At 57.4% G+C, this 56,145-nt stretch carries 57 protein-coding genes, 1 tRNA gene and 1 riboswitch (2 of these 59 only partly in view); of the genes, 37 read left to right on the forward strand and 21 right to left on the reverse strand.

What is annotated here, in order from left to right; all coding sequences use genetic code 11:
• The 11 genes from ribH to AC1RMF_RS01595 all read right to left on the reverse strand — a co-directional run.
• A protein-coding gene (gene ribH, locus AC1RMF_RS01545) for a 6,7-dimethyl-8-ribityllumazine synthase (RefSeq protein ID WP_493139012.1) crosses the window boundary here: on the reverse strand, positions 1-152 show its 5' end (the start). It extends 322 nt beyond the left edge of the window; only the first 152 of its 474 coding nucleotides appear in the window; the start codon lies at positions 150-152; its stop codon lies off the left edge, out of view.
• Positions 153-176: 24 nt separating this feature from the next.
• Positions 177-1,292 (reverse strand): bifunctional 3,4-dihydroxy-2-butanone-4-phosphate synthase/GTP cyclohydrolase II, encoded by a 1,116-nt coding sequence (gene ribBA / locus AC1RMF_RS01550; RefSeq protein WP_493139014.1) that lies wholly within the window; start codon positions 1,290-1,292, stop codon positions 177-179.
• Positions 1,293-1,313: 21 nt separating this feature from the next.
• Complete coding sequence (locus AC1RMF_RS01555; RefSeq protein WP_493139016.1) at positions 1,314-1,958, reverse strand: riboflavin synthase; 645 nt, start codon at positions 1,956-1,958, stop codon at positions 1,314-1,316.
• 57 nt (positions 1,959-2,015) lie between these two features.
• Complete coding sequence (gene ribD / locus AC1RMF_RS01560; protein WP_493139018.1) at positions 2,016-3,161, reverse strand: bifunctional diaminohydroxyphosphoribosylaminopyrimidine deaminase/5-amino-6-(5-phosphoribosylamino)uracil reductase RibD; 1,146 nt, start codon at positions 3,159-3,161, stop codon at positions 2,016-2,018.
• A gap of 23 nt (positions 3,162-3,184) precedes the next feature.
• A complete protein-coding gene (locus tag AC1RMF_RS01565) occupies positions 3,185-3,751 on the reverse strand; it encodes an energy transducer TonB (protein WP_493139020.1) in 567 nt (188 codons plus the stop codon).
• A 132-nt stretch (positions 3,752-3,883) separates the two neighbouring features.
• Positions 3,884-7,873, reverse strand: coding sequence for a pilus assembly protein (locus tag AC1RMF_RS01570; protein WP_493139022.1), 3,990 nt, complete (start codon positions 7,871-7,873; stop codon positions 3,884-3,886).
• A 9-nt stretch (positions 7,874-7,882) separates the two neighbouring features.
• Positions 7,883-8,467 (reverse strand): pilus assembly PilX family protein, encoded by a 585-nt coding sequence (locus AC1RMF_RS01575; RefSeq protein WP_493139024.1) that lies wholly within the window; start codon positions 8,465-8,467, stop codon positions 7,883-7,885.
• A gap of 32 nt (positions 8,468-8,499) precedes the next feature.
• Complete coding sequence (locus AC1RMF_RS01580; protein WP_493139026.1) at positions 8,500-9,636, reverse strand: PilW family protein; 1,137 nt, start codon at positions 9,634-9,636, stop codon at positions 8,500-8,502.
• Between the two features lie 7 nt (positions 9,637-9,643).
• The gene (locus AC1RMF_RS01585; RefSeq protein WP_493139028.1) at positions 9,644-10,051 is read right to left on the reverse strand and encodes a type IV pilus modification PilV family protein; all 408 of its coding nucleotides are present in this window, start codon (positions 10,049-10,051) and stop codon (positions 9,644-9,646) included.
• Entirely contained in the window at positions 10,045-10,593 is a 549-nt protein-coding gene (locus tag AC1RMF_RS01590; RefSeq protein WP_493139030.1) for a GspH/FimT family pseudopilin, read from the reverse strand. Before AC1RMF_RS01590 ends, AC1RMF_RS01585 begins: the two co-directional genes overlap by 7 nt.
• Before the next feature lie 2 nt (positions 10,594-10,595).
• The gene (locus AC1RMF_RS01595) at positions 10,596-11,006 is read right to left on the reverse strand and encodes a type IV pilin protein (protein WP_493139032.1); all 411 of its coding nucleotides are present in this window, start codon (positions 11,004-11,006) and stop codon (positions 10,596-10,598) included.
• Between the two features lie 340 nt (positions 11,007-11,346).
• Between AC1RMF_RS01595 and AC1RMF_RS01600 the strand changes: the two genes are divergently transcribed.
• The gene (locus tag AC1RMF_RS01600) at positions 11,347-11,871 is read left to right on the forward strand and encodes a GspH/FimT family pseudopilin (protein WP_493139034.1); all 525 of its coding nucleotides are present in this window, start codon (positions 11,347-11,349) and stop codon (positions 11,869-11,871) included.
• Between the two features lie 3 nt (positions 11,872-11,874).
• Here the strand turns inward: AC1RMF_RS01600 and nrdR are convergent, their stop codons facing one another.
• From nrdR to AC1RMF_RS01615, 3 genes are all read right to left on the reverse strand, one after another.
• Entirely contained in the window at positions 11,875-12,324 is a 450-nt protein-coding gene (gene nrdR, locus AC1RMF_RS01605) for a transcriptional regulator NrdR (RefSeq protein WP_493139036.1), read from the reverse strand.
• 16 nt (positions 12,325-12,340) lie between these two features.
• Entirely contained in the window at positions 12,341-13,585 is a 1,245-nt protein-coding gene (gene glyA, locus AC1RMF_RS01610) for a serine hydroxymethyltransferase (RefSeq protein WP_342617894.1), read from the reverse strand.
• 42 nt (positions 13,586-13,627) lie between these two features.
• Positions 13,628-13,756, reverse strand: a riboswitch (ZMP/ZTP riboswitch).
• 17 nt (positions 13,757-13,773) lie between these two features.
• Positions 13,774-14,583: a transglycosylase SLT domain-containing protein gene (locus tag AC1RMF_RS01615; RefSeq protein WP_342617893.1), complete on the reverse strand. Its 810-nt coding sequence runs from the start codon at positions 14,581-14,583 to the stop codon at positions 13,774-13,776.
• Positions 14,584-15,221: 638 nt separating this feature from the next.
• On the opposite strand from AC1RMF_RS01615, the gene AC1RMF_RS01620 reads away from it, so the two are divergent.
• Both AC1RMF_RS01620 and AC1RMF_RS01625 read left to right on the forward strand, forming a co-directional pair.
• Entirely contained in the window at positions 15,222-17,948 is a 2,727-nt protein-coding gene (locus AC1RMF_RS01620; RefSeq protein ID WP_493139039.1) for a DUF349 domain-containing protein, read from the forward strand.
• A 52-nt stretch (positions 17,949-18,000) separates the two neighbouring features.
• Positions 18,001-19,653, forward strand: coding sequence for an HD domain-containing phosphohydrolase (locus AC1RMF_RS01625; RefSeq protein ID WP_493139915.1), 1,653 nt, complete (start codon positions 18,001-18,003; stop codon positions 19,651-19,653).
• Here the strand turns inward: AC1RMF_RS01625 and AC1RMF_RS01630 are convergent.
• The 4 genes from AC1RMF_RS01630 to AC1RMF_RS01645 all read right to left on the reverse strand — a co-directional run bounded on the left by AC1RMF_RS01630 (position 19,631) and on the right by AC1RMF_RS01645 (position 22,137).
• The gene (locus AC1RMF_RS01630) at positions 19,631-20,410 is read right to left on the reverse strand and encodes a UDP-2,3-diacylglucosamine diphosphatase (protein WP_493139041.1); all 780 of its coding nucleotides are present in this window, start codon (positions 20,408-20,410) and stop codon (positions 19,631-19,633) included. The two genes, AC1RMF_RS01625 and AC1RMF_RS01630, sit on opposite strands and share 23 nt — an antisense overlap.
• A 15-nt stretch (positions 20,411-20,425) precedes the next feature.
• Positions 20,426-20,932, reverse strand: a complete 507-nt coding sequence (locus AC1RMF_RS01635) for a peptidylprolyl isomerase (RefSeq protein WP_342617889.1) — start codon at positions 20,930-20,932, stop codon at positions 20,426-20,428.
• A 3-nt stretch (positions 20,933-20,935) separates the two neighbouring features.
• Positions 20,936-21,523 (reverse strand): peptidylprolyl isomerase, encoded by a 588-nt coding sequence (locus AC1RMF_RS01640; RefSeq protein WP_493139043.1) that lies wholly within the window; start codon positions 21,521-21,523, stop codon positions 20,936-20,938.
• Between the two features lie 71 nt (positions 21,524-21,594).
• On the reverse strand, positions 21,595-22,137 hold the full coding sequence (locus AC1RMF_RS01645) for a tetratricopeptide repeat protein (protein WP_493139045.1): 543 nt from the start codon (positions 22,135-22,137) through the stop codon (positions 21,595-21,597).
• A gap of 226 nt (positions 22,138-22,363) precedes the next feature.
• Between AC1RMF_RS01645 and cysS the strand changes: the two genes are divergently transcribed.
• The 25 genes from cysS to AC1RMF_RS01770 all read left to right on the forward strand — a co-directional run bounded on the left by cysS (position 22,364) and on the right by AC1RMF_RS01770 (position 44,549).
• The gene (cysS, locus tag AC1RMF_RS01650; RefSeq protein WP_342617886.1) at positions 22,364-23,758 is read left to right on the forward strand and encodes a cysteine--tRNA ligase; all 1,395 of its coding nucleotides are present in this window, start codon (positions 22,364-22,366) and stop codon (positions 23,756-23,758) included.
• A complete protein-coding gene (locus AC1RMF_RS01655; protein ID WP_342617885.1) occupies positions 23,758-24,408 on the forward strand; it encodes a DNA-3-methyladenine glycosylase family protein in 651 nt (216 codons plus the stop codon). Before cysS ends, AC1RMF_RS01655 begins: the two co-directional genes overlap by 1 nt.
• Positions 24,409-24,457: 49 nt before the next feature.
• Positions 24,458-25,435, forward strand: a complete 978-nt coding sequence (locus AC1RMF_RS01660) for an acetyl-CoA carboxylase carboxyltransferase subunit alpha (RefSeq protein ID WP_342617884.1) — start codon at positions 24,458-24,460, stop codon at positions 25,433-25,435.
• A gap of 12 nt (positions 25,436-25,447) precedes the next feature.
• Entirely contained in the window at positions 25,448-26,422 is a 975-nt protein-coding gene (gene tilS, locus AC1RMF_RS01665; protein WP_493139048.1) for a tRNA lysidine(34) synthetase TilS, read from the forward strand.
• 4 nt (positions 26,423-26,426) lie between these two features.
• The gene (locus AC1RMF_RS01670) at positions 26,427-27,707 is read left to right on the forward strand and encodes an aspartate kinase (RefSeq protein ID WP_493139050.1); all 1,281 of its coding nucleotides are present in this window, start codon (positions 26,427-26,429) and stop codon (positions 27,705-27,707) included.
• A 25-nt stretch (positions 27,708-27,732) separates the two neighbouring features.
• A tRNA-Ser gene (locus AC1RMF_RS01675) sits at positions 27,733-27,825 on the forward strand.
• Positions 27,826-27,957: 132 nt separating this feature from the next.
• The gene (locus AC1RMF_RS01680; protein WP_493139052.1) at positions 27,958-28,209 is read left to right on the forward strand and encodes a hypothetical protein; all 252 of its coding nucleotides are present in this window, start codon (positions 27,958-27,960) and stop codon (positions 28,207-28,209) included.
• A gap of 111 nt (positions 28,210-28,320) precedes the next feature.
• Positions 28,321-28,872, forward strand: coding sequence for a pilus assembly FimT family protein (locus AC1RMF_RS01685; protein WP_493139054.1), 552 nt, complete (start codon positions 28,321-28,323; stop codon positions 28,870-28,872).
• Entirely contained in the window at positions 28,865-29,332 is a 468-nt protein-coding gene (locus tag AC1RMF_RS01690; RefSeq protein ID WP_493139056.1) for a prepilin-type N-terminal cleavage/methylation domain-containing protein, read from the forward strand. The genes AC1RMF_RS01685 and AC1RMF_RS01690 overlap by 8 nt, the downstream gene beginning before the upstream one ends.
• 2 nt (positions 29,333-29,334) lie before the next feature.
• The gene (locus AC1RMF_RS01695) at positions 29,335-30,192 is read left to right on the forward strand and encodes a prepilin-type N-terminal cleavage/methylation domain-containing protein (RefSeq protein WP_493139058.1); all 858 of its coding nucleotides are present in this window, start codon (positions 29,335-29,337) and stop codon (positions 30,190-30,192) included.
• Positions 30,189-30,599, forward strand: a complete 411-nt coding sequence (locus AC1RMF_RS01700; protein ID WP_493139060.1) for a hypothetical protein — start codon at positions 30,189-30,191, stop codon at positions 30,597-30,599. Before AC1RMF_RS01695 ends, AC1RMF_RS01700 begins: the two co-directional genes overlap by 4 nt.
• A 46-nt stretch (positions 30,600-30,645) precedes the next feature.
• Positions 30,646-32,418, forward strand: coding sequence for a GspE/PulE family protein (locus AC1RMF_RS01705; protein WP_493139062.1), 1,773 nt, complete (start codon positions 30,646-30,648; stop codon positions 32,416-32,418).
• 5 nt (positions 32,419-32,423) lie between these two features.
• Positions 32,424-33,662, forward strand: a complete 1,239-nt coding sequence (locus AC1RMF_RS01710; RefSeq protein ID WP_493139064.1) for a type II secretion system F family protein — start codon at positions 32,424-32,426, stop codon at positions 33,660-33,662.
• Positions 33,663-33,664: 2 nt separating this feature from the next.
• Complete coding sequence (locus tag AC1RMF_RS01715; RefSeq protein WP_493139066.1) at positions 33,665-34,141, forward strand: hypothetical protein; 477 nt, start codon at positions 33,665-33,667, stop codon at positions 34,139-34,141.
• A 144-nt stretch (positions 34,142-34,285) separates the two neighbouring features.
• Positions 34,286-34,678, forward strand: a complete 393-nt coding sequence (locus AC1RMF_RS01720) for a type II secretion system protein (protein ID WP_493139068.1) — start codon at positions 34,286-34,288, stop codon at positions 34,676-34,678.
• A 45-nt stretch (positions 34,679-34,723) separates the two neighbouring features.
• Positions 34,724-35,008: a hypothetical protein gene (locus tag AC1RMF_RS01725; protein ID WP_342617870.1), complete on the forward strand. Its 285-nt coding sequence runs from the start codon at positions 34,724-34,726 to the stop codon at positions 35,006-35,008.
• Complete coding sequence (locus AC1RMF_RS01730) at positions 35,005-35,721, forward strand: class I SAM-dependent methyltransferase (RefSeq protein ID WP_493139070.1); 717 nt, start codon at positions 35,005-35,007, stop codon at positions 35,719-35,721. The genes AC1RMF_RS01725 and AC1RMF_RS01730 overlap by 4 nt, the downstream gene beginning before the upstream one ends.
• A 14-nt stretch (positions 35,722-35,735) precedes the next feature.
• Entirely contained in the window at positions 35,736-37,916 is a 2,181-nt protein-coding gene (locus tag AC1RMF_RS01735; protein ID WP_493139072.1) for an O-linked N-acetylglucosamine transferase, SPINDLY family protein, read from the forward strand.
• A 251-nt stretch (positions 37,917-38,167) separates the two neighbouring features.
• Positions 38,168-39,148 carry a pilus assembly protein PilM gene (pilM, locus tag AC1RMF_RS01740; protein WP_493139074.1) on the forward strand — a complete coding sequence of 327 codons (981 nt, stop codon included), beginning with the start codon at positions 38,168-38,170 and terminating at the stop codon, positions 39,146-39,148.
• Positions 39,149-39,157: 9 nt separating this feature from the next.
• On the forward strand, positions 39,158-39,844 hold the full coding sequence (locus AC1RMF_RS01745) for a PilN domain-containing protein (RefSeq protein ID WP_342617866.1): 687 nt from the start codon (positions 39,158-39,160) through the stop codon (positions 39,842-39,844).
• Positions 39,841-40,491, forward strand: a complete 651-nt coding sequence (locus tag AC1RMF_RS01750; protein ID WP_342617865.1) for a type II secretion system protein M — start codon at positions 39,841-39,843, stop codon at positions 40,489-40,491. Before AC1RMF_RS01745 ends, AC1RMF_RS01750 begins: the two co-directional genes overlap by 4 nt.
• On the forward strand, positions 40,488-40,847 hold the full coding sequence (locus tag AC1RMF_RS01755) for a hypothetical protein (RefSeq protein ID WP_342617864.1): 360 nt from the start codon (positions 40,488-40,490) through the stop codon (positions 40,845-40,847). Before AC1RMF_RS01750 ends, AC1RMF_RS01755 begins: the two co-directional genes overlap by 4 nt.
• A complete protein-coding gene (locus tag AC1RMF_RS01760; protein WP_342617863.1) occupies positions 40,844-42,562 on the forward strand; it encodes a secretin GspD/PilQ domain-containing protein in 1,719 nt (572 codons plus the stop codon). Before AC1RMF_RS01755 ends, AC1RMF_RS01760 begins: the two co-directional genes overlap by 4 nt.
• Positions 42,562-43,467, forward strand: coding sequence for an ExeA family protein (locus tag AC1RMF_RS01765; RefSeq protein ID WP_342617862.1), 906 nt, complete (start codon positions 42,562-42,564; stop codon positions 43,465-43,467). The genes AC1RMF_RS01760 and AC1RMF_RS01765 overlap by 1 nt, the downstream gene beginning before the upstream one ends.
• Positions 43,464-44,549, forward strand: coding sequence for a hypothetical protein (locus AC1RMF_RS01770; RefSeq protein ID WP_493139078.1), 1,086 nt, complete (start codon positions 43,464-43,466; stop codon positions 44,547-44,549). Before AC1RMF_RS01765 ends, AC1RMF_RS01770 begins: the two co-directional genes overlap by 4 nt.
• A 22-nt stretch (positions 44,550-44,571) precedes the next feature.
• Here AC1RMF_RS01770 and AC1RMF_RS01775 read toward each other — a convergent pair whose 3' ends face one another.
• Entirely contained in the window at positions 44,572-45,033 is a 462-nt protein-coding gene (locus AC1RMF_RS01775; protein ID WP_342617860.1) for a DUF192 domain-containing protein, read from the reverse strand.
• Positions 45,034-45,276: 243 nt separating this feature from the next.
• Between AC1RMF_RS01775 and icd the strand changes: the two genes are divergently transcribed.
• The 3 genes from icd (at position 45,277) to clpA (ending at position 49,455) form a co-directional block, all read left to right on the forward strand.
• On the forward strand, positions 45,277-46,536 hold the full coding sequence (gene icd / locus AC1RMF_RS01780) for an NADP-dependent isocitrate dehydrogenase (RefSeq protein WP_493139080.1): 1,260 nt from the start codon (positions 45,277-45,279) through the stop codon (positions 46,534-46,536).
• 157 nt (positions 46,537-46,693) lie between these two features.
• Positions 46,694-47,056, forward strand: coding sequence for an ATP-dependent Clp protease adapter ClpS (clpS, locus tag AC1RMF_RS01785; protein ID WP_342617858.1), 363 nt, complete (start codon positions 46,694-46,696; stop codon positions 47,054-47,056).
• Positions 47,057-47,133: 77 nt separating this feature from the next.
• The gene (gene clpA, locus AC1RMF_RS01790) at positions 47,134-49,455 is read left to right on the forward strand and encodes an ATP-dependent Clp protease ATP-binding subunit ClpA (protein ID WP_493139083.1); all 2,322 of its coding nucleotides are present in this window, start codon (positions 47,134-47,136) and stop codon (positions 49,453-49,455) included.
• Between the two features lie 37 nt (positions 49,456-49,492).
• Here the strand turns inward: clpA and AC1RMF_RS01795 are convergent, their stop codons facing one another.
• On the reverse strand, positions 49,493-49,981 hold the full coding sequence (locus AC1RMF_RS01795; RefSeq protein WP_493139086.1) for a DUF1499 domain-containing protein: 489 nt from the start codon (positions 49,979-49,981) through the stop codon (positions 49,493-49,495).
• 90 nt (positions 49,982-50,071) lie between these two features.
• On the opposite strand from AC1RMF_RS01795, the gene AC1RMF_RS01800 reads away from it, so the two are divergent.
• Entirely contained in the window at positions 50,072-50,980 is a 909-nt protein-coding gene (locus tag AC1RMF_RS01800; RefSeq protein ID WP_493139088.1) for a patatin-like phospholipase family protein, read from the forward strand.
• A 198-nt stretch (positions 50,981-51,178) separates the two neighbouring features.
• On the opposite strand, the gene AC1RMF_RS01805 is transcribed toward AC1RMF_RS01800, so the two are convergent.
• Positions 51,179-51,724: a phasin family protein gene (locus tag AC1RMF_RS01805; protein WP_342617854.1), complete on the reverse strand. Its 546-nt coding sequence runs from the start codon at positions 51,722-51,724 to the stop codon at positions 51,179-51,181.
• Between the two features lie 244 nt (positions 51,725-51,968).
• Between AC1RMF_RS01805 and AC1RMF_RS01810 the strand changes: the two genes are divergently transcribed.
• The 5 genes in view from AC1RMF_RS01810 to AC1RMF_RS01830 are tightly spaced (at most 9 nt apart) and all read left to right on the forward strand, a layout consistent with a single transcriptional unit that may run on beyond the window.
• Entirely contained in the window at positions 51,969-52,412 is a 444-nt protein-coding gene (locus tag AC1RMF_RS01810) for an acyl-CoA thioesterase (protein ID WP_342617853.1), read from the forward strand.
• On the forward strand, positions 52,409-53,104 hold the full coding sequence (locus AC1RMF_RS01815) for a nitroreductase (protein WP_493139091.1): 696 nt from the start codon (positions 52,409-52,411) through the stop codon (positions 53,102-53,104). The genes AC1RMF_RS01810 and AC1RMF_RS01815 overlap by 4 nt, the downstream gene beginning before the upstream one ends.
• Before the next feature lie 9 nt (positions 53,105-53,113).
• A complete protein-coding gene (locus AC1RMF_RS01820; RefSeq protein ID WP_493139093.1) occupies positions 53,114-54,964 on the forward strand; it encodes an ABC transporter permease in 1,851 nt (616 codons plus the stop codon).
• On the forward strand, positions 54,957-55,784 hold the full coding sequence (locus AC1RMF_RS01825) for an ABC transporter ATP-binding protein (RefSeq protein WP_493139095.1): 828 nt from the start codon (positions 54,957-54,959) through the stop codon (positions 55,782-55,784). The genes AC1RMF_RS01820 and AC1RMF_RS01825 overlap by 8 nt, the downstream gene beginning before the upstream one ends.
• On the forward strand, positions 55,777-56,145 hold the 5' portion of the coding sequence (locus tag AC1RMF_RS01830; protein WP_493139097.1) for an ABC transporter ATP-binding protein. The gene runs 306 nt beyond the window's last position; the window shows 369 of its 675 coding nt (coding positions 1-369); the start codon lies at positions 55,777-55,779; its stop codon lies beyond the right edge, outside the window. Before AC1RMF_RS01825 ends, AC1RMF_RS01830 begins: the two co-directional genes overlap by 8 nt.

Here is a 56,145-nt window from a genome sequence, read left to right on the forward strand (position 1 = left end):
ACGCCCAGTGCCAGCAACTCTGCCTTGCAGGCCTGTGCCAGGGCATCGGTGATGTTGGCGTTGAAGCGCGCCTGCACGATGCCGATGTTCAGTTTCTTGCCGTTCATGCGGCTGTCGCTTGCGGCTACGTTGCCTTTGTCTGCGCCAAACATAAAGAGTTCCCTTGAAGAATTGATTTATTTGCTGATGTAGCCGGTGATTTCCAGGCCATAACCTGCCATGCTGGGCATGCGGCGCGGGCTGCCCATGAGGCGCATCTTGTGCACACCGCACTGGCGTAGCACCTGTGCGCCTATGCCGTAACTGCGCAAATCCATGCGGCCACGTTCGGGGCCATGGGCTGCACGTGCAGAGCCCTCAAACTGGGCCAGCAGCTGCTCGGCGCTTTCGCCACAGTTGAGCAGGACCACCACGCCCTTGCCCTGTTGGGCGATGTGGGCGAGGGTGGACTCCAGGCTCCAGGTGTGCATGGTGCGGCCCACTTCCAGTGCGTCCAGTACCGAGAGAGGCTCGTGCACGCGCACATCCACCGTGTCATTGGCAGACCACTCGCCCTTGACCAGGGCCAGGTGGATGCCGCTGCCCGTGCTGTCCCTGAACGCATGGGCTGCAAAGTCGCCAGACGCTGTGTGGATGGTGCGGGTTCCAACCTGTTCGATCAAGGACTCCACGCGGCTGCGGTGGGCAATCAGGTCGGCAATGGTGCCGATCTTCAGGCCGTGCTCTGCGGCAAACAGCTGCAGGTCCGGCAGACGAGCCATGGTGCCGTCGTCGTTCATGACTTCGCAAATGACCGCAGCGGGGCTGCAGCCCGCCATGGCGGCCAGGTCGCACCCGGCTTCCGTATGACCGGCGCGCATGAGAACGCCGCCGTCCACCGCTTGCAGGGGGAAGATGTGACCGGGCTGCACCAGGTCATCAGGCACAGCATTCTTGGCCACCGCAGCTTGCACGGTGCGGGCGCGGTCCGCCGCGGAGATGCCCGTGGTGACACCTTCGGCCGCTTCGATGGATGCGGTAAACGCCGTGCCCTTCTTATCGCCATTGTGGGCCGTCATGGGCGGTAATTGCAGGCGCTCGCAGCGCTCGCGGGTGAGGGTCAGGCAGATCAGACCACGGCCAAAGCGGGCCATGAAGTTGATGCCGTCAGCCGACACATGGTCAGCCGCAAGAATCAGATCGCCCTCGTTTTCGCGGTCTTCCTCGTCCACCAGGATGACGATCTTGCCGGCGCGCATGTCGGCCACGATGTCTTCAATGGGGGAAATGGGTACGGGGGCGTAAGTGCTCATGGGGAGAAGGAAAATGGATGATTAAACGGGTGCCGAGGGCACAGCTTGAGCTGGTGCCGTCAGCATGCGCTCCACGTAGCGTGCGATCAGGTCAATTTCCAGGTTGACCTGGCTGCCTTCCCGAAGGGCTGACAGAGCCGTGTTTTCAACGGTATGGGGAATCAGGTTGATGCTGACCTCGCAACCCTGTGCCAGATCGGCAACCTGGTTGACTGTGAGGCTGACACCGTTGATGACGATGGAGCCCTTGTACGCCAGGAATTTGCCCAATGCAACTGGGGTCAGTACACGCAATTCCCAGCTTTCGCCAACTTGGGCAAAACGGGTTACGGTGCCTATGCCATCCACATGGCCTGATACCAGGTGGCCACCCAGGCGATCATTGGCGCGCAAGGCCTTTTCCAGATTGATCGGGCCTTCGCGGTCCAGTCCGGCGGTCTTGGCCAGGGATTCGGCCGAAATGTCCACGGTGAACTGATGGGCCAGGGTGTCCAGGGTTGTGACCGTCATGCAGGCGCCATTGAGCGCAATGCTGTCTCCCAGGCTCACGTCTTCCAGGTAGTCCGCAGGGCAGGTGATGGTTAGGCGCTTGCCGTGCGTGGAAGAGCTGCCTAAAGCGTGAGCGGCGGCGATGCGCCCCACGCCGGTAATGATTCCGGTAAACATCCCCGCATTTTCGCAGGGATTGGGGCTTGATCCGTGTCTGGCTTGTAATCCCGCAAATTAAAAATTGTCGCGACCTGTTACCCGTGCCAGGATGCGCAGGTCCGGGCCGACCATTGCCGTGGACAGGAAGGTGAGTGGCAAAGCCTGCGAAAGTTCGGAAAGAGGGCCGAATTGCGCCATATCTGCCCCCTGTCCCATCAGTTTGGGTGCCAGATAGACTAGAAATTCGTCGATAAGACCTTCGCGCACCAATGACCCGTTGAGTTTGTGGCCTGCTTCTACGTGCAGTTCATTGATTTCCCGGGTTCCCAGATCCCGCAACATGGCAGCCAGATCCACCTTGCCGGTGGGGCTGCCATCCACGTTGTGTCCAGGCTGGTACAGAACGGTGGCCCCTTGCGATTCCAGTGCACATGCCTTTTCTGCATCTTCCTGGGCGGCATAGATAAACAGTTTGCGTTCTGGCAGGAAGATGGGGGAATCCAGTGGTGTCTCGAGCTTGCTATCCACCACCACCAGATGGGGTTGACGCGGGGTATCCACCAATCGCACATCCAGCCGCGGCTTGTCCTGCAGCACGGTTCCGATACCGGTTAGCACCGCACTGGCGCGGGCGCGCCAGGCATGGCCGTCTCTGCGGGCCTCTGTTGAGGTAATCCATTGGCTCACTCCGTTGGGAAGGGCGGTCTTGCCATCCAGCGAAGCGGCAACTTTCATGCGCACCCAAGGCGTCTTGCGCACCATGCGGCTAAAAAATCCAATGTTGAGTTCCCGCGCTTCAATCGCCAAAGGGTGGTCGGGAGCCAGTACTTCCACCTCCACGCCCGCAGCGCGCAAGCGGGCAAAGCCTTGCCCTGCTACAAGCGGGTTGGGGTCGGTGTTGGTTGCAATGACCTTCTTGATACCTGCAGCGATGAGCGCGTCACAGCACGGGCCGGTGCGACCATGGTGTGAGCAGGGCTCCAGGGTGACGTAGGCCGTGGCGCCAATAACCGTGTGGCCTTTGGCCGCGGCATCACGCAGGGCCATGACCTCGGCGTGCGGGCCGCCGGTTTGTTGGGTGTGGCCTTGGCCGAGGTCTTCACCATTTGGGGAAACGAGAACACAACCCACAGCTGGGTTGGGCGGCGAAAGGCGTTGGGCCTTGCAGGCTTGATCCAAGGCAAGTTCCACGAACCTGATTTGATAATTTGAATTGCTCATCAGTGACGGTATATCACCTACAGTCAAAATTTGTCTTCATAAGTGACTTCTATTCTCATACTGCTTTTTACGGCGACTCCATCTATTTCCCCGGGACTGAAGCGAAACTTGGTGAATGCCTTGACAGCGGAATCGGAAAAAACTTCGGGCAGATTGGATTTCTCCATTTTTGCTGATCTTACGTAGCCCTGCTCATCAATAAAGAGAAGCAGAATGATTTTGCCATTTGCCTTGATATCGCGAGTTTCAATGGATTCAAGCTCTTCCTCATGCACCGGTAGTGGCTTCTTTGTAAGTTGATCGGATGAATAATAGGTCAGCAATGAGTCTGGAAATGCTTCGACGTTAATTCTTGTCAAATAGGAAGAGAATTCACGTGAGCCTAAGTTGGCAGATTCCTGTAGACCGATATTGGAATGACCCACTGCTTTTCTATCGGGTAAGTTCTTCTTGGCATTTGTTTCGAATGCGGCATTTGTATTCGTGTCCGAAATCAATTGAGCCGGTACAAAAATTTGTCTTTGTCCAAACCCAAATAATTGAACGTCATACCAGCCCCTTAATAATATCAGTACCAGTAGATGAAGCATGCATGATACAAGTACCGATATCAATACGGGTGCGGATTTCTCAAAATTAATGCGAAGCAAGAGAGGTAAGAAAAGTTAGCAAGTCATATCTTGTGCAGAGACAAACAGCTGGCTATCGATCACGGAAAGATGCTAATCGGTAAGCAATTCACGCCAAGAAACCCGTTTCATGGGAAGGTTTGCTGAACTAACTGGTGTCTCTGTTACAGGATGTTTGTTATCAGCAGTTGTTGTAATGGCTACTACCTTGCCATTGCTCAGCTTGATCACGTTAACACCTACCGCAAGTGCGGAACCGACTCGACTTGAAACTATATTGCCTGAATTGCTCTGGGCATTGTCAATGTAAGAGCCAGTCTTAATATCGAGGAAGTTAAGCCAAGCATGTCCTCCTGGAGTACAAGTGGCCGAGCTAACTACATCGGGCACATTCGACGCAACGACGAGTGTGCCAAGTTGAATTTTGGGATCCACATTGACGCGTTCCCCATCTTCTAGTAGCTCTACATACCACCCCGACTTAGTAGACCAGTCCACAGTGGCCGGAGTGGCCACCGTTCTTGTTGTTGTCGAATTGGCGACCAAAGACATTGTTTGTTTAACCAAATCCCCCGATGTTTTCACGTTCTTGAGCTCTGACGTGGCTGCAAAATTGTCTTTGATTCCAAATATGCTTCGTTTGGTTGTATCAGAGCGATCTGAAGATTGCAAGAAAATTCCAGTTCCAAAGTAAACTACTTTGTTTCCATTGACAAGTGCTAATTCAGGTTTGACCGTGATGGGTTCTGCAATGGCTGCCACTTTGAACACGGTCTTTGCCTTCAAGTCGAAGCGCCACAAATTTCCATCGAGATCACCACCGTAAGCATAAAGTGAAGTGTTATCGGTGACAGGATTGTTGACCCAAGTATTTATTCGGGCCAAGCCAGAAGGAGAAGAGCTTGTTCCAGAACAACCAGTTGGTCCAGTCTGTGATGTGCAGGTATATATTCTAAATTGCTCGACACCAGTATAAGCATCAATGACATATAGTATTCCAATACCTGTTGAGTTGTTGTACCCGGAAGTTAGAATGGCCACCCATTTTCCGGATATATCAGTTCCGCTGGAGTTCGTTGATCCACTAGGGAGTTTGGTGATTATGGGGTTTTCGAATGATTTTCCCATTTGTGAATCGGTAAACTCCCATATTGCTTTGGGGGCGGTTGGGTCAGTGATATCAAGTGCATAAAATGAATTTCCACCACTATTCAACCCTCCAATAAGCACAGTTTTCCAGTTGCCCGAAGATGTTACGTCACCTACAGTAATCGTGCCATCAACAAAATACCTATGAGAATATTTGGTGTCTGCCAGGTTGAAAATATAAGGCACAACAGCTGTCGGCAGATAGGCCCAATCTTCATGGCCATTACTTGCGTCAAAAGCATGTAAAAATCCATCATTAGAACCTACATACACCATGGATTTTCGTGCTACTGCCTTATATGTTGAATAACCAGAATCTGCGTAAGAGAACGATGGTTGTTTTACGTATACAGGTTGGGAATTCACGATATCACCCAATACATGAAGTCGTGTTCGGTATGACTTATTGGTCGTCGTATCCGCACCGCCCATCAAATAGGTAAACATGTTGGCCTTGGTCGCGCCAGGACAATTTGAAATAGTTGCGCATTGGGAAATCTGTGCAGGATTGAAATAATCCGAGCCGCTCTTGTCCCAGTTCAGGGATTGCGCATTGGTCCAGGTAAGCGATATCTTTTTATCTGTACCAGATGCAGTGCCGTTGAAGCCGTATAGAGTTCGCGTAGTCTGCGAATCCAATAGTAGTTGGGCTGCCCAGATGGATGTGTTGTCAGAAGTGTCAATAGCACCGGTGCTGAGGTTTATAGTTCTTGCCTGAAGATCTCCGTACCAAGTATCTGGATTGTAGCTGGCAACATATGCAAAGTTGTCACCAGCCACAGGTTCGAGATTGGATGTGGCCGCGGCTGCACCAGCTCCCGCTTGAGTTGTTATCTGCTTTATGGCAGCATCGAGTGAACTGGTAACTTCAGTAGGATTGCCTGCTGAGAAGTAGAGCCCATGCCCGTTAACAGCTGCATGCCATAGGTCGTCGATACGAGATTCGGCGGTGTTGGTAATTGGATCACCCCAATTCTTGGTGCCTTGTCCAATTGCAGTGTAGTCCGCGGAGCCTCCAGTTTCATAGTCTGGAGAGTAATGTAAATTACCATCTACGCCTAAACCCATAGTAAAGGTAACCATGTGCTGTTTATTATTTGGATCCTTGGTTGATGTAGGAACATCATCCTTAAGTGCGGGACGCAGATCGGTCTTATAGTAATAGGCTGCAACATCTGCCAATGTATCGGATTTCTTTAACGCATCCGCAAAATAACCTGTATCTGTGCCATCTTGGTCTCCTACATTTGCGGAGCTATCCATATTCAATGGTCCATAGCTCGAGTCTTCAATATTATCATTCCAATATCCGTCCGTGGACATAAAGGTGAAATTTTGCTGGCACGAGTATTGAACCGGATCACCATCAGAAGATGAAATTACATATGCGGTGCCGGCATAAATTTGGCCCGCGCGTGCCAGTGCGCCACGAAGCGGTGTGTAAGTACACGTCTGCACACCAAAAAGGTTGGTGTAAAAAGATGATTTCTGCGTACTATTGAAATCTCCAATGGCAAGTCTTTTTGATTTGTTTGCGTTCCAGCAACTTGTTGCATATTGAGCGGCTATTTGCGCTGCGCTTGCTCCTGAGCTGATGAATGTCAGTCCGACTCGAAAGCCTGCTCCAGGAGCAGTATCACTAAGTGCAGAAAAAGAACGACTCATGGCTGTCTTCATCATCAAAATGCGGGTTCGATAATAGGAGTACCAATTCGCAAAGTTCTGAAGTTCCTGCGCATAAGTGCAACTGGAACCCGTGCAATCCGTTCTACCCGCTGCTTTTGTATAAGTTGAAGTTGCGGGAACAATGTCTACTCGACTGACCGTAACACCCGAGGTCGCAGCAGAGTAATTTATACCGCCAGTCAATTTTGTGGAGGAGGAGGTTGTAAAAGAACTTGTGCCGCCCGCAACATTAAATGTCTGGTTGTTGTAAGTTGTGTTGGAGGTAGAAGTTGCTGGGCTCTGCGTATTGGCGACTTTAATCTTTGCGCATGTAGGCGTGGATGTTGAGCATGTGCTGCCGCCGGTATCTGCAGAGACCAGAGATGCATATAAACTCCCAGAGTTATTTATTGCCAAAACTAACTTATTCGCTAAATCATTCCGGTTGTTCTTATTGCTGGCCGAGTATGAAACACCTGTCAAGGTCGCAATTACCGTTCCATTTAAAGAAATGCTAACATTGCCAGATCCCGCAGTTTTGACATAGAAGGTCGTGCTGGCTTCAACACCCGTAATTGCTGATGCCGCCGTCACGCTTGGGTACTTAAATGTAGAAGTTCTGCGAGTCTGGCATGTTGTTAGTGCCGCATCTGAACACCAGTTGGGGGTGGTCGAAAGAACATAATAGTAGGGATGGCCGTCCGATTTGGATATCGGATTGCTATAAGTTGAGTCGGGATAATAATACCCAGTAGTTGGGAATGTGGTGTTTTGTACGCAATTCGTGGAAGGCGGAGAGTCGCTCCGGTTCTTGCACCAGTATAGATTTGTATATTTTGATGTAAGGTCTTTGGTAGACGTGCTAAGAAAAGGATCTGTTAACGTGGCGGAAGTGGATGCGTTAGACCAATCTGTTCCATCCGCATTTTTAGGTGGACTGTACAGTATGGTAGGATTGTAATATTGGGAATTAACCGATGAAGTATTGTATAAAACATCACCCAATTGGCAATTGTTGGTACTGCCAGGAGAGCTCATGTTGGATTGGCAAATTCTGTCGTTTACATAGTCTGGTGTATAGTCCTGCTCCATACTTCCGGACTCATCTAAAACAAATAGCAAATTCGGCTTGATTGAGGATCCAATCGCAGTTCCCAAAGGAACATTGGATATGTTCAGGCTAGAGGCAGCATAAACGGAACATGTTATTGCGAGCGAAAGCAATAATATTATTTTGGCAGATGATGAGTTTGATGAATATTTCAGCATAGGAGGCTCCTAGTACTCTATTAAAACTTGTGTTTGTACGTAAGACACGGTGTTGCGCAGGCCCTCCGTACGACTGGTAATGCGGTAATAGATCATGGCTTTACCCGTAATTGCGTAACTACCATACGATGAACTTCCTTGTGACGCGCCGGTAATAACTTGAGAGTTACTGACTGCACATTGAATGGAGGAGCCTGCTATATAGGCGCCTGTTTGGTCGCACATACGTTGAATAATATAGGCTACTTTGTTGCCAGCAGCATCAACCGTAGTGACCGGGTACGCTCTACGTGATGAGCTCGAATCACCCGTCCAACTAACGTCATCGGTTGTATCACCAGGTGTTAATTGCCCGGTGAAGTCGGTTCCTGTTTGCTCAGTAGCATAATAACCTGATGCAGGTGCATCCAGCGTTAGGGCTGCCTTATTATTTTGGAGCCATGTAATTGCCAGCTCCACTCCACGGTCGCCTGAAGCTATTGCGGATTGCCGAAATCCCAGATTATTTGCTACCTGGGTGGCGGTATCTACGCTGCGAAAAAGTCCGATACTAAGCAGCGTCATCGCAATCAGTATTACCAAGGTAACGATCATGATGAATCCATCAGAGCGCGCAGGTAGGTTCCTCATGAGGCGCTCCAAATCATATTTCGTAAGGGCACCATTGAACTAAATACCTTGTATCTGTATTTGCGTTGATCATCTGTCAAATTCAGTGTGGGGCCACCGGGCCAAAGCGTAAGGGGGGTTGCAGTGACCATTGTTCCCTCTTTTTTTTGGCTACGCGCCACAATAGAAAATTGAATGGCAAGCAATTGCTTCCATTGCACAGCAGTTGTTGGCGTAGTTTGATCCCAAGTATCTACAGTTCCATCGCCATCAGTGTCTTTACCATATCTGGCGCGCAACATAATAATGTTATCAGCAACCGCCTGGGATGTTTGGTTATCCATCAAGTCCAGACGAGTTAGCTCACCGCGCGTATTGATGGAAAAAGTGACACTGCTTGGACTTGGACCCAAGTCGTATATCTCCGCATTGGTTGTAAAAGATATCCCTAATCCGCTTGGCTTGTTATATCGGGCGGTTACGTTGTTTCCATTTGCGTCGGTGTAATTTCCGCTGTTATGGACAATATTGTCGGAATTTCCACCGCCGGGCACGCCTGTAACTTGTGCCAGCACGCAGTCATAAATGCCATTTGTTCCGATCGTAGCGACGCCATTGGCGTCAGGTGTATATCTATCTACTGCCTCTACTACAACAATTACATCACCTTCGTGAAATCCAAATCGATTGGCTACTTTGTAATTTGCATTATTACCATTGTTTGAGGTCGTCAACTTGGCAAGACCGTAGCCTACGTCAGAATTTCCATAGTTCAAAGTCAAACTATCTGGCGTACCATAGGGAAAAGAAGATGTCTTAGTAGTGTTGCCGGCAGTAATGACGGCTGGGACTGCTGAATATGTAAAATACCTTGCGGGGGAGTTTTTTTCGTCATATGAATAAATTTCGCAGCCAAGTAAATCCGTCGAATTCAATCCGAACCCTGCCATCCTCACCTCTCGCTCAATCATATGTGAGGCAATGGCTCCGCTGGTTTGTGCATCTGCGCCACTTGACGTTGTATTTTTTTGCTGGTTCGCATTGCCAAAAATGCCGGCAACAACTAGCAAAAATATTAACGCGATAGTCAAACCAATCATCAACTCGACAAGATTGAAGCCTCTGGACTTGCTCGGAAATCTTTGGTATTTCATTTTCATTTCAGAATACTACCTGAGCTAATGCCGTGTAATTGTGGGCCTGGGTTTCATTCGGATTTCTCCAGCCAATTACAACTGTTACGGCGCTACCTCCAGTTATTGTGATAGAAGTCGTTCCGTTGGGCAGTGCGGCACTCACTTGGGTGTCCCAAGAGGATCGATTGGTTGACGAGCCTCCATCCGCATATGAAGAGATATTGTTTTTGTCTATCATCATTTGTCCCACTATGCTGTTTGCTAAATAGCTCGCATCTGTTCTGTATTTGCCGTGCAATGTGTCATTGATAGAAAAATTCTGCATCCCGATAAGAGCAAGTAATCCTATAGAAAAAATCAATAAGGAAACCAGAACTTCGATTAACAGAAATCCGTCTTGCTTTCCCTTGGTGCTATTTTCAATATTCAGCATAAAAGTGGGTCTCCGGCTGTGGTGACAGTTGGATCACACATTTTCGATTGCCCGCCTGGTGTCAAAGTAATTCGGTATGTTTTGCTAGTGCCACTAGTTGAAAAATTTATTTGAGTAAAAGGAAGTGAACTGTCTTTGTTGGTCGCGGACAGCAAACTTAGGCCAGTAAATGTTGCGGTTCTTGATGCAGTTGGGGCAAATGAGATAGTGATATTTCCACTTCCCTCCTGCGCCGATTTTGTTTGAATGGATGCAGGGCAATCAGCCGTTCCGTCACCATTCAAATCTGCAACAGTAGTCTCACATCCGACCGTCCAAGAGGAGTCTGAACTTACGGTGAAAAAAACACGTGTGTTTCTGCGAAGTGCTTCACTTCGAGCAAATTGAAGACCATTTAAAGCAGATTCTGCTTTAACCTTGAGCTGTGCATTTGCGATTTGAGTTTGATATGCCGGAAATGCGATTGCTACCAGAATTCCAACAATAGTAATTACTATCATGGCCTCCAGTAGCGTCACGCCGGACTGGACCTTTTTTGCCATATTTAGCATCCCCCATTTTTATTTACCACCCAGCAGGTATTGCTGTCTCCCCACGAGGGAGTATCCGTTGTCCGCGTACCAGCTTGATTAATAGTGTATGTAAACCCGGATACTTTGCTGGATGAATTGCCCGCGGCCTGAAGAATATATGTATTGACTGTTAGTGTGGGGCATGTGAAAGTGAAGTTTTTGACTTGCTCTGGCGCCGGACAAGTAAATCCTACATATGTTCTATTGTCTGCATAATATTGCTCAATTCGCGCCCGCATTTGCGAAAGACCTGTGGTGGCTTCTGGAATGCTGCCACGAGTGACATAATCAGAATAGCTTGGCATTGCAATTGCGACGAGAATCCCAATTACAGCTACTGTAATCATCAATTCTATTAAGGTAAATCCCGAAGTTTTTCTCATTCTATTTTCCAACTCTGCCTGTGAAGGTTAATTGCTCAATGGCGTCACGGCAATGTGCGCAACGCCTTCTAAATTTTAGAGTACAGAGTTTTTTCTTATGCTACGAAGGTTTCCTGACAAAACGACGGTTTTTCCTGACGAACGGCTCTTTTGCCTGGTGCCATTTGATCATTTTTCCATCAAGACTTGACTTCCATGGCGCTGCATATTGGCATTCATGCGAGCAAATGAATGTAAAACGCCTATCAAATGCCTGAGCATTCGGGATTCGTTACGGATTGATCTAAAGCAAGGGAGCAATTCGTTCCGCCAAAGTGCTCGGTCCAGCAGTGGAATTTCGTTGCTGGAATCCTTGGTGGTAGTCAGCACTATTTCTGTTTTGTTGGTAGTATTTGTTCCAACTTTGTCTGAAATGATGCAGAAAATCAGACTGAAGCAGGTTGCCCAGACTTTACTACTTGGAATAACTCAGGCTAGAATTGAGGCAATCAAGAGAAATCCACATGTGACATTGTGTAAATCCTCTGATGGCTTGTTCTGTTCAAAAAGCGGCGAATGGAGTCAGGGCTGGATAGTATTTCACGATGGAAACAAGTCTGGTGTCAGAGATGCTTCGGAGGAGATAATATCCATATATTTCAAAAATGAAACTTCTGTATTGATACTGGCCAACAGTAGTGTTGGTAACTATGTTTCGTTCAATCAAATGGGATACAGTAGACTGTCGAGCGGCGGATTCCAAGCTGGTACGTTTAAGATATGCCCAACTAGCGCCAAAGTTCAGGATGCCTATAACGTAGTTCTCAATAGCGTTGGGCGAGTGAGAGTTGAAACGACATCTTTTTCGGAATGTTCAGGACATTAAGCCCTACCGGCTTACCTCATCCACCAACGTCTTGAACTCATCAATATCCTCAAAGTTGCGGTACACGCTAGCGAATCGCACGTAAGCAACCTTGTCGAGCTTTTTGAGCTCGCGCATCACCAGTTCACCAATGCGGGTGGATTGCACCTCACGCAATCCCAGATTCAGCAGCTTTTCCTCGATCCTTTCGATCGCCGCGTCCACCTGTTCTGTGCTGACCGGCCGTTTGCGTAGCGCCAGGTTCATGGAGGCCTGGAGCTTGGCTCGCTCAAATTCGATGCGTCGTCCATCCTTCTTGACGATGGACGGGAAGTTGACGTCCGGACGCTCGTAAGTGGTAAAGCGCTTCTCGCAGGAGCCGCATTGCCTGCGACGACGAATGAAGTCCCCATCTTCGGCAATCCGGGTCTCCACGACCTGGGTTTCGGAATTTCCGCAGAAGGGGCACTTCATGTTCAGGTCACTCGACTTATTTGTAGACCGGGAACCGCTGGGTCAGGGCGTGCACCTTGGCTCGAACGGCTTCGATGTTGGCTGCGTCGCGTGGATTGTCCAGCACGTCCGCAACCAGATTGGCAGTCAAGCGCGCTTCTTCGTCCTTGAAGCCGCGCGTGGTCATGGCTGGTGTGCCTATACGCACGCCGCTGGTGACCATGGGTTTCTCCGGGTCGTTGGGGATGGCGTTCTTGTTGATGGTCATGTGAGCGCTGCCCAAAACGGCTTCAGCTTCCTTGCCGGTGATGCCTTTGGACCGCAAGTCAACCAGCATGACGTGGCTTTGGGTGCCGCCGCTCACAATCCGAAGACCGCGTTGCGTCAGGGTTTCGGCCACGATCTGGGCATTCTTCAATACCTGCTGCTGGTACTGCTTGAAGCCGGGTTCCAGCGCCTCCTTGAACGCGACTGCTTTTGCGGCAATCACGTGCATGAGGGGGCCGCCTTGCAAGCCAGGGAAGATCGCGCTGTTGATCGCCTTTTCGTGCTCAGCCTTCATCAGGATGATGCCGCCACGGGGGCCACGCAGACTCTTGTGGGTGGTGGAGGTCACAATGTCGGCGTGCGGCACCGGGTTAGGGTAGACGCCAGCGGCAATCAGACCCGCATAGTGGGCCATATCCACCATGAAAATGGCGCCGATGTCTTTGGCCACCTTGGCAAAACGTTCAAAATCAATGTGCAAACTGTACGCCGAAGCGCCGGCCACGATCAGCTTGGGCTTGTGCTCATGGGCCTTGCGCTCCATGGCGTCGTAGTCAATGGCTTCTTTGGCGTCCAGTCCATAGCTCACCACGTTGAACCATTTGCCACTCATGTTGAGGGGCATTCCGTGGGTCAGGTGGCCACCTTCGGCCAGGCTCATGCCCATGATGGTGTCGCCTGGCTTCAGGAAGGCCAGGAATACGGCTTCATTGGCAGAGGCACCGCAATGGGCTTGCACATTGGCCGCTTCTGCGCCAAACAGCTGCTTCACGCGGTCAATGGCAAGTTGCTCGGCAACGTCCACAAATTCGCAGCCGCCGTAGTAGCGCTTCCCTGGATAGCCTTCTGCATACTTATTAGTAAGCTGGCTTCCCTGGGCAGCCATGACGGCGGGGGATGCGTAGTTTTCGCTGGCAATCAGCTCGATGTGGTGTTCCTGACGGGCATTTTCGGCCAGGATGGCCTTCCACAGTTCGGGATCGGTCTGTTCAACAAGAATGTTGCGGTCGTACATGGCAGTCCTTTAAGACATTGGGCCTGTGGGTGTGGTTTGACACAGGGCTGCCCAGGCGAACGGCTGATCGCAGCGACTTATCACCATCGTGCGGCACGCTCCCCTGTGGTATCCCACATCAGCCCTGAAAACCGGTTGGTCAAGGGCCTATCGCCAGTCGCGTGCAGTGCGAGTTTAACTGAGCCGGATCAGGAGCTGAAAAGGCTGGCCACGGTTTCCGTTTGTGGCTTGGCAGGCGATGAGGCTTTTACCGGTACCGACGTTGTGTTTAGCTGAGGGACGGAGCGACCTGCAGCAACCTGCTGCAGGCGAGCGTGCTCGGCCATCACCTTGGCGGCGTAGCCACCGTCTTCATCCAGATTGCCCGCGCCTACGTAGAGCTTGAGTCCACCCTCCAGCGAGCCGGCGCGTGCCACGCACTCCTGCAGCACTTTGACGCCCACGCGAAGATTGGTGAGCGGGTCAAAGGCGGCGAACTGGCCACCGAAGAATTGATACTTCTCGCTATGCACCTTGGTCATGACTTGCATCAAACCTTGGGCGCCCACATTGCTTTGGGCAAATGGATTGAATCCCGATTCCACGGCCATGACAGCCAGGATCAGCGTTGGGTCGAGCTTGTTCTTGGCGCCTGCGTCATAGGCTTCGGCAACGAGCGCACTAAGGGGTTCTGGCGCAATGCCGTACTTCTTGCTGAGCCAATAGGTGATGGCCGCCTGTTGCTTGGGCAGGCTCTTGGGGTCAGCGGCTGTGGCACGGTCTACAGCGTCGGTATTGCTGACAAAGCCATTGATGGCGGCTTGGCGTTCCTGCAGCCAGGTGATGAGTTGTGCCTCGCCAGCATCCCGCAGTTCGGGGCGGGCGGCCAGTGTGATGATGGCAAACATCACGGCCAAGCCCAGCAGGGCGAAACCGTTGTGTGTGATTTCAAAAAAGCCCTGGGCGATGTCGCTTACAAAAACGCGCAGCCCTCGGTTGAATTTTTCGGTCGCTGTCATAGCTCTTCCTTCTTAGGCGGGTCCCCATTCCATTGGCCGCCAGCAGAATTGCTGGAGCAAACAGTGGGTACCACGTTTGGGTTGGTACGCTATCAATATCCTGCGTCGTCCTCTAGACATGTGCAGCGATTTGAATATGCCGGGTTCGGCAGCGGATGCGGGTAATCCCTCGGGTGGTTGAGGGATGCGCGGATTCTAGGTGTTCGCATTATAACTAGTCAACCATATCAATCATGTTTTATATATGTCTTTGTTTTGACAAATGGTCGATTTCAATCCCCATGCGGGTTCCGACTGCATGGCACGTCCAGTGAAATTTCCCAATGGCACTTGCTCTGTTCATTGAAACAGCGGTTTGAAAAGCTGAGGGCATTCATCTAAAGTGCACTGGCCTGCGCAGGTAGGCATGTGTCGGCAGTAGCCAGTCCGTCAACTGAGTTGAGCGCGATAAAGCGGCCCCGACGCTCTTGGAGGCAATCCATTGCTTCCGGTCTGTCCGGTGACTTCAATCTCACCAGACAGCGAAACCAGGCGAATCAGGACAGACCGTCCCTCGCCAAGCCCGGATTTCTTGCACATCGCAGGTATCCGGGCTTTCTTTTGCCCGCAAATAGGGACTGTCAGTCGAAAAAAAGGGAATGCAGTCAATTAACAGCGAAAATAGCGGGCTGTTTTACCCATCACCTCGACCTGAGCCTACTGTGACGTCATCTCATTCCGCCAAACATACCGACATCTCCCAACTGGACGCATTGACCAAAGGTGCATTTTCCGCACCCACTGCCGGAGAGCGCGCAGCACGGGTTCGCGACTGGCTGGCAGGCAAGCCTTCATCGGAAGAGCTGGCAGAAGTATTCAAGGAGCTCAGTGTCAAAGACAAGGGCGCAGCCAAATTGGTGCGCGAGCGCCTGGACGAAGTTCGCCGCTCCAAAGGGCAGGAGGCCATGGCTGCCGAGTGGGCTGCCAAGGCGCAAGCTCTGCTGGCCATAACCAAGCTCAATATTGCCGACGCACTGGCTTGGCAACGCGACGCCGCCAAGGCTGGCGCGCCTTTGAGCAAAGAACCGTTGGCCACTTTGAAGCTGGAGTTGGCCGAGCGCGTGCGCGGTATCGAAGATTTGCAGCATCAGGTGCAGGTGCAGCGCGAGGCCGCGGTGCTACTGGCCCAACGGATTGAAGTCCTGTCCACAAAATCCTGGAAGGATGCAGAAGTGGCGCTGGACAGCCTGAAAGTGGATGTTGAACATTGGCAGGCCCAGGCATCTGCTTTATTGAGCAATCCTGGCTGGGCCAGCGTGGATGCCAAGTTTCCTCCGTTGCTGGACGCGTCGAGGGCCCAGTTGCTGGTGGTTTGGGATGCCTTTCAGGGCGCACTGGCACAGGCGGTTGCGGCTGCCAATGATCCCAGCAGCGCGTTGCCTCCCGTTCCGGTATGGGCCGACGAGCTGCGGGTGGCTCGGGGAGTGCCGGTAGAGGCCGTTTCCAAGCCTGCCAAGCCGCAGGTCGATCCGGAAGTGCGTGCTCAAGCCACCCAATCGGTTAAAGAAGCGCTGTCCAAGTTGGAAGCGGAAGTGGGCGAGGGCCATGGTAAAGCCAGCGCAGGTGCCGCCGCTGCGCTACGCCAGGCCTTGAAGGAATTCGGAAAGCTGATTGATTCAGGTCTGGAAAACCAAGCCCACGCTGCTCTGGCCGCGGCCGGTGAACTGGAAGGGTGGCAGCGTTGGCGGGCCGACCAGCTTCGCGAAGAGTTGGTCGCCAAGGCCGAAGGCTTGCTCAAGCGCCCGGAAGGTCAGGCCATTGGCGGTCGCAAGATGCAGGAAAACTTGCGCACCCTGCGCGAGCAGTGGAAGCAGACTGACCAGGGAGGTGTACCCAACCACGCCTTATGGAAGCGCTTTGATGAGGCCTGCAACGAAGCACACAAGGTCGTTGAAGCCTGGCTGGAGAAGGTCAAGGCAGAGGCGGCTGAGCACAAGGCCCAACGCTTGGCCCTGATTGAAGAGGTCAACGCCTGGGCCGAGCAAAACCGTACGGCCTTGGATGACGACTGGAAGGGTTTCAATCGCATCCTGCACCAGTTCGGTGACCGTTGGCGTGAAGGCGGTCACGTGGGTGAGAAGGTGTTTGCCGAACTCCAGCCACTCTGGAAACAGGCAATCGCCAATGCGGCGGCTCCGTTGGAGGCTCTGCAGGCGCAAAGTCTGCTGAGGCGCCAAGCCATGATTGAAGAGGCCAAGGTCCTTGGCGCGGCGCCAGTGCTGCGTGTGGATGCCGTCAAGGCGCTGCAGCAACGCTGGCAGGCCGAGGCGCACACGGTTCCCATGGACCGGCGCCAGGAGCAAAAGCTGTGGGACGCTTTCCGCAAACCCATTGATGATGCCTTTAACCGCAAGACACAGGAGCGGGAAAAAGCACAGTCCACCCTCAACGCACGTGACCGCGTAGTGCTGGAAGCCGCAAAGGCGCTGGAAGCGGCCAATGCTTCGGGTGATGCACAGGCGATCCGGGCTGCCATGGCTGCACTGGATGCGGCCTTGAGTGGCCAAGCGCTGGCTCAGGAAGAAGTCAAACAAGCCGGTGCTCAGGAGGATGCTGCCAAGGAGGCCGTTGCGCCCGAAGCGCAGCCCGCCGAGGCACAGGCCAACGAAGGTGAAGCGGCCGAGCCGGCAGCAACCGCACCGGCTCCAGTAGTGGCTCCCAAACCCAAGCCCGTGGTGGCTGTGCGGGGCGATGACCGTCCTGGCATGAAGAAAGAGGCGCCCGCTGCGCCGGCTGGAAGGGCTGGCAAATGGAATGACCGCAAAGATGCGCCCAGGGCAGGGCGGGACGGCAAGCCTGATGCCAGAGGGCGCGGGGATGAGCGCGCACGTCCTGCCGCCTGGCAAGAGGCTCCCCGTCTGGGAGATGCCGCTTTCCGGGCTCAGCGAGAGGCGCTGGAGCATGCGCAGCTCGCACTCAAGAAGCTGGCCGCCCAAGCCCATGGTGAAGCACTCAGTCAGTTGCTGACGGCCTGGGAAAAGCGTGATGCAGCGCTCTTGCCCAATGCCCAGGAGCTGGGTCCCAAGGTCACTTCGGCCACCCGCAGTGTCTGGCAACAGGCTTTGGGCGGACAGTTCAAGGCGGCTCCCAAGGGGGTGACACCGGCAGAGGCACTGTTGCGTCTGGAAATGGCGGCGGAAGTTCCCACGCCTGCCGAACACCTGTCCGCAAGGCGCATGCTGCAATTGCAACTACTGACTCGCCGCAATGATCCAGCTCCAGCGCAGACTTGGGGGCAGGATACGGCGGTGATCTTTTCTGGTGCGTACAACGCGGAAGATGCACGTCGTCTCCAAAATGCGGTAAAGGCCTTGCTCAAACGCTAGCTCCTGGCAGCGCTAGGCACGCAGTTGTGGAACAATGTTTTCGGCACATGCGATGTGCCGCCTTGGTGAACACCAGGAGGTTTATGTGGATTCGGTAGAAAACCTGTTGCGCCGCCTTGAGCAACTCAACTCCATCGGGACGGCCTTGTCCAAGGAGCGCGACATCACTCGCCTGCTTGAGAGCATCGTGGTGGCGGCCAAAACCATTACCCATGCGGACGGTGGAACCTTGTATCGCATGGCCGAAGATGGCAAGTCCTTGCGCTTTGAAATTCTGCGCACCGACTCGCTCCAGATAGCCATGGGCGGTACTTCGGGCAACCCCATCAATTTCCCTGAGCTACCGCTCTACACTGACAAGGGTGCCAACAACGACTCGCTGGTGGCGGCGTATTCAGCGATTCACAAGCAGACTGTCAACATCGCAGATGCCTACACGGCGGAGAATTTTGACTTCTCCGGTACGCGCAGTTTCGACAAACGCACCGGTTACCGATCTCAGTCGTTTTTGTCGGTTCCCATGAAGGACCAGGACGGTGAGGTATTGGGAGTCTTGCAACTGATCAATGCCACCGATCCAAAGACTGGCCGGGTTGTCTCGTTTTCCGGCCCCGACCAAAGCCTGGCGGAGTCCTTGGCGTCCCAGGCGGCGATTGCCATCACCAACCGCAACCTGACCAACCAGCTCGAAGAGCTGTTCGAGTCGTTCATCAACCTTATCAATCTGGCAATTGACGAAAAGTCCCCGTACACGGGCGGTCATTGCCAGCGGGTGCCAGCATTGACGATGATGCTTGCCGAAGCGGTCAACGCCCATGCGCAAGGCCCTCTGGCTGACTTTGTGATGGATGACCGGGATCGCTATGAGCTCAAGATAGCCGGCTTGTTGCACGACTGCGGCAAGGTCACCACGCCCGTGCATGTGGTCGACAAGTCCACCAAACTGGAGACGTTGTGCGACCGTATCCAGCTCATAGATACACGTTTTGAGGTTCTCAAGCGCGATCAGGAAATTGCTGCATTGCGGGCGCAACTGGCGTTGCGCGACGTCAAGGACGCCGATGCGGAAGGCAAGCTATGGGAGCAATGCCAGGCCCAGGTCGACGCGCTGACGAGTGATCGGGAATTTTTGCGTACTGCCAACAAAGGCGGTGAGTTCATGAGCGACGCACATTTGCAGCGCGTGCGTGAAATTGGTACCGGCAAGACCTGGCGCAGTGTCAATGGTGAAGAGACGCAGTTCCTTACCGACGACGAAATGGATAACCTGACCATACGCGCCGGGACATTGAATGCCGCTGAGCGGGAGACCATCAATCACCACATCGTGGCCACGATCAAGATGCTGGAGCAATTGCCTTGGCCCAAGCATCTGCGCAATGTGCCGGAGTATGCGGGTGGACACCATGAGCGCATGGATGGCAAGGGCTATCCCAAGGGGCTGACGCGCGACCAGATGTCGGTACAGGCGCGCGTCATGGGCATAGCTGATATTTTTGAAGCGCTGACAGCGCGCGACAGACCTTACAAACCAGGCATGAAGCTGTCGCAGGCCATGTCCATCATGAACAAGTTCCGCAATACCGGGCATATTGATCCCGACCTGTTTGACGTGTTTGTGAAAGAAGGCGTGTATCTGCGCTATGCCCAGCAGTTCCTGGATCCGTGGCAGATTGACGAGGTCAATCCGCAGTCCTGGCAATAGATGCCAAAGGCAGCCGTGCCAGGTTTGCCCGGGGGCCGTCGATCGTCAGGCGAAGCACTTCGGCCCGCACCGGTTTCGCGTTGACATCCCAGTCGCTGAGAACCGTGCGCAGGCATTGTGCGCCCAATTGGTGCTGCGCCGGCTGGTGGGTGTGCCCGTGTATCAGATGCTTGCTGTGGGCGTCTTGCAGCAGTCGCAGCGCCGCTTGGGTATTGACATCCGCATAGACCGGCTGGGATTGTTTTCGGTTCTCGCTTGCGTTGCGTATTGCGCGTGCAATGCCTTGGCGCTCGGACAACGGTTTTGCCAGGAAGTCGCGCTGCCATTCACTGGTACGTACCTGTGAGCGAAATGCCAGGTATTCGTGGTCTTCGGTGCACAGTGCATCGCCATGGCTAAGCAGCCAGCGCTCTCCGCCAAAGACCAGCACGCTGGGGTCGGGTAGGGCGGTTGCCTGGCAGGCCTGCATCAGGGGTGGGCCCATCAGGAAGTCCCGGTTACCCTGCATGATGTAGAGTGCCAACCTGTCACCCGCAGCGCGCAATACGTGGACGCATTCTGCTTCAAAACTGCCCGGTTGCAATGCGTCATCGCCAACCCATACTTCAAACAGGTCACCCAGGATGAAGACCGCGTCTGCATCGGTAGATCGCATGTAACCGGCCCACGCTTCAAAGGTGTTGCGGTCAGCGTCCTGCAGGTGCAGGTCGGATATGAAGTCCACGCACCGCCAGGGGGATGGAGCCAGCAGATCCATCCCTGTCCTCAGCGTTTAAACGACAACTGCTTTTTCGATGACCACGTCATCGACTGGCACGTCGTCGTGGTAACCCTTGCGCGTTGTCTTGACGGCCTTGATCTTGTCGACCACGTCAGTGCCCGAGATCACCTTGCCGAATACGGCATAACCCCAGCCTTGCGAAGTGGGGGATGTGTGGTTCAGGAAGCCGTTGTCCGCCACATTGATGAAGAACTGCGCGGTGGCGGAATGCGGATCGCCGGTTCGGGCCATGGCTACGGTGTAGTTGGCGTTCTTGAGGCCGTTGTTGGCTTCATTCACGATGGGGGCATCGGTGGGCTTTTGTGCCATGCCGGGCTCCATGCCGCCACCCTGGATCATGAAGCCGGGGATGACGCGGTGGAAAACGGTGTTGTTGTAGTGGCCCTTGTTCACATAGGCCAGGTAATTGGCAACCGACTTGGGCGCCTTGGCCTCATCCAGTTCCAGGGTAATGACGCCGTAGCCGGTGACGTGGAGTTCTACTTTAGGGTTGCTCATGATTTATTTAACCAAAGTGGCAGAGTTGATGACGATGGGAGTGAGGGGAACGTTCTGGTACGGGCCTTTGTTGCCGGTTGGGGCGACGCGGATCTTGTCAATGGTGTCCATGCCGGCCACAACCTTGCCGAATACGGCGTAGCCGTATCCATCGGGCGCGGGCGCGTTCAGCCCCTGATTGTCCACCACGTTGATGAAGAACTGGGCCGTGGCGGAATTGGGGTTGCCGGTACGGGCCATGGCGATAGTGCCACGGTCGTTCTTCAGCCCGTTCCTGGCTTCCAGGGGGATGGGGTCGCGCGTAGGCTTGTCTTTCATTTCTTGGGTCAGACCGCCACCTTGCACCATGAAGCCGTCCATCACGCGATGAAAGATCGTGCCGTTGTAGTGCTTGTCCTTGACGTACTGCAGGAAGTTCTCCACCGTCTTGGGTGCCTTGTCGGCATACACCTCCACGGCGAAGTCGCCCAGGCTGGTCTGAAACTTGACCTGGCTGGTTGTACTTGCCGCATCGGCCAGAGCCGCTGTGCTCAGGCACAGAGCGGCGGTGATTCCAAGTGCCAGGCGGCGGCTGATGTATGTCATCTTCATTGCAACATTCCTTCAAAAAATATGCGTACTCGGTCCGCTTGTGCGGGCACGGGATTGTCGCTTGGGTTGGCTCAGTTTGCTTTTGGGCAAGCACTGTCAGACATTTTGCAGGGCGCATTCACTGGCGTTTTCAAAAGCTGACGGATCAAAGTCAGTTTGGGGCCGAGTGTCGCCTGACTGGCTGGGGCGAGTTCTGCCGCTTTGCTGTAGGACTGACTCGCCAGCTTGGCGTACACATCGCCCAGATTCTCATGCGCAGTGGCATAGCCCGGATTGATGCGGATTGCCATTTCCAGTGCAGAGCGGGCCTTGTCGAGTTGGTTTTGTCCTGCGTACAGCACGGCAAGGTTGTTATAGGGTTCAGGTAGCTCAGGGTAGTCTTGCGTGAGCTGCGCAAAGGTGGCGATCGCTTCCCGAGGGGCGCCGCTATCGCGCTGGATCACCCCCTTGATGAAGCGCATTTGCGGATCTCTGGGCTGGGTTGCCAGAAACGCATCCGCCTTGACAAGGGCTGCGCTCAGCTTGCCTACGCGTACCAACTGCGTTACGTCGGCGTATTCATCCGCTCTGGCGGTCTGGCAAAACATGCCCATTCCCAAGGCGACAAGCCACAAGGACGAAAAAATCAGTGAACGTACTTGCTGCATGCAACCTCGTGTGCTTATCCTGCCCGTTGCCCAGCGAATGTGGCCCAAGTCGGGAGGCGCTTTATACTGTGGTGATTGTATCTTAGCCCCCCAAGGCAGGCACCTGCGGCAGCCGGGGCTGTGCTTCGCAAAGTACCCACATCCGACACCCTGTTGCAGTAGCCGTCAGTCCAGAGCCCGATTTCACGACCCCATGAGTTTGCGCATCCACAACACGCTGAGCCGTGCCATAGAAACCTTTGTCCCCTCAGAGCCCGGGCACGTTCGCATGTACGTATGCGGAATGACCATTTATGACCTCTGTCACATTGGTCACGCGCGCATGATGATGGCATTTGACGTGGTGCAGCGCTGGCTCAAATGCAGCGGCTATCGCGTCACCTATGTGCGCAACATCACGGACATTGATGACAAGATCATCAACCGTGCGCTCGATCGCGGTATCACCATTCGCGCATTGACTGACGAAATGGTGGTGGCCATGCACCAGGACATTGATGCGCTGGGCATCGAGCGGCCCACCATTGAGCCGCGGGCGACGGAATATGTACCGCAGATGCTGGACCTCATCAGCCAGCTGCAGAAGAAAGGTTTGGCTTACCAGTCAGACTCGGGCGATGTGAACTATTCGGTACGTAAGTTTCCTGGCTACGGCAAGCTTTCCGGCAAATCCCTGGACGAATTGCGGGCTGGTGAGCGCGTTGCAGTGCAGGATGGCAAGGAAGACCCGCTGGACTTCGTGTTGTGGAAGGCTGCCAAATCTACGGAACCCGAAGATGCCAAGTGGGATGCCGCCCAGTGGGGCCATTCTTTTGGAATTGGCCGTCCGGGCTGGCATATTGAATGCTCTGCCATGAGCTGCCAGACGCTGGGTGAAACATTCGACATCCATGGCGGCGGTGCGGATCTGCAGTTCCCGCACCACGAGAATGAAATCGCACAAAGCGAAGGCGCCAGTGGCAAGCCCTTGGCGCGCTTCTGGGTGCACAACGGCTTTGTGCGCGTGGACAACGAGAAGATGTCCAAGAGCCTGGGCAATTTCTTCACCATCCGTGATGTGCTGACCCAATACGACGCCGAGACGGTGCGCTTCTTCCTGCTGCGCACCCATTACCGCACCGCCCTGAATTACAGCGACGCCCATCTGAACGATGCGCGTAGCGGCCTCAAACGGCTGTACACCGCATTGGACCTGGCACCTACAACCGATTCAAGCGTCATCGATTGGAGCAACCCCTATGCCGCTCGATTCAAGGCCGGCATGGACGAAGACTTTGGTACACCTGAAGCCGTAGCTGTGTTGTTTGACCTGGCTTCCGAGATCAATCGCACCAAATCGCCCGAGCTGGCGGCATTGCTCAAGTCGTTGGGTGCCTGCCTGGGCTTGCTGCAACAGGAGCCCAAGAGCTACTTGCAGGCGGGCGCCACTGTTTCTGAAGACCGCATTGCGGAACTGATTGCCGAACGTGCAGCTGCCAAGGCGGCCAAGGACTTTGCCCGGGCGGATGGCATTCGCAAGCAGTTGCTGGAAGAGGGCATTGTGCTCAAGGACTCGCCCACCGGAACTACCTGGGAAGCAGTGCAGTAATGTCGGCAGCCAAGACCCAGGAAATCATTCCCGTCACGCCCGACTACTGGGAAGAAGCGTGCAAGCATCTGGTGAAGAAGGACCGGGTGATGAGCAAGCTCATACCCCAATTCGGCGACGCCTGCCTTCAGACGCGGGGTGACGCCTTCATCACACTTGCGCGCAGCATCGTGGGCCAGCAGATCTCGGTGTCAGCTGCGCAAAAGGTATGGGATCGATTTGCACTCTTGCCCCGCAAGATCACGCCCGCCAACGTGCTGCGCCTGAAGGTGGACGACATGCGTGCAGCGGGTTTGAGTGCGCGCAAGGTGGAATACCTGGTCGATCTGGCGCTGCACTTTGACAGCGGTGCACTGCACGTGAAGAACTGGGCCAGCATGCCGGATGAGGAAATCATTGCCGAATTGGTGGCGATTCGCGGCATTGGGCGTTGGACGGCCGAGATGTTTCTGATATTTCACATGATGCGGCCCAACGTGCTCCCCCTGGATGACGTGGGCCTCATCACGGGCATCAGCCGCAACTATTTTTCGGGTGATGTGGTCAGTCGCAGCGACGCCCGCGAGGTGGCCGCAGCCTGGGTTCCATATTGCAGTGTGGCAACTTGGTATATTTGGCGGTCTTTGGACCCGCTGCCGGTCGCGTATTAACAGAACGGCCCCTTTGTGTGGGGCTTGCTTCTTTTTGAGGAGAATTGCATTGGCCAAAAGAACTTTTTTGGATTTCGAGCAACCGATTGCAGAACTGGAAACCAAAATCGAGGAGTTGCGCTACGTGCAGAACGAATCTGCAGTGGACATTTCTTCCGAGATTGATCAACTGGCCAAGAAAAGCCAGCAGCTCACCAAGGACATCTACAGTGACCTCACGCCCTGGCAGATCACCAAGATTGCCCGGCACGCTGAGCGTCCCTACACGCTGGACTATGTGTCCGAAATCTTCACCCATTTCGTGGAGCTGCACGGCGACCGGCATTTTGCCGACGACCTGAGCATCGTGGGGGGGCTGGCCCGCTTCAATGGCACACCTTGCATGGTGATAGGCCAGCAAAAAGGGCGCGACACCAAGGAGCGCGGTCTGCGCAACTTTGGCATGAGTAAGCCCGAAGGCTATCGCAAGGCGCTGCGTCTCATGAAACTGGCCGAGAAGTTCAAGCTGCCGGTATTCACCTTTGTGGACACGCCTGGTGCCTACCCCGGAATTGACGCCGAAGAGCGAGGCCAGTCCGAGGCCATCGGGCGCAATATATTCGAGATGGCGCAGCTCGAGGTCCCGATCATCACCACCATCATTGGCGAGGGCGGCTCTGGTGGCGCACTGGCTATTTCGGTGGCTGATCAGGTGGTGATGATGCAATATTCCATCTACTCCGTCATCAGCCCCGAAGGTTGCGCTTCCATCTTGTGGAAGACCTCCGACAAAGCCCAGGAAGCGGCTGATGCGCTGGGAATTACGGCGCACCGTCTGAAGGCCTTGGGTCTGGTTGACAAGATCGTCAATGAGCCCGTGGGCGGTGCCCATCGCGATACCAAGCAGGCCGCGGCTTTCCTCAAGCGCGCACTGGCTGACGCCTACCGGCAGCTGGCCGACCTCAAGGTCAAGGAATTGCTGGATCGCCGCTATGACCGCCTGCAGAGCTACGGCCGCTTCACCGACACCAAAGCGGGCAGCAAGTAAGCTGCACCTGCCATGACGCAATCGCTGCAGCAGGCGATGCGTGCCTTTGACCCGGCGCTGCCCTTGGGGGTGGCGCTCAGTGGTGGAGCAGATTCCACCGCGTTACTGATCCTGTGTGCCCGCAAGTGGCCAGGACAGGTGGTTGCACTGCATATCAATCACGGTTTGCAGGAGGCTGCCAAAGATTTTCACGCGCATTGTCAGCAGTTGTGTGAGTCGCTGCAGGTGCCGCTGCGTGTGAAATCAGTCAATGCTGCCAACGATCCCGGACAAAGCCCGGAAGACGCTGCACGCATTGCGCGCTACCAGGGCTTGGTGGAGTTGGCAGCGGAGGGCGAAACACTGCATTCCATCGCGGTCGCTCAGCATGCGGATGATCAAGTCGAAACCCTGCTGTTGGCGCTGAGCCGGGGTGCCGGCTTGGCAGGCTTGAGCGGGATGCCGTTGCACTGGGTGCGCAATGGAGTCGACTTCTATCGACCGTTGTTGGAAGTGCACGGCGCAGTGATCCGCGCTTGGCTGGAGCAGGAACACATCCGTTTTGTGACGGATCCGACCAATGCAGACGAGCGCTACACCCGCAACCGCATCCGCAAGAATTTGCTCCCGGCATTGCAGGATGCGTTTCCCTCGTTTCGCGAGACCTTTGCCCGTAGCGCACGCAATGCCGCACAGGCGCAGGAATTGCTGGACGAGATTGCGTCGCAGGACTTGCAGCAGGTCTTGCGCGAGCGCGATGGACGCCCCATCATCGAGTCACTGCAACGGCTGAGCGAAGCCCGGCAGGCCAATGTCTTGCGCCATTGGCTCAAGACCCGCTTTGGAGTCATTCCTGCCGCTGCGCAGTTGCAAGAGCTGCAAAGCCAGATTGCGGCATGCACCACGCGCGGCCACCGCATCCACATCAAAGTCGGCTCTGGTTTTGTGGAGCGCAGGAGGGAAGTGCTCGATTGGTACAATCCAAAGGTTTTGCCCCACTCCAATTGATTCAATGGCTTTGATTGTTCACAAATACGGCGGCACGTCGATGGGTTCCACGGAACGCATCCGCAATGTCGCCAAACGCGTCGCCAAATGGGCACGCGCCGGTCACCAGATGGTGGTGGTTCCTTCCGCAATGAGCGGTGAGACCAACCGTCTCCTGGGCTTGGCCAAAGAGCTGGCCCCCGCCAAACCCGGCGAGGCCTATGGTCGCGAACTCGACATGCTGGCCGCCACTGGCGAGCAGGCTTCCAGTGCCTTGCTGGCCATTGCGTTGCAGGGTGAGGGCATGGAGTCAGTGAGCTATGCCGGATGGCAAGTTCCCATCCGCACCAACAGCGCCTATACCAAGGCACGCATCGAGTCCATCGAGGACGCCAAGGTCCGCGCCGATCTGGCCGCAGGCAAGGTGGTCATCGTCACCGGATTCCAGGGGATCGACGACGGCGGCAACATCACGACACTGGGGCGCGGCGGCTCAGACACCTCCGCGGTAGCAGTGGCTGCGGCCATGAAGGCCTCTGAATGCCTGATCTATACCGACGTGGACGGCGTCTACACCACCGACCCGCGTGTGGTGCCTGAAGCGCGTCGCCTGAAGACCGTGAGCTTTGAAGAGATGCTGGAAATGGCGTCCATGGGTTCCAAGGTTCTGCAAATCCGCTCGGTCGAATTCGCCGGCAAATACAAGGTCCCACTGCGCGTGCTGAGCAGCTTTACGCCCTGGGACATCGACATCAACGAAGAGGCCGCATCCGGCACATTGATCACCTTTGAGGAAGACGAACACATGGAACAAGCCATTGTTTCCGGCATTGCATTCAACCGCGATGAAGCCAAAATCTCCATTCTGGGCGTGCCCGATACCCCCGGCATTGCGTACCAGATCCTGGGCGTGATTGCCGACGCCAACATCGATGTGGATGTGATCATCCAGAACGTCAGCAAAGACGGCAAGACCGATTTCAGCTTTACCGTCAATCGCGGCGACTATGCCAAAGCGGTTGATTTGCTCAAGACCGCTGTGCTGCCCAAGCTGGGCGCCAAGGAAGTCATTGGCGACACCAAGATCTGCAAGGTTTCCATTGTCGGCATCGGCATGCGCAGCCATGTGGGGATCGCTAGCAAAATGTTTCGCGCCCTGAGCGAAGAGGGCATCAACATCCAGATGATCTCCACCTCGGAAATCAAGACTTCTGTGGTGATCGACGAGAAGTACATGGAGCTGGCTGTGCGTGCGCTGCACAAAGCTTTTGACCTGGACCAGCCCGCCATCACTGAAAACGCTTGAAGTCGTGCGATAATTCGCACCGCCAGGAAACGTGACCGAGTGGCCGAAGGTGCTCCCCTGCTAAGGGAGTATGGGGTGTAGAGCCTCATCGAGGGTTCGAATCCCTCCGTTTCCGCCAAATGCAAAAGCCTGAGTTCCAAGTGAGTGATTCACACGGAACCCAGGCTTTTCACTTTGTGACACCCTTTCGGTGGCAATCTTATTGGCTCTGTCGTACCCTGCAGGTCTATCAACACCAAGGAGTGCTGCCATGACCAAGATGCTGGAAGTCACCATCAAGCTTTTCATCCATGCTCCTGACGACTGGGAAATCCACAAGACGTCGGAGGCAACAGACGTCATCAAGCTGCCCAATGGTCAATATCTGGACATGACATTCGCCCCCATGCTTGCGCATGATCCAGAGCAGGAGTGGACTACTGACGGTACGGATGAGCTCACCGAGGAACTCATCGACTTGGTCGACTACGAAGAGGTCACCTTCGAGTTCATTGGACACTAATAGTCCCCGGGAGGCAGGACGAAGCCCAGAGAGGCACGGTGCTTCAATTATGATGGCTTGCCCCTAACACGGAGGGCAGGCTGTTCGAATACCGAGGCGTGATGAGGGACCGTGCAAAACAAACACCAGATGATCCGGAAGACCTGCAGATTGCGCTTTGGCAGCCAGCGCGTGGTGTACCCGTCGATGTTTGTTCAGCATGGCTTTACTTTGATCGAACTGGTCATGGTGCTGGTTGTAACCGCTGTGCTCGCGGCCATGGCCATGCCCAGCTTCAACAGCGTGACCGGTTTCAATGCGCGTGGCTTTCACGACCAGACCTTGGCCTATCTGCGGTTTGCCCAAAAGACCGCGGTCGCACAGCGGCGCACCGTTTGCGTGAGCTTCACCAGCAGTTCTGTTGCCCTGGATATCGCAGCGGCCAACGGCGCAAGCAACTGCGTCTCGGCGGGAACATTGACCGGGCCTCTGGGCGAGACCCCCGCAGTACTCAATGCAAAGTCGGGTGTGGCCTACAGTGCGACCCCGACAGCGTTCAATTTTGACGGTCTGGGCCAACCCATCACTGCGGGTGGGGCGACCCAGGCCAGCCAAACCATTCAGGTCAGTGGCGTAGGCAGCTCGATCACGATTGAATCCGGCACGGGGTACGTCCATGAATAGGCGCCGCAGCCGTGGATTTACCCTAATCGAGCTGATTATCTTCATTGTGGTAGTGGGCCTAGCCATGGCGGGCATATTGGCTGTTTCGAACACCGTGGTGCGCTCCAGTGCCGATCCCCAGGTGCGCAAACAGGGGCTTGCCATTGCGCAGTCGCTGCTGGAGGAAATCCTGCTCAAGGAATACAGCAAGCCTGCAGGAAGCACAGTGTTGGGGTTTTCGGGCGGTGGCTCGCGCAATCTGTATGACTGTGTCAGCGACTACAACGGCTACGTCACCACCACCGGCGTTGTAGACGCCAGCGGTAACGCCGTCACTGGACTGGGGGGCTACAACCTGTCACCCGCGGTATCCGTCACATCCGCGTCGTTGGGTTCCGTGGCAGCCTATCGTGTCGTGGTGTCGGTCACCAGCCCGCAGGGCGATGTCATTTCGCTCACCGGCTACCGGGGGAATTACTAGCGATGCGCGCGTTTCCCCGTTTGGCACAGAGACAGCTGGGATTCACCCTGATCGAGTTGGTGATTGTGATCGTCATACTGGGTGTGGTCAGCGCCATGGCGGCCGTCTTCATGCGCGGACCAATCGATGCCTACTTTGCCGTGGCGCGGCGCGCAGCGCTCACCGACCTCACCGACACCGTGTTCCGGCGCCTGGAACGGGACGTGCACAAGGCCTTGCCCAACTCCGTGCGCACACCGGCAACGGCCGGGGCCAATCAGTGTCTGGAGTTCATCCCGACCAAGACTGGCGGACGCTACCGGGCCGACGGTACGTCGTCTGCGCTGACCTTCAATGCGGCGGATACGCTATTCAACATGCTGGGGCAGAACAGTCTGTTGCCTAATGACCAGCGCATCGTCGCCGGGGACATCATCAGCGTGTACAACCTGGGGCCCATGGTGAGCGGGGCAGATGCCTACAACCAGGACAACACTTCGGTGGTGACTGCGGTGGGCACCGAATTCCAGAACACCACACCATACACCGGCTGGGAAACGCCGCTAACCATTGCCAACAAGCAGTTTCCGCTGGAGTCCGGCGGCAGCCGTTTTCATGTGATTCCGGCGGCGGAACATATCGTCTCCTACGTGTGCAGCGGCAACAAGCTCTACCGCACCGTAAACGCAACCAGTTTCACCAGCGCCTGTCCTGCAAGTGGTTCGGTCATTGCCAACAATGTGAGCTCCTGTTTTTTCGACTACAGCGGCGATGATCTTTCCCGCAATGCCCTGTTGCGCATCGTGCTGCAGGTGAGGGACAGCAGCGGCAATGAGTCGGTGCAGATGCAGCAGGAAATTCATGTGAACAACACGCCATGAAGCGCAGAGTCCATTTCCAGTCAGGTTTCGCTGCGATTGCCGCCATCATTGTCCTGACCGTGCTGGCAGGCATGGGGGCGTACATGGTGAGCTTCTCCAATACACAGCAACTGGGTTCGGCGCAGGACATGCAGGGCACACGCGCGTATTGGGCGGCGCGAGCGGGGCTGGAGTGGGCGTTGGGTGCGGTGACGGCCAACAGCACGGTGTGCCCAACCGCGTCCCCGGCAACCGTGGATACCGGCAACGTATTCGACCTGAACGTGACCTGCAACATGCAGACCTACCCGGAAAACGGCGTGACGGTGACCATCTTTTCGTTTCAGTCCATTGCATCCAGCGGTACCGTGGGCTCCATCGGGTATGTGGAGCGCAGTGTTTCAGCGTCCTACGAGGTGCCGCGATGAAGACCCCCGTGCTATCATTTTTTCCAAACCGCACAAGGAATTGCGCATGAACTTGGCCGCCACAGCGCTTGGCACGCCCGCTGCACCCGAAGCTCCCCGTCCCGTACCCGGGCGTCCGGAGAAGCTGCGTCTGGGGGATGTGTTGGTTCAGCAGAAGCTGATTTCGCAGGAGCAACTGCAGCAGACCCTGGACCTGCAGCGCACCACAGGCAAGAAGGTTGGCCGCCTGCTCATAGAAACCGGCATCATCACCGAAGAGCTGCTCGCCAACGGCCTGGCGCGCCAGTTGCGCATTCCATTCGTCAACCTCAAGACCTTTCCATTTCGTGCTGACGTGATCAAGCTGCTGCCTGAGTCCGTGGCTCGGCGCTTCAAGGCGCTGGCATTAGAGGACAAAGGTGATGTACTGCTTGTCGCGCTGGCCGACCCGCTGGACCTGTTTGCCTACGACGAGCTCACCCGCATCCTCAAGCGCAATATCGCCATTGCCGCGGTGCCGGAAGGCCAGTTGTCGGCCGCCTTTGACCGCCTCTATCGCCGTACCGAAGAAATCAGCGGTCTGGCGCGCGCCCTGGAAAAAGACCTGGGCGATGCAGTGGACTTCGGCGAACTCACCGCCTCGGTCGGCACCGAAGGCGCGCCCGTGGTGCGCCTGCTGCAGTCGCTATTTGAAGATGCCATGCAGGTGGGGGCTTCCGACGTGCACATCGAGCCGCAGGAAACCAGCCTGCAAATCCGCGTGCGTGTGGATGGCGTGTTGCAGGTGCAGACGCAGGCCGACAAGCGTATTGGTGGCGCCCTGGCGCAGCGCCTCAAGCTCATGGCCGGGCTGGACATTTCGGAAAAGCGGCTGCCCCAGGATGGCCGCTTCAGCGTGCGTCTGAAGGACCACACGATTGACGTGCGTCTGTCCACCTTGCCGACCAATTACGGGGAGTCCGCCGTCATGCGCTTGTTGGTGCAGGGCGCCGGCATGCGCCGCCTAGACAGCATTGGCATGCCAGAGGCCATGTTGGCGCGCTTTCGCGATCTGCTGGGCCGCACCTCCGGCATGGTGCTGGTCACCGGTCCTACCGGTTCCGGCAAGACCACCACGCTGTATGCCGCGCTGGCGGAAGTGAATGCCGCCGAGCTCAAAGTCATTACCGTGGAGGACCCGGTCGAATACCGCCTGGCCGGGCTGACGCAGGTGCAGGTCAACGACAAGATCGAACTCACCTTCGCCAAGGTGCTGCGCTCCTGCCTGCGGCAGGATCCGGATGTGATTCTGGTGGGCGAAATGCGCGATGCCGAAACGGCAGAGATCGGTTTGCGGGCCGCCATCACAGGTCACCTGGTGCTGTCCACGCTGCATACGCGGGACGCCATCAGTACCCCGTTTCGTCTGCTCGACATGGGTGTGCCCGCGTTCATGGTTTCCACATCATTGCAGGGCGTGATTGCCCAGCGTCTGGTGCGGTTGAACTGCCGTGAATGCAGCGCCCCGCACAAGCCTACGGCGCAGGAGGCTGGCTGGCTCACCGGCATGCTGGCCGATGGGGAAAACATACAGCCCAAACGCGGCTTGGGTTGCTCGGCATGCAACGGCACCGGCTATGTAGGTCGGCAGGGCGTATATGAGTTGTTCGAAATGGACGCGGTGCTGACCCAACTGGCGTCACGCGCCGATCCGGGCGAATTCATGCGCATCGCGCGCGACCGTATGAAGGGGCAGACCATGGCCTTTCATGCACTAGAGTTGGTGCGTCAGGGGCGAACTTCGCTGGCCGAGGCCATGCGCATCGGTTTCGAAATCGATGCCGCTGACTTGGAAGACTGAGCCGGATGCCTACCTACACCTGGCGCGGTCGCAATTCCCGCGGAGAGTCCGTCACGGGCGAACTGGAAGCGATGACCGAAAGCGGTGTGGCAGACCAGTTGCTGGCCACCGGCATTGCGCCGGTTCACATCGCCGAGGCAAAAGTCGCCAAGACCGAGCAGGGCGAGGGCCTGCTGGCCCGGTTGAACCGCAAACCGGTGGTGGTGGATGACCTGATGATTTTTTCGCGCCAGATGTACACCCTCAATAAGGCCGGGGTGCCTATCCTGCGCGCCTTTGCCGGCTTGCAGGCGTCGGCCACCAAGCCCGCCATGGTGGAGCTTTTCAAGGACATTCGCTCCAGCCTGGACCAGGGGCGGGAATTGTCGGCCTCGCTGGCGCGGCATCAGGACTTGTTCGGGAACTTCTATATCTCCATGGTGCGCGTGGGCGAGATGACAGGCCGTTTGACCGAGGTGTTTCTGCGGCTGAACGAGCATATGGAGTTCGAGCGTGATGTGCGCGAGCGCATCAAGCAGGCCATGCGCTACCCGACCTTTGTGATGATCGCAATGGCCCTGGCCATCGTGGTGCTGAACATCTTTGTGATTCCGGTATTTGCCAAGGTGTTTGCCGGCTTCAATGCGCAGCTTCCTTTGCTCACGCGCGGCTTGCTGGCGTTTTCGGGTTGGATGGTGAGCTGGTGGCCGTTGCTGATCGCACTCACCATAGGCGCCGTGGTGGCGGTTCGCGCGTACCTGCGAACGCCGCAGGGGCGCTACAGATGGGATGCCCAAAAGCTCAAACTGCCCATCGTAGGCGACATCATTCTGAAGGCTACGCTGTCTCGATTTGCGCGCAGTTTTGCCCTGTCCAGCCAGAGTGGCGTGCCACTGGTGCAGGCGCTGACCGTGGTGGCGCAGACTGTGGACAACGCCTTCATAGGAAGCCGCATCGAGCAAATGCGCGATGGCATTGAGCGGGGCGAGAGCATTTCCCGTTGTGCCACGGCAACCGGCGTATTCACTCCGGTGGTGCTGCAGATGATCAACGTGGGTGAGGAAACCGGCGAGCTGGATAGCCTGTTGTTCGAGATCGCCGAAATGTATGAGCGCGATACGGACTACGCCATCAAAGGCCTGTCTGCCGCCATCGAGCCCATCTTGCTGGCCGTGATTGCATCCTTGGTGCTGTTGCTGGCGTTGGGCGTCTTCTTGCCGCTATGGAACCTGGGCCAGGCCGCCATGGGCAAGGGGGGCGGCTAGGGATGCAGCGCAATTTCACGCGCAGGGCGCTGGAGTGGGGCCTTTTGGCCGCGGTGATTCTGGCGCTGACGGGTTACTTTTTTCGAGAGTTTCGGCTGGTGCAGGCGCAAGGGGAATTGGCAGCTGTCAAGTCCACGCTGGGATCTCTTCGTACGGCGTTGCTGCTGGACTTCCTGCAACGTGAAGCCAAACATACCGGCGTCGATGTGGCGATGCAGCGCAATCCGTTTCTGCTGCTCGATCACCTTCCGGGCAACTACGTCGGCGTGCTCGACAGCAGCAAGGGCCAGTCCGTTCAGGCCGGAACCTGGGTATTTGATTCGTACTGCGTATGCATCGGCTACGAGCCATTGAATACCCAGGGTCTGAATACACAGGAATATGCCCCGGCCATGTGGTTTCGCATCAGTACGCCACCGGGCCCGCTTCAGATCAACGCTACGCAAAACTACCAATGGGCGGGGCAGCTCGTTAAATGATGCCGCATACGCAACAGAACTTTGACTCAGCGCAGAAAAGTTTGGCCTGTAAGGTAGTGATTAGCTAAAAGTCAGTATCATTTATAGCAATGTGCAGGTAGCCGCCTGGGCTGAATCAAACTACATACTTGGAAGGCGAACATCATGGGCAAAGAGCAACGCGGTTTTACGCTGATTGAGTTGGTAATGGTCATCGTGATTTTGGGCGTATTGGCTGCAGTCGCATTGCCTAAGTTTGTCGATCTGAGTTCCGATGCCAAGAACGCAGCCATTACCGGCGCTGCTGGTGCGTTGTCTTCGTATGCATCGATCAATTACGCCGCTGCACAAGCCAAGAATACCCAATCCATAGCGGTTTCTGGCGCAACCCCAGCCAACGCACTTACGGCCGGTATGGCGACATGGGATAGTGCTTTTCAAATTTCTTCCCAAGGGTCGTGCGGCACAGTAGCGGGTGCAACGGCTGGCGTAACGTTGACTCATAGCAAGGGTACGTCTGCCAACTCCGCCGTCGCAACCATCGTGTGCACTGGCTGATGTCCTCTGGGTGCGCCTGCGGTGCACCCCAAAATGGGGGCCAACGTGAGTAAGTCTGCTGCGGTCGCCGCCGCTTTGCTGGAAGCCTTTTTCCGATCGGTTCCGGCCAATCGCAAGAAGCGCATTACCGATGGCGAATGGGCCGGGGCATTGCATGCCTTTCACAAGGAAGCCATAGCCATTCGCAAGCAGTTTGGACTGGGCCCTTTGGGGCGGGCGTTGGCAACCTACCAATTCCAGAAGAAACTGCTGGCCGCCGGATTTGACGCGGCCACTGTTCGCAAAGTTGTTTTCTCCCTGGTACTCAATGCATTTGTTTCCAGCACATGAGTGTCTGGAGCGGATGGATCGTGCGTCGCATTGAGAGCTGGTTTTCCAGCTTCCAGAGGCGCCATGATTTGTTACCCGTTGTCACTGCAGTTGCACCCAATGACGGCAATAAATTGCTGCTGCACGTGGGTTGTGGTCACGCTACTTTGGCCCATATTCCAGTTGAGGGCTTCCATCGCCAGGGCTGGAAGGAATTGCGTCTGGACGCGGATGCAACGGTGCACCCGGACATTGAAGCGACGATGACCCACATGGTCAGCGTGGGTAGCGGTTTTGCCGACGCCGTCTACTCTTCGCATGGCCTGGAACACCTGTACTGGCACGATGTGCCCAAAGCTTTAGCCGAATTCTGGCGCGTGTTGAAGGACGATGGCTTCGCTGTGATCACTTGTCCGGATGTGCAGGCCGCGGCTGCCATGATTGCGCAAGACCGCATGTTCGAACCGGCTTACGAGTCGCCCTCCGGAACCATTACTCCCTTCGACATCTTGTACAGCTACCGGCCCTTTGTGGAGCAGAACCCGCAATGGATGTCACACCACTGCGGTTTTACCTTGAGCACGCTGACTCAGGTGCTACGTGAAGCGGGCTTTCCCATGGTTGCGGGTTTCAGGCGTCCAGGCGCTTTCGATCTGTGGGTGCTGGCGAGCAAATCGCAACGCTCAGAGGGTGAAATGCGCACGTTGGCAAAAGACTATTTGGTCAGCATCTGAGCGAGGCACATAGCATGCGCCTCCTTGCACGTTGGGTGTCACGCTGGCTGGAGAGCCGGGGCTTGGGCCATGTTGCAGATGCCGTGGATCAAAGAGGGGCCTCCGCTGGCGACGCGTCTGCCTTGCACGCCATGGCCAAGCGTGCTTTGGGCCGCAGTGACCACCTGCAGGCGATAGCGCTTTTGCGTCAGGCCATTGCTGTCAACCCGAAGGCGCCAGACATCTGGTGCAGTCTGGGCGCGGCCTGTCGCCATGGCGGCGCCTTCGAGGACGCCCGTGCGGCCTATGAGCAGGCACTGGCACTTAAGCCCGATTACCCCGAAGTGCTCAGCAACCTGGGGGAATGGCATATCGCCAACGGGGAGCCCGAAGCGGCCTTGCCCTGGTTGGGGAAGGCCTTGCAGATTGCTCCCGGTTTCTTCCAGGCGCGTATCAACCAGACGGCGGCGTTGTTCGAGTTGGGGCGCTTTGAGCAGGCCCGCCAGATCGCAGAACAGATAGTGAATGACGAGCCTGCCAGCGCGGAGGCCTGTCTGAACTTGGGCAATGTGCTGGTGCATACGGGCAAGACCAAGCAGGGTATCAGGCAATACCAAAAGGCGCTGGAGCTGCAGCCGCACTATGCCGAAGCGCACTTCAATCTCTCTTCCTTGCTCGGTTCCAAGGAAGACCTGGCCCTGGCCATTGGCTACCTCAAGCGCCGGCTGGAAGAGCGCGGGGACAGCGTGCAGAACCTGGGCATGCTGGCGTCTGCCTACCAAGCCGCCGGTCAGTTGGAAGAATCGGAGCGGTTGTGCCACCGGATCCTGCAGCGCCAGCCAGACAATCTGACAGCGCTGATCACGCTGGGCTCCTGCCTGAGCAATGGCGGGGATTCGGCGGCTGCAGCTGCGCTATACAAACGGGTGGTGGACAGCGACCCGACCCAGGTGGCCATGGGCTCCAACATTCTGTTTGAGTACAACAACGTTTATGCCGTGGGACGCGAGCAGCTATTTGCGCTTCACCGCGCGTGGGCCCAGCGTTTTGAGAAGCCCGTGCTGGAGCTGCCGGACTTTGCCTCATACGACCGCGATCCACAACGACACCTGCGCATAGGCTATGTTTCTGGAGATTTCATCCGTCACCCCGTGGGCTTTTTGTTGCGCGATGTTTTGCAGAACCACGACAAGCAGCAGTTCTCGGTCCACTGTTTTTCCATGGTGATCCGGTCCGAGGACGTGCTGCCGGAGCTGCGCCAGGCGGCTGACAGCTGGGATGACATCTTCTTCCTGTCGGACGAAGAAGTGGTCAAACTGGTGCGCGAGCAGCAGATCGACATCCTGGTGGACCTGTCGGGTCACACCGCCTTTCACCGGCTGCTGGCATTTGCTCGCAAACCAGCGCCGGTGCAAGCCGAATGGATTGGCTACTTTCACTCGACCGGGCTGGAGTCCATCGACTACTTCATCACTGACCCCGTGACTTCGCCGCGTGGTAGCGGGCAATTGTTCAGCGAGGTTCCGGTGCACCTGCCGCATACCCGCTTTTGCTATGGACCACCCGATTACGCGCCCGATGTGTCGTCCTTGCCGTCACGCGCCAATGGGTACATTACTTTTGGCTCTTTCAACCGCCTGCCCAAACTCACCGACGAAACAGTGCAAGCTTGGAGCCGTATTTTGTTGGCATTACCTCACAGCCGGTTGGTCATCAAGAGCGGGGCGCTTTCAGATGCCGCTGTCAGCAGACGTGTGCGCCAACGCTTTGAGCAGCAAGGCATCGACTTTGCTCGCCTGCAATTGCGCGAGGGCTCCAGTCACCGTGACATGCTAGTGGAATATGGCGACATCGACATTGCGTTGGACACTTTCCCTTTCAACGGCGGAATGACCACGCTGGAGGCGCTATGGATGGGTATACCGGTAGTGACACTTGCGGGGGACACAGTGGTATCGCGGCAGACAGTATCGGCGTTGGCCAATCTGGGGCTAAATGCAGAGCTGGCCTTTGCAAGCGTTGATGCCTATGTGCATGGCGCAGTGAAATTGGCGTCAAACCCGCTGCGCCTCGCACAGTTGCGGCAGAGTCTGCGTCCGTTGATGATGGCCAGTCCGTTGCGCGACGCTCGCCAGTTCACGCAGGATCTGGAGGCGCTGTTTCGCCGCATGTGGTCGGCCTGGTGCCAGGGAAGCAAGCTACCCTCGGACCTTTAGCTGTGCGGGTACTGCCTGCGCATCGTGATCGCAAACCGTGGAGTCAACGCAAAAAACGCGCACCGTCGCCCGTTTAGAGGGGCAATAGCTATTATTATGTGAGCAAGCCAGCCAAGCCCTCGGGGTTGGGCTTGGTGAACTAGATAAATCTGTACCCAATTCCGCATTCGAGGTAGTTCCTGAAAATGCAGTGGCCCTGGAAACGAGCTAGCTCGAAAGACCAACTAATCGTTTCGTGGTCCGCGCAGCAATTGGCGTATGTACAAGCCACCAGGGAAAGCGGGAGCCTGGTTGTAAAGCGCATGGGCGTGGAGCAGCAGGGGAGTGACAAGCTCAAGGATTTCACTGACCGGCTGATCGCCAGTGGCCTGGGCAACAGCAGCGCAATGGTCATGCTCAGCACAGAGCAATGCATGTTGCTGCAAATTCCCGCACCCGCCGTCCCACCTGAAGAATTGCGTTCCGCAGTGCGTTACCAGATACGCGACATGGTGGACACCCATATCGATGACCTCACGCTGGATGTGCTGATGGTGGGTGATGGCCAGGACAAGAGTGCCGGTCAGGTCTTTGTGGTGGCGGCCCTGAATGCCGTGGTGCGCGAAGCCATGCAACTGGCCGAAGCCATGGAGTTGGATTGCCGCGTCATCGATGTGCAGGAGATGGCCCAGCGCAACCTGCAATCCGCGTGGGCCAAGTCTTCCGGTCTGGCCGATCGCGCCACGGCGGCCTTGGTGATCGTCAACGAAAAGCAGGCGCTGTTTACCATCAGTGCACGGGAAGAGCTGTATTACAGCCGCCGACTGGACCTGCCCGCTGGCTTCTTGGCCATGCAGTGGCATAGTGATGTGCACCAGGCAACCGCCGCACTGGATGCCTACACCCCAGTGGGCGAATACGTTCCCGACTACGGGAGCCCGGCCAGCGGATTCGGGGCGGATGACTCCACGCTGGGTGGTAATGACCGCGCGCAACGCTTTCTGGTCGAAGTCCAGCGCTCTCTGGATTTGTGGGACCGCACCTGGACCAGCCTGCCGATGGCGGGCGTGGCGGTATGTGCAGGTAGCCGCTCGGCGGATCTGGCGGATTGGCTGAGCCGTGGACTGGGACAGACCGTGGCCGTCATGGATCCAGCGCAGATGTTCGACGGGGTTCCGGAGCTCAACGATCAGGAGCGCATGCAATGCCTGCCGCTGCTGGGACTGTTGTTGCGTGTCGAAGGATCCGGCTGAAGTCAGACCATGCCCCAGCAAATCAATCTCTGTACCGCAGTTTCCGCCCCGCAGCGGCAGCGCTTTCCTGCCTCCGTGATGGTGGCTTACCTGGTTGCCAGTCTGGTGCTGCTTGCGCTGGTGTCGGGTTTCTGGCTCTGGAGTCTGGACAGCTCGGCAAAGACCTATGAACAAACACTGGAGCTGCAGGCGCGCGAAATCAAAAGCCTGCAGGCCGCCATTCAACGCGGGCGCGCCGCCGCGAGTCCGGTGGACCCGGCCCTGTTGCGCGAGGTGCAGGATCAGCGTGCTTTGATTCAGCAGCGTGAAAACATGCTGCAGCAAGTGAGCCAGGGCTTGTACCAGCCGGGTGGCAGGCACTCGGACCGTCTGCAGCTGCTGGCACACAGTATCCCGGCGGATACCTGGGTCACCCGTGTCAAGGCGGATAGGGCGGTTTTTGAAGTGTCCGGCTACACGCTGGATACCAGCAGCCTGAACGATTGGGTAACGCGACTGGGCCAACATCCTTTGATGCAAGGCCTGAAGCTGGACACCGTAGCCGTAAACCTGGTGCCGGAAGCCACCGCGGCAATTGCCAAGGCGGCTGCATCCGCGCCGGCCGCTGCGGCCCGACCCATGTGGACCTTTACGCTGCTCAGTGCTGCCCCTGCAACCGGCGCAGAGGCTTCCTCTCCCACAGGAGCCAAGCCATGAAGCAACAATGGCAGGAACTGCTGGCGCGCGTGGACGCACTGAGTTTGCGGGAGCGCGTGTTTCTTTTTCTTTCGGTATTTGTCTGTGTGCTGGCGGGCGCCGACTTCTTCTGGTTCACTCCGGCGACGGTCGCACACCGCCAGCTGCTGCAGCGCTTTTCTGCCCAAAGCGCCGAACTCGATCGGCTGCGCAACGAGTTGCGCGTCAGCGGCGTACCCAGCGACCCGAGCAAGGACGCCCGGGACGAACTGCAAAGCGCCAAAGCGCGTGTGCAGGAGCTCAATGCACAGATCACAGCCCTGGCGCCAACCGACACCAAGGGGCCGGCTTTGGAACTGGTACTGCAGCGCCTGCTACGCCGCCAGGATGGTTTGACCTTGGTCAGCCTGGATACGATGCAATCTGCCAACGCGTCCGGTAGCAATGGCGCAGCCGCTTCAGCGTCTGCCGCGAATGCCGGTGATGCAGCCGTCTCCAAGCGCGGGTTGGTGCTCAAGGTCACGGGGCCCTATGGCGAACTGGTGAAATATGTGCAGGCGTTGGAGTCAGCCCTGCCGGGTCTGCGTTGGGGGACCATGGAGCTCAAGACCGACAAGCGTGGCAACGAATTGACATTGCGCGTGTATGCCGTGGGAGTACAGCTGTGAAGACTCTCAACCTGGCAAGATGGCTGGCCGTTGCATTGGCGTTGCTTGCAACGTCGCTGTGCGCGCAACAGCGAGACCCAACGCAACCTCCACCCGGATTTTCCGATGCTCCCGTAGCGGACAAGGGCAAGGCTGACCTGCCCGTCGTGGACGGCGCTGCCATCGTCACGCGCAACGGAAAGCCTTTCCTGGTTTCGGGGACCCGACTCTACGCGGCGGGCCAGTCGATCGGCCCGTACAAGATCGAGCGCATCACCGAAACCGAAATCTGGCTGCGCCAGGGTAAAGAGCTTCGCAAAATCCAGAGATTCAACGGCATCGAGCGCCACACTGCCACCGAAAGGCCCACTCCATGACCCCACCTTTTTCGCACGCACTGTGCGTTGCCTGTCTGCTGTCCCTTGGCTTTCTGGGCGGTTGTGCCAATGACCACGTGTTGCGTACCCCCGATGTGAGCGCAGCCATGCGGGCCGACTTGCCGGTCGCGGCGCCCAAGGCGCCACCGGTCGTACCCGCGCAGGTGAGCGAAGCGCTGGCTGAGCCCGCACCTGCACCCGTCAAACCTGCGCCGGAACCACGGCTGGATCTGCTGGTGAGCAACGCGCAGGCACGCGACGTGTTTCTGGCCATCGTGGCCGATACGCGCTACAGCATGCTCATGCACCCGGACGTAACGGGCACACTGTCCGTCACCCTGCGTGGCGTCACTGTGCAGGAGGCGCTGGAGTCGATCCGGGATGTCTACGGCTACGACTTCAAGATCGAGGGACGCCGCATCACGATTTACGCGCCCACCCTGCAAACCCGCATCTTCACCGTGAACTATCCCAATTCGCCGCGGTCCGGCACCAGCGAAATCCGGGTTTCAGCAGGCGGTTCGCAGATGACCTCGACCAGTGCCGGCACATCAACAAACGGCGGATCTTCATCAACCACCACCCAGCAGGCCGAGAGCAGCAAGGTATCCACCACCAGCAAGACGGACTTCTGGTCCGAGCTGACCGGTGCTGTCCGGGGTATCGTGGGAAATGGCGATGGACGCAACGTCATCACCAGCCCGCAGGCCGGCATCATGGCTGTGCGTGCCATGCCGGATGAGTTACGCCAAGTTGAGAAGTTTCTCAAGGCTGCGCAGATCGCCGTGGAGCGTCAGGTCATGCTGGAAGCCAAGCTGGTGGAAGTGGAGTTGCGTGACGGCTTTCAGAGCGGCGTGAACTGGGGCGCTTTTGCATCTGGTGTTGATGGCACTTTGGCTGTCGGTGTGCTGGGTAGTGCTGTCAACAGCACCAACGCCTTGCTGCAAGGGGGCGCTACCGCAGTCAGCGGGGTGGTTTCTGCTCCGGCCGTTGCAGCAGGCGGCGGCCTGTTCGGCCTGGCCTTGCAGACCAACAGCTTTGGCGCCGTGCTGGGCTTTCTGGAAACCCAGGGCGACGTACAAACCCTGTCCAGCCCACGCGTGGCCACGCTGAACAACCAGAAGGCGGTGCTGAAGGTCGGGACTGACGCGTTCTACGTCACCGGCGTCTCAGGCGGCTCCAACACCACTACAGCGGCCAGCTCCACAGGCACGACAACGACATTGCCCACGGTCAACCTGACGCCGTTCTTTTCCGGCATTTCGCTGGACGTTACCCCCCAGGTGGACGATGGTGTCAACATCACGCTGCATGTGCACCCGGCAGTGACATCTGTGACCGAAGTGTCCAAGCAGATTGACCTGGGTTCGGTGGGCTCCTACAAGCTGCCGCTGGCATCCAGCGCCGTGAACGAAACCGACACGCTGGTGCGCATTCAGGACGGGCGCATCGTGGCCATCGGTGGGTTGATGCAGATGGATTCCACACGCAATGTTTCGGGCGTGCCCGGTACGACCGGAAGCGCGTTTGCGGCCCTGTTCGGCAACAAGCTGTCTTCGGGGCGCAAGCGCGAGGTCATTGTGCTGATCAAGCCCACCATCATTCGAAGTGCCGAGGACTGGGAAGAACAAAGTCGTAAGGCACGGTTGGCGCTAGAGGATATGGACGACGCACGGGCCCGCGTGATCCAACTGGACGGCAACTCCGCAAAGTAATGTATCTGGGGCATTTTTCGCTGCGGGAAGCGCCTTTTTCCATCACACCGGATACCGACTTTTTCTATCCGCACGAAGGTGCGCAGGCCACGCTCAATATGCTGCTGGTTGCCCTGCGTAGCGGCGAGGGCTTTCTCAAGGTAGTGGGAGAGTTGGGGTGCGGCAAGACAGTGCTGTGCCGTCAGTTGCTCAAGACATTGCAGGGCGAGTTTGTCACCGCCTACATTCCCAACCCCGACATGGGTCCTGACGATTTGCTGCTGGCGCTGGCTGATGAGCTGGGCGTGCCCATAGGGCAGCCGGTGCAGCGCCACCAGATCATGAATGGCATAGGCGCCTGCCTGGTGCAGAACGCACGCCAGGGCAAGCGGGTGGTGGTGTGCATCGATGAGGCACAAGCGATTCCGGTGCGCACCGTGGAAAGCCTGCGCCTGCTGTCCAATCTGGAAACCGAAAAACGCAAGCTGCTGCAGATCGTGTTGCTCGGACAACCCGACCTGGACAGCAAGCTGGAGAGGCCGGAAATTCGCCAGCTGCTTCAGCGCATCACCTTTAGCGAATACCTGGGCCCCATGCCGCTGAAGCATGTGCCGGTGTATCTGGCGCACCGCCTTGCAACGGCGGCGCTGGACGCAGACCGTGTTGCGGATGTGTTCACCCCCGAGGCCGCCACTGCCATCGCCCGCGCCAGCGGCGGCGTGCCGCGCCTGATCAATGTGCTGGCACACAAGTGCCTGATGCTGGCCTATGGGGAAGGGGAGTCCGAAGTCAGTCTCTCGCATGTACGGCTGGCCGTGGCTGATACACCGGGACTCAGGCGGCCGGCACCCTGGTGGCGGCGCTTGCGCGCCGTCTGGATGCGCAGACCGGGTGTGCTGCGGGATGCCAATGGGGGTGCACTGTGAGCGTCATCAACAAGATGCTGCGCGATCTGGACGCGCGCAACCACACCGATGGCAGTGCGACGCACGGAATGCAGGACGGTTCGGGCGCCGCAACGGCCAGTCGGGGCGTGGCCGCATTGCCGGCTGTGGCACGAGCCACCCCGGCGCCACGCCTGCTGCTTGCGGCTGGCGCGGTGGTCGTGTTGGTTGCAACGATGTGGTGGTGGCTGCGTAGCGCCCCGGCCCCCGAACCCCACCTTTCGACGCCAGTGCCAAACGCGCTGTCGCAGCCATCAGTTTTGAATGCTGTTGACACGCAAGCGTCAGCTACGCCTCCTGCACTGGTGCAGGCAACACAGCCGGAAGCGCCTGCAAAGTCTGCAGTCAAGGCGCCAGCTCCCGTGCAGCGCGCACAACGGTCCAACGTCGTACCCGCCACACCACCGGATGCGCCATCCAAAGCCGCAGCGGTCGCCGCGATCAAGCCTGCCGCGCCAACGCCTTTGCCGTCGGGTGCAAGCAGTGGTGCCGTGTCGCCCGCGGTGACAGCACCCGCGATTGCGGCAGAGCCCGCGGCTACTGGCAGCCGCCAATTGCAGGCCGGGCGCGAGGCGCTGCTGCAGGCACAGGTCTTGTGGAATTCCGGTTCGCATGACGCGGCGATCGACCTGCTGCAACAGGCCTTGAGCGTGGTCGAACGTTCGGTGACCGCGTCCGCAGGTCAGGCGCAGACTGCGCTCATGGCTTCACTTGCGCGAGAGCTGGGGCGCATGCTGGTGGCCAACGGCCGGCCGGCTGCTGCCATCGATCTGCTCAGCCGTCTGGAACCCACGCTGGGCCGGGAGGCCGATATCTGGGCTCTGCGGGGCAACGCCGCGCAGCGGCTGGGTCTGCATCAGGACAGTGTCAACGCCTACGCCATGGCCTTGCAATTGCGGCCCAATGAGCCGCGTTGGATGCTGGCGTCTGCCGTCTCCCTGGCAGCCATGGGGCAAACTGCGAATGCTACGGAAATGGCAACCAAAGCCAGTGCGCTGGGGCCCGTGAGCAAGGAAGTGCAGGCCTATCTGCGCCAAGCCGGGGTGCGACTGGGCGAACCCTGATGCTGGCGCTTGCGCAAGATGCCTAGTTGGCGCCTTCCTGGGTGAAGATCTTGCCGTTGAGCTTGCTGCCGGCCTTGATGCCTTTCTTGGCAAACCAGCCTTGGTTCATCTCCAGCACATAGCGGACCGGCCTGAGCGAGCAATGGGAGTCCGTGGTCTGCGGCTTCATGTCTTCCAGGTTCACGATGGTGCCGTCATCCGCAACAAATGCCGCAGTGAGTGGCAGAACGGTGTTCTTCATCCAGAAGCACTGCTTGCTGGGCGCCTGAAACACAAAGATCATGCCCTCGTTCTGGGGCATTTCCGAGCGGAACATCAGGCCGATCTGGTGCTGTTCCGGTGTCAGGGCCACCTGGGTATCGATCTGGTGGATACCGGCGGACAGGGTGATACGCTGCAGCTGCGTTTGCGGCGTTCCCTGCGACCATGCCGGAGCGGCGAAACACAGGACCAGGGAGAGGCAAGCGGTGTAAATGGATTTCATGGCGCTATTTTGAAGCATGTCCGCTTGGCGCCCGTGTGGTCCGGTCAGGTTCACCGTGACTTTACAAATACCGGGCGGCCAATTCGAAGTTGCAGGAGCTTGATGCAGGTCTAAAGGCGCCCGCGAAGTGCAAGGCATTGCCGTGAGTGCACCATACATTGCGGATAATATGGCTCAGCGCATTGTCTTGTGGTGCCACACAGGTGCTCCAACAAGATTCCCCATCCACGGAGACGGTTATTCATGTCCAGCTACCAGCATATCCAAGTTCCTGCCCAAGGCAGCAAAATCAGTGTCAACGCGGACATGTCCCTGAATGTTCCCGATGAACCCATCATTCCGTACATCGAAGGAGACGGAACCGGGCTGGACATCACGCCGGTGATGCTCAAGGTGGTGAATGCTGCCGTTGCCAAGGCCTATGGCGGCAAGAAAAAGATCCACTGGATGGAGGTCTATGCTGGCGAGAAGTCCACCCGTGTCTACGGCCCGGACGTCTGGCTGCCGGAAGAGACGCTGCTGGCGCTGCGCGAATACGTGGTTTCCATCAAGGGCCCGCTGACCACCCCGGTTGGTGGAGGAATCCGGTCGTTGAACGTGGCCTTGCGCCAGGAGCTGGACCTGTATGTGTGCCTGCGTCCGGTGCAGTATTTCAAGGGCGTACCGTCCCCGGTCAAGGAGCCCGAGAAAACCAATATGGTGGTGTTCCGCGAAAACTCGGAAGACATTTACGCGGGTATCGAATACGAAGCCAAGAGCGACCAGGCCAAGAAGCTGATCAAGTTCCTGATGGAAGAAATGGGGGTGAAGAAGATCCGCTTCCCCGACACGTCCGGCATTGGCGTCAAGCCCGTGTCCATCGAGGGAACCGAGCGCCTGGTGCGCAAGGCCATCCAATACGCCATCGACAATGACAAGCCCAATGTGACCATCGTGCACAAGGGCAACATCATGAAGTTCACCGAAGGGGGCTTCCGCGACTGGGCCTACGCCCTGGCCAAGCGCGAATTTGGCGCGCAACCCATTGATGGCGGCACCTGGTGCCGTTTCAAGAATCCCAGGACGGGCAAGGACATTGTCATCAAGGACGTGATTGCCGATGCCTTCCTGCAGCAGATCCTGACCCGCCCCGCGGACTACTCGGTGCTGGCTACGCTCAACCTGAATGGCGACTACATTTCCGACGCTCTCGCGGCCCAGGTGGGCGGCATTGGCATCGCCCCCGGTGCCAACATGTCCGACTCGGTGGCCTGTTTTGAGGCCACCCACGGTACCGCTCCCAAGTATGCGGGCAAGGACTATGTCAATCCCGGCTCCGAAATCCTTTCGGCCGAAATGATGTTGCGCCACATGGGCTGGAAAGAGGCGGCCGACCTGATTCTGCGGTCCATGGAAAAAGCCATCCTGAGCAAGAAGGTGACCTACGACTTTGCCCGCCTGATGGAGGGGGCTACCCAGGTGAGCTGCTCCGGCTTCGGGCAGGTCATGATCGACCAGATGTAAACCACATCCCGGCCGCTCATCGCGCGGCAGGCAAAAAACCGCAGCTGGATTGAAGGTCTTCTGCGGTTTTTTCGTTCCTGTGTCTTGATTGCCACAAGAATGTCACCAGATCATGACTGTGATGCAGTCTTTGAGGGTGATCGATAGAATCGAAAGCATGGCAACTAAAAAACCTGAAACCCCACCTCCCAACCCGGTACGCGTGCCGGATCGGGATGATAGTGATTCGGTGGTGCTCGAGCGGGTTCCCCTGCGGGTCAAGCCGCCCGGTATGTACCAGGTGGTCATGCTCAACGATGACTACACCCCCATGGAGTTTGTGGTGGTGGTGATTCAGGAGTTCTTCGGAAAGGACCTGGAGGCTGCCACGCAGATCATGTTGAAGATTCATCTGGACGGTAAAGGCGTGTGCGGCGTGTATTCCAAGGATGTGGCAACCACCAAGGTGGACCAGGTCCTGGATGCGGCGCATAAAGCGGGGCATCCGCTGAAATGTTTGGCCGAGCCGGTTGAATTTTGAGAAGAACCCCAGACCTTGCAACTCTGTCGTTCAAAACGGTTTACAGTTAATCATCAACGCAAGGCAAAGGAAACCACATGATTGCCCAAGAATTGGAAGTTAGCCTGCACATGGCGTTCGTGGAGGCGCGTCAGCAACGCCACGAATTCATTACCGTGGAGCACCTGCTGTTGGCTTTGCTTGATAACCCCAGTGCTGCCGAAGTGTTGCGCGCCTGCTCGGCCAACATCGACGACCTGCGCAAATCGCTGGCCAACTTCATCAAGGACAACACGCCCCAAGTGGCGGGTACCGACGAGGTGGATACGCAACCCACACTGGGTTTCCAGCGCGTGATTCAACGCGCCATCATGCATGTGCAAAGCACCGGCAGTGGCAAGAAGGAAGTGACTGGCGCCAATGTGCTGGTGGCCATCTTCGGCGAAAAGGATTCCCATGCCGTGTATTACCTGCATCAGCAGGGTGTGACACGACTGGACGTGGTCAACTTCATTGCCCACGGCATCAAGAAGAGCGACCCGCCCGAAGCTACCAAGTCCAATGATGCACCCAGCGAGTCGGAAGAGGGTGGTGGCGAGAAGAACGAAAAATCTTCTCCGCTGGAACAGTACACCGTCAACCTCAATCAATTGGCCAAGGAAGGCAAGATTGACCCGCTGATCGGTCGCGAGTACGAAGTGGAGCGCGTCATCCAGATCCTGTGCCGCCGTCGCAAGAACAATCCTCTGCTGGTCGGAGAGGCGGGCGTGGGCAAGACCGCCATCGCCGAAGGTCTTGCATGGCGCATCACCCAGAACGACGTGCCGGAAATCCTGGCCGAGGCCGTGGTGTATTCGCTGGATATGGGTGCGCTCCTGGCTGGTACCAAATACCGTGGCGATTTTGAGCAGCGCCTCAAGGGTGTGCTCAAGGCACTGAAGGACAAGCCACACGGCATTTTGTTCATTGACGAGATCCACACCCTGATCGGTGCGGGCGCTGCTTCCGGCGGTACGCTGGATGCGTCCAACCTGCTCAAACCAGGTCTGAGCTCTGGCCAGCTCAAGTGCATTGGTGCGACCACATTCTCCGAATACCGCGGCATCTTTGAAAAAGACGCGGCGTTGTCACGCCGTTTCCAGAAGGTGGACGTGGTGGAGCCTACCGTTGAGCAGACCGTGGAAATTCTCAAGGGGCTAAAGTCCCGCTTTGAGGAGCACCACAACGTCAAGTACGCGGTGGCTGCTCTGCAGGCCGCTGCTGAACTGAGCGCCAAGTACATCAATGACCGTCATCTGCCCGACAAGGCCATTGACGTGATTGACGAGGCGGGTGCCGCACAACGCATTTTGCCGGCCAGCAAGCGCAAGAAGACCATTAGCAAGACCGAGGTCGAAGAGATTGTGGCCAAGATTGCCCGCATTCCCCCGGCCAATGTGTCCAACGATGACCGCGGCAAGCTCAAGACGCTGGAGCGCGATCTCAAGAACGTGGTGTTCGGTCAGGACAAGGCGCTCGACGTGCTGGCAGCGGCCGTCAAGATGGCCCGCTCCGGACTCGGCAAGGGCGACAAGCCGATCGGCTCATTCCTGTTCAGCGGACCGACAGGCGTGGGCAAGACCGAAGCTGCCAAGCAGCTCGCCTACATCATGGGCATTGACCTGATTCGCTTTGACATGAGCGAGTACATGGAGCGCCATGCGGTGAGCCGTCTGATCGGTGCGCCTCCCGGCTACGTGGGCTTTGACCAAGGCGGATTGCTGACGGAGGCGATCACCAAGAAACCGCATGCGGTGCTGCTGCTCGACGAAATCGAGAAGGCACATCCGGACATCTTCAATGTGCTGCTGCAGGTGATGGACCACGGTACCTTGACGGACAACAACGGACGCAAGGCAGACTTCCGCAACGTCATCATCATCATGACGACGAATGCGGGTGCCGAGACCATGAACAAGGCCACCATTGGCTTCACCAATCCGCGCGAAGCGGGCGACGAGATGGCAGACATCAAGCGCCTGTTTACACCGGAATTCCGCAACCGCCTGGATGCGTTGGTGAGCTTCAAGGCGCTGGATGAAAACGTCATCCTGCGCGTGGTGGACAAGTTCCTGCTCCAGCTCGAAACCCAGTTGGCCGAGAAAAAGGTGGACGTTACCTTCACCGACAAGTTGCGCAAGCATCTGGCCAAGAAGGGCTTCGATCCGCTCATGGGTGCACGACCGATGCAACGTCTGATCCAGGACACCATCCGGCGTGCGCTGGCAGACGAGTTGCTGTTTGGTCGCCTGACCGACGGCGGTCGCCTGACGGTGGATCTGGACGACAAGGACGAAAGCAAGACCGAAGTGTTGCTGGACATCCAGCCTTTGCCCAAGAAGGAAGGCAAGTCCAAGCCGGAGGAAGCTACCGCAGGCTGATCCAATACTGCGCCATGCGGCGCAGGCCAAACAGGGCTCAGTTCTTCTGGAACTGGGCCCTTATTTTTTCAATGCGCTTGCGGTTGACACCCAAGTCCGACGCGCCCAGTCGGCTGGCGGAGCGAACCTGAATGACGTGTGCACTGCGGTCCAGCCAGAATTCCACGTCGTCTGTAAATTTCAAAACAGCGGTGGTGCATTGGACATACAGGTAATCTGCCTGCTGGGTGACAACGGTGGTGCGATCCATGCCCTTCAACAGGGTCGCCAGCCGGGCCATGGCCGCATCTCCGTCGCCGGTATATCCCAAGGGCGCGATGCGCGCATAGTCCCGCTGCGGATGGTTGGGGTACAGATCCGCCTGACTGGAGACGCTGTTGGGCGTGGAGGAGGGCGGTTTCAGTTTGCCTTCGCGCACGCCCAGATCGGCGGGCATGCGGCCTTTGAGCAAACCCAGTTGACCCACCAGCACCACGGCTGCGGCCATCAACAAGATGAAGAGAATTCCAAATCCCAGGACTTTCACAGGTATTCCTCGCAATATCGGGAGCCGCAGAAGGCGTCGCCTTTGCAGACAGAATAGCGGATATAGAAACACCGGTCCTTTCCGAACGCAATGACGTCATTTCGCCCCTTCTTTTTCCCCGCCTTGCTGGCACTTGTTTTGGCTGCTTGCTCATCGGCACCCGTCATCGAAACGCCAGTACCTACGCAGCCTGTGCAGCCTCCCGTTGCCATCAAGGTGCCGCCCAGAATCGGCCTGGCCCTGGGTGGCGGCGCAGCGCGTGGGTTTGCCCATGTGGGCGTGATTCAGGTTCTGGAGGAAGCGGGCATACGTCCCACATTGGTGACAGGAACTTCTGCGGGGAGTCTGGTCGCTGCCATTTACGCTAGCGGCAAGAACGGTGCGCAGTTGCAGCAGGTTGCCGAAACCATGGAAGAGGCGGCAATCGCCGATTGGAGCCTGCAAATATTTAGCCGAGGAGCATTGCGTGGCGAGGCATTGGGCCGCTATGTCAATGCGCAGGTGAATGGCCGGCTCATAGAAAATATGCCCCTGCCTCTGGGCATTGTTGCTACCGACTTGAATAGCGGACAGGAGACGCTGTTCCAGCGCGGGGATACGGCCACGGCGGTGCGGGCTTCCAGCGCGGTTCCAGCCGTATTTCAGCCAGTGCGGATTTCAGGGCGCGACTACGTGGATGGCGGGCTGGTGTCACCCGTGCCAGTACGTGCTGCGCGCCGAATGGGCGCTGAGCTGGTCATTGCGGTGGACATTTCCACACCGCCGGACGGTAACTTGTCGGGCGGAACCCTGGAAATCCTGCTCCAGACGTTTTCCATCATGGGCAAGAGCATCAACGCCTATGAGCTCAAAGATGCTGATGTGGTGATTCGCCCCAATCTTTCCGGCATATCGAGTGCCGACTTCAGCGCACGCAAGCGCTCCATCGAGGCGGGCCGCCAGGCCATGCTGCAAGCCTTGCCCCTGTTGCGTGCGGCCATCGCTGCCAAGACCCGGTGAAATGGTTGAGCCAAAAAAAAGGCCCCGTCTTGCAACGAGGCCTTGAAGGGATCCCTGAACCTGATGGTTTCGAAAGGACCCGAGGAGACAACCGGTAGAAACAAAGAGTTCCTGATGGGTTTAATTATCTCAGGGTTTTCCCTCGGTTTCTAGAGCCAGAAGAGAAAAAAGACAAATATTCTCTTTCTGGCGTCGAAATTAGCGCTTCTTGGCAGTGCTGGCTGCTTTGGTAGCAGTGGAAGCAACAGCGTTGAAATTGGCTTCTGCCACTTCAGTGGCCTGCTTTACAGCCTTTTGCACGGATTCCAGTGCGTTGTTGGCGGCAGAAACAGAGCTCTTCAGGATGGCAACAGCGGCTTCAGAGCCAGCAGGTGCATTCTTGGCAGCGCTGTCAACCAGGGTTGCAAACTTGGCTTGAGCGTCGGCGGCCTGGCCTTCGATAGCCTTGGTGAACTCGGCACCGGTGCTGGTGGCGATGTCATACAGGTGACGGCTGTAGGCAGCGGTCTTTTCGGCCAGGGGTTGCAGCAGGCCGGATTGCAGGGCGATCAGCTCTTGCACGTCCTTCACGCTCAGAACGGTCTGGGCGTGGCTGGAAACTTCAGACAGGGCAGCCTTGGAGGCCGTCAGGTTCAGTTCCACAATCTTTTCAACGCCTTCGAATGCCTTGTTGGTCAGACCAAACAGGGTTTCGATGTTGGCTTTTTGTGCTGCGACGACTTGTTCAACGGTAAGAACGGACATTTTGTAACTCCAAATAGGTATGAATCGACGGGACTACTTGCCTGCGTTCCCATGGGGCTTGTGCGACTCAATGTTGCACCGCAGCATGGTTTGCATTGTAGTCAGGCATCCGGCCTTTGCAAGCCCTTTTTGTTGCGATGCAGCAATTTAGAGAGGAGCTTCTAAATGTTTACGGTGGTGAGGGGGCCGGTCACGCCCGCGACACCACCGAATTGAATCGTCGACGGACTGGCAAAATCAAGGGATGTCTACCACGCCTACCCAGCGCCCAGAACCCGAACCGCGCAGTGCCTACAAGGTCTTTCGCACGATACCCACGCGATGGAATGACAACGATATTTATGGGCATGTCAACAACGTCGTTTATTACAGCTGGTTCGATACTGCGGTCAACACCTGGCTGATCGAGAGTGGTGTGTTGGATATCCATGCCGGCGCAACCGTAGGGTTGGTGGTGGAGACGCATTGCAATTTCTTTGCGCCGCTGGCTTTCCCGCAGCCTGTAGATGTTGGGCTGCGCATTGCGCACCTGGGCAAGAGCAGTGTGCGCTATGAGCTGGCGGTGTTCTCCGAGTCCGGAGCGTGCGCGGCCAAAGGCCATTTTGTGCACGTCTACGTAGATGCGCAGACGCACCGACCGGTAGACCTTCCCATCCCTTTGAAAAACCTCCTGGAGACCGCTGCATGACCCGCTCTGCGATAGACGAAGCTATTACCTCCCGACGCTCGGTGCGCGCATTCACCCAGCAACCGGTTGCCCGCGCCGACATCGAGCACATTCTGGAGGTCGCCAGTCGCGCGCCGTCGGGCACCAATTGCCAGCCATGGAAGGTGTACGTCCTGCAGGGAGCCAAGCGCGACGAACTGGTGCGCCTGACATGTGCTGCCCATGACGCTCTGCGCGCCGACCCCAGCCTGGCGGAGCTCTACAAGGAAGAGTACGACTACTATCCCCAGAAATGGGTCAGCCCCTACATCGATAGGCGTCGCGAAAATGGCTGGAGTCTGTATGGCTTGCTGGGTATCGGCAAGGGCGACAAGGACAAGATGCATGAGCAACACCAGCGCAACTTCCGTCTATTCGACGCGCCCGTGGGCCTGATGTTTACCGTGGACCGCGTCATGGGCCGCGGCTCCCTGGTGGACTACGGTGCTTTTCTGCAGAACATCATGGTGTGCGCTCGGGGGCTGGGGCTGGACACCTGCCCGCAGGCGGCATGGAACGGCTTTTCCAGCATCGTCCTTCCGCTGATTGGCGCGGGCCCAGACGAAATGCTGGTCTGCGGCATGGCCCTGGGCCATGCCGATGAACAGGCCATTGTGAACACGTTTCACACACCCCGCGTGCCGGTACAAGATTTCACGCACTGGCTGGACTGAAGCGCCGCAATGGCTGCCTTGGCGATTGCACTGCTGGACGGACTGAGCTACGCAAGTACGCTGTTTCTGGTGGCAGCCGGACTGACCCTGATCTTCGGGGTCACGCGCATCGTCAATTTTGCCCATGGCAGCTTCTTCATGCTGGGTGCGCTCTTTGCGGCCCACTGGCTGGTGGGCTGGTTTCCGGCGTGGGCTGATAACGCATGGCTGTATGCCTGCGCCATGGCGTTGGGAGCGCTGTGTGCCGCATTGGCCGGTGCGCTGGCTGAGGTGGTCTTGTTGCGCCGGCTTTATGGCGTCCCTGAGCTCTATCAGCTGGTTGCCACCTTTGGTTTGACGCTGGCAATGCACGATGGCATGCGCTGGATATTCGGACCCGACGAAGTGTTTGCGCCACGCTTTCCTGGCCTCAAGGGTTCGATTGCCATCGGCGACGGCTTTTTCCCCACGTATCAGTTGCTCACGATTGCGCTGGGGCCGTTGCTGTGGGCCGTTCTGCATGGCACCTTGCATCACACGCGCTGGGGTGTGCGCCTGCGTGCGGCCACGTTGGACCGTGACATGCTGTCCGCACTGGGCGTATCACCCCGTCCCTTGATGCTGATTGCCGTGGCGTTGGGGTGTGCACTTGCGGGGCTAGGCGGAGCGCTGCAGTTGCCGCGCGAGCCAGCCAACCTTCAGATGGACATGAACATCATTGTAGAAACATTTGTGGTGGTCGTGACGGGCGGGCTGGGCAGCGTTGGTGGCGCCTTTCTGGCGGCTTTGCTGATCGGCCAGGTGCACTCCTTGGGGACCGCACTGATGCCTCAGGCCACGCTGGTCCTGGTCTTTGTCACCATGGGGCTGGTGCTGGCCTTGCGCCCTCAGGGGCTGGCGGGAACCGAGCTGCAACCCGTGCCACATGAGCAGGGCATCCGTTTTGCCCTATGGCCGCGAACCGCCGCGCGATTCTCGTGGTTGTGTGTTGGCCTGGTCGGGCTTGCCGCTCTGGCATGGTCTGCCGGACCGTATTGGCAATCACTGTGCGGTGATGCACTGATACTGATCGTTGTGGGTGTGAGCCTGCAGGCCATGATGGCCTTGGGTGCCCTGGTGAGCTTTGGTCATGCGGCCTTCTTCGGATTGGGGGCTTACGTTGCTGCATGGGTGCATCTGAGCTGGGGTTGGGGCCTGGGGCATGCCCTATTGGCGGCCAGCGTTTCCAGTTTGTGTCTGGCTGCCTTGGCTGGGCTCGTTCTGGTACGCCGCAGCGGTGTGTATCTGGCGATGCTCTCGCTGGCGTTGGCGCAGGTCCTGTGGGCCACGGCAAGCCAATGGGGCCCGGTGACCGGGGGCGACAACGGTCTGATCGGCCTGCAACTGGTTACGGAGGCTGGCCGACCGGTTTTCTACGCATTGCAGGTGCTGTTGGCCGTGGGGGCCGTTGTTTTGTTGCGGAGCTTGGTGCGTTCGCCCCTGGGCGCGGCTGTGCAGGCCGTGCGGGATGCGCCCTTGCGGGCTGCTGCCAGTGGTCTGCCCTTGTATCGGGTTAAATGGAACATGCTGGTGCTCAGTGCGACGATGGCCGGCTTGGCCGGTGGCCTGTTCGCCGCGCACAAGGGCTCGGTGTTCCCATCAGCCCTGACGGTTGCCACCTCGGTCGATATCCTGTTGGTGGTGTTGCTGGGTGGCATGCACCAGCTCTGGGGCAGCGTGGCCGGCGCTTTGGTGCTGGTCGTGGCCAGTAGTGCGCTTGGCCGCGGGTTTGACTATTGGCGCGGAGCGCTGGGCCTGCTGGTGATGATCATCATGGTGTGGGCGCCTTCGGGCCTGCTCGGATTTCGCCGCGCGCTTGCGACCAGGGATTTTCATGACTGAAACGTCGGGTCTGGAGGTACGCGATCTGGCTCGTCACTTTGGTGGCATGCAGGCGGTTCGTGGCGTGAGTTTCAAGGTTCTGCCCGGTGAGTGCGTGGCGTTGATTGGTCCCAATGGGGCAGGCAAGTCCACCACCTTCGCCTGCATCGCGGGGCAGCATGCACTGAGCGCCGGACAGATCGTGTGGAATGGCGAGCGGGTGGACCTGCTGCGGCCAGCGCAGCGCCTGCATCGCGGCATGGCGCGCACTTTTCAGGTGGCGCAGACCTTCGAGGCCTTGACCGTGCTGCAAAACGTGCAGCTTTTGTTGCGCGATACACCGGTACTCCACCCCTTGCGATCGCTGGATGCCATGCCGCAGGATCGTGCCCTCGCGCTGCTGCAACGTGTGGACTTGCACGAACAGGCTGCATTGGATGCACGCCAACTCCCTTACGGCGCCAAGAAGCGGCTCGAGCTGGCCATGGCGCTGGCCGGGCTGGAACCTGGCACATCGCAGCGAGCAGCCCAAACAACCCGCGCCGCCAGACTGCTGTTGCTGGATGAGCCGGCGGCTGGCCTGGCACCCGCAGAGCGCGCCGCATTGATGCGTCTGGTGCAGGCGCTGACCCGTAATCCGAGCGCTGGCAGTCCCCTGGCCGTGCTGTACACCGAACACAACATGGACGCAGTGTTTGGCGTGGCGGATCGTGTGATGGTGCTCATGGAGGGGTGCATTGTGGCCAGCGGCAGTGCGCAGGAAGTTGCCGCGAACCCGTTGGTGCGCTCGCGTTACTTGGGGCATTCCTTCCGAATGACGGAGGAGGGGGCCCGTGCTTGAAGTGACTCGACTCAACGCCTGGTTTGGGGACGCACAGGCCCTCTTTGACGTGTCCTTGCAGGTGAAGCCGGGCGAGCTGGTGGTGCTGGATGGGCTCAACGGAGCTGGCAAATCCAGCTTGCTGCAGTCCCTCATGGGTCTGGGACCGCGTGCGCAAGGAGGTATTGTTTTTGCTGGACGGGAGATTTCCTCTTTGCCACCGCATCGGCGCGCCTTGATGGGGCTGGGTTATGTGCCCGAAAACCGGCGCCTTTTTGCGGATTTGACGGTGCTGGAGAACCTCACCGTGGCCGCACGTCCTGGCGTGTCTCATGGTCAGCAGCCTGACATGTATGGCCAACTGGAACAGGTATTTGCCATG

This window comes from Rhodoferax sp. GW822-FHT04A08, assembly GCF_058801025.1.

Bases quoted from the DNA above. Each gene is read 5' to 3' on its own strand.
- ribBA (WP_493139014.1), bottom strand. From the start codon at position 1,292: ATGAGCACTTACGCCCCCGTACCCATTTCCCCCATTGAAGACATCGTG.
- AC1RMF_RS01555 (WP_493139016.1), bottom strand. From the start codon at position 1,958: ATGTTTACCGGAATCATTACCGGCGTGGGGCGCATCGCCGCCGCTCAC.
- ribD (WP_493139018.1), bottom strand. From the start codon at position 3,161: ATGAGCAATTCAAATTATCAAATCAGGTTCGTGGAACTTGCCTTGGAT.
- AC1RMF_RS01565 (WP_493139020.1), bottom strand. From the start codon at position 3,751: ATGCTTCATCTACTGGTACTGATATTATTAAGGGGCTGGTATGACGTT.
- AC1RMF_RS01570 (WP_493139022.1), bottom strand. From the start codon at position 7,873: ATGCTGAAATATTCATCAAACTCATCATCTGCCAAAATAATATTATTG.
- AC1RMF_RS01575 (WP_493139024.1), bottom strand. From the start codon at position 8,467: ATGATCGTTACCTTGGTAATACTGATTGCGATGACGCTGCTTAGTATC.
- AC1RMF_RS01580 (WP_493139026.1), bottom strand. From the start codon at position 9,636: ATGAAATACCAAAGATTTCCGAGCAAGTCCAGAGGCTTCAATCTTGTC.
- AC1RMF_RS01585 (WP_493139028.1), bottom strand. From the start codon at position 10,051: ATGCTGAATATTGAAAATAGCACCAAGGGAAAGCAAGACGGATTTCTG.
- AC1RMF_RS01590 (WP_493139030.1), bottom strand. From the start codon at position 10,593: ATGGCAAAAAAGGTCCAGTCCGGCGTGACGCTACTGGAGGCCATGATA.
- AC1RMF_RS01595 (WP_493139032.1), bottom strand. From the start codon at position 11,006: ATGAGAAAAACTTCGGGATTTACCTTAATAGAATTGATGATTACAGTA.
- nrdR (WP_493139036.1), bottom strand. From the start codon at position 12,324: ATGAAGTGCCCCTTCTGCGGAAATTCCGAAACCCAGGTCGTGGAGACC.
- glyA (WP_342617894.1), bottom strand. From the start codon at position 13,585: ATGTACGACCGCAACATTCTTGTTGAACAGACCGATCCCGAACTGTGG.
- AC1RMF_RS01615 (WP_342617893.1), bottom strand. From the start codon at position 14,583: ATGACAGCGACCGAAAAATTCAACCGAGGGCTGCGCGTTTTTGTAAGC.
- AC1RMF_RS01620 (WP_493139039.1), top strand. From the start codon at position 15,222: ATGCAGTCAATTAACAGCGAAAATAGCGGGCTGTTTTACCCATCACCT.
- AC1RMF_RS01625 (WP_493139915.1), top strand. From the start codon at position 18,001: ATGTGCCGCCTTGGTGAACACCAGGAGGTTTATGTGGATTCGGTAGAA.
- AC1RMF_RS01630 (WP_493139041.1), bottom strand. From the start codon at position 20,410: ATGGATCTGCTGGCTCCATCCCCCTGGCGGTGCGTGGACTTCATATCC.
- AC1RMF_RS01635 (WP_342617889.1), bottom strand. From the start codon at position 20,932: ATGAGCAACCCTAAAGTAGAACTCCACGTCACCGGCTACGGCGTCATT.
- AC1RMF_RS01640 (WP_493139043.1), bottom strand. From the start codon at position 21,523: ATGAAGATGACATACATCAGCCGCCGCCTGGCACTTGGAATCACCGCC.
- cysS (WP_342617886.1), top strand. From the start codon at position 22,364: ATGAGTTTGCGCATCCACAACACGCTGAGCCGTGCCATAGAAACCTTT.
- AC1RMF_RS01655 (WP_342617885.1), top strand. From the start codon at position 23,758: ATGTCGGCAGCCAAGACCCAGGAAATCATTCCCGTCACGCCCGACTAC.
- tilS (WP_493139048.1), top strand. From the start codon at position 25,448: ATGACGCAATCGCTGCAGCAGGCGATGCGTGCCTTTGACCCGGCGCTG.
- AC1RMF_RS01670 (WP_493139050.1), top strand. From the start codon at position 26,427: ATGGCTTTGATTGTTCACAAATACGGCGGCACGTCGATGGGTTCCACG.
- AC1RMF_RS01680 (WP_493139052.1), top strand. From the start codon at position 27,958: ATGACCAAGATGCTGGAAGTCACCATCAAGCTTTTCATCCATGCTCCT.
- AC1RMF_RS01690 (WP_493139056.1), top strand. From the start codon at position 28,865: ATGAATAGGCGCCGCAGCCGTGGATTTACCCTAATCGAGCTGATTATC.
- AC1RMF_RS01695 (WP_493139058.1), top strand. From the start codon at position 29,335: ATGCGCGCGTTTCCCCGTTTGGCACAGAGACAGCTGGGATTCACCCTG.
- AC1RMF_RS01700 (WP_493139060.1), top strand. From the start codon at position 30,189: ATGAAGCGCAGAGTCCATTTCCAGTCAGGTTTCGCTGCGATTGCCGCC.
- AC1RMF_RS01705 (WP_493139062.1), top strand. From the start codon at position 30,646: ATGAACTTGGCCGCCACAGCGCTTGGCACGCCCGCTGCACCCGAAGCT.
- AC1RMF_RS01710 (WP_493139064.1), top strand. From the start codon at position 32,424: ATGCCTACCTACACCTGGCGCGGTCGCAATTCCCGCGGAGAGTCCGTC.
- AC1RMF_RS01715 (WP_493139066.1), top strand. From the start codon at position 33,665: ATGCAGCGCAATTTCACGCGCAGGGCGCTGGAGTGGGGCCTTTTGGCC.
- AC1RMF_RS01720 (WP_493139068.1), top strand. From the start codon at position 34,286: ATGGGCAAAGAGCAACGCGGTTTTACGCTGATTGAGTTGGTAATGGTC.
- AC1RMF_RS01730 (WP_493139070.1), top strand. From the start codon at position 35,005: ATGAGTGTCTGGAGCGGATGGATCGTGCGTCGCATTGAGAGCTGGTTT.
- AC1RMF_RS01735 (WP_493139072.1), top strand. From the start codon at position 35,736: ATGCGCCTCCTTGCACGTTGGGTGTCACGCTGGCTGGAGAGCCGGGGC.
- AC1RMF_RS01745 (WP_342617866.1), top strand. From the start codon at position 39,158: ATGCCCCAGCAAATCAATCTCTGTACCGCAGTTTCCGCCCCGCAGCGG.
- AC1RMF_RS01750 (WP_342617865.1), top strand. From the start codon at position 39,841: ATGAAGCAACAATGGCAGGAACTGCTGGCGCGCGTGGACGCACTGAGT.
- AC1RMF_RS01760 (WP_342617863.1), top strand. From the start codon at position 40,844: ATGACCCCACCTTTTTCGCACGCACTGTGCGTTGCCTGTCTGCTGTCC.
- AC1RMF_RS01765 (WP_342617862.1), top strand. From the start codon at position 42,562: ATGTATCTGGGGCATTTTTCGCTGCGGGAAGCGCCTTTTTCCATCACA.
- AC1RMF_RS01775 (WP_342617860.1), bottom strand. From the start codon at position 45,033: ATGAAATCCATTTACACCGCTTGCCTCTCCCTGGTCCTGTGTTTCGCC.
- icd (WP_493139080.1), top strand. From the start codon at position 45,277: ATGTCCAGCTACCAGCATATCCAAGTTCCTGCCCAAGGCAGCAAAATC.
- clpS (WP_342617858.1), top strand. From the start codon at position 46,694: ATGGCAACTAAAAAACCTGAAACCCCACCTCCCAACCCGGTACGCGTG.
- clpA (WP_493139083.1), top strand. From the start codon at position 47,134: ATGATTGCCCAAGAATTGGAAGTTAGCCTGCACATGGCGTTCGTGGAG.
- AC1RMF_RS01800 (WP_493139088.1), top strand. From the start codon at position 50,072: ATGACGTCATTTCGCCCCTTCTTTTTCCCCGCCTTGCTGGCACTTGTT.
- AC1RMF_RS01805 (WP_342617854.1), bottom strand. From the start codon at position 51,724: ATGTCCGTTCTTACCGTTGAACAAGTCGTCGCAGCACAAAAAGCCAAC.
- AC1RMF_RS01810 (WP_342617853.1), top strand. From the start codon at position 51,969: ATGTCTACCACGCCTACCCAGCGCCCAGAACCCGAACCGCGCAGTGCC.
- AC1RMF_RS01815 (WP_493139091.1), top strand. From the start codon at position 52,409: ATGACCCGCTCTGCGATAGACGAAGCTATTACCTCCCGACGCTCGGTG.
- AC1RMF_RS01820 (WP_493139093.1), top strand. From the start codon at position 53,114: ATGGCTGCCTTGGCGATTGCACTGCTGGACGGACTGAGCTACGCAAGT.
- AC1RMF_RS01825 (WP_493139095.1), top strand. From the start codon at position 54,957: ATGACTGAAACGTCGGGTCTGGAGGTACGCGATCTGGCTCGTCACTTT.